Raw genomic sequence first — 57,671 nt, forward strand, 5'->3', positions numbered from 1 at the left:
GGTAATCCGGAAATAGTCAATAAGAAAACATCTTCCGGAGGAAGTGTCTCTAAAAGGTAATTATCATACCTTAATTGGAAAAATAGATTGATTATCTGCTATCATACCTAATGGTGTTTTTTGAATCGATGGTAAGATATTATAAAGACTAAAAGATTCAGGTTGACCTTGGAACTTTTAAAATTTCAAACTCAAAACTATACTTGGTTTTATTAGTTTACTCCGTAAAAGCTGTCCTTACTATAGGCGGCTTTTACTTTTAATCCAAAATGCTTTGAATAACATTTCAAATATTCCTTTGCATTACTTTTTATAGCAAATTTCCTTGTTATTTGAGTAAAAAATTACCTTTGTAATCCATTAAAAGTTTAAATGAGTTCAGTAACTAAATTAAAGGGAAAAATAATAAGAAACGTTATTTCATCAACATTTTTTTCTTTACTTAATCAAAAAATGGTACAGCTTGAAACTTTCTAACTTTCCAACTTTATAACTATATCATAAATTTTAACACTATCTAAACAGCTATATAAAACAACGGCACTATATTTGTGGCCTTGGTGTCTGATTTAATATTGATGTAATGCCCAAAAAAACATACTATATCTGCTTTTTCGTCTGCTTTTTATGCAGTTTTGCCATAAGTGCTCAAATAGACGAATCAAAAGGAGAAATAAAAAAAGGAGTTAAAAAAAGCATTACTGCCGTATCCGGGAAAGAAGTCAAAAAGCCTACTGTTCTGGAATCAAAAGATAAAAAAAGCGGTTTTAAGAATGCATACGATAAATCACAGCAAGAAAAAGAAAAAAAACAAAGAGAAAAAGATTTGGAAGAAAAAGGCATCTTGTCCAAAGCAAAAATTGCCGAAGAACGTTTTTTAAATTCATATACAAAAATAAATGCCAGATATTCAAAAATAGATCAAGATCTGGGGAGCTTCAGAACTCAATCAAAAAATATAAAAATCGTTTGCAGAGATTTTCAATACCCGGACGGAGATCGCGTTACCATTCTGGTAAATAATATTCCCGTTGTTTATAATATTACCTTAAGAAGAGCCTATCAGGTTTTTACCATTCCGTTACAAAAAGGCATCAATAAAATTGCATTTAAAGCACTCAATCAAGGTACATCCGGGCCTAATACTGCAGGGTTTAAAGTATATGACGAGTCCGGTAATTTAATTTCTTCCAATGAATGGAACCTTGCAACCGGAGCAAAAGCTACTTTACTCATAGCTAAAGATAAGTAATATACAAACAAAGTATCCGTAAATTGGTATTACTCTTTTTTATTTTATATAAAACAATTATTTTTGTTCAACCTATTACGAATACAAAAAGTGCATTATATAATAATAAATCATAATAGGCTATAGTAATGAAAAAAGTCACAAAACAAACCTATCTGAATTGGTATAAAGACATGCTTTTTTGGCGTAAATTTGAAGATAAGCTGGCATCGGTATACATTCAACAAAAAGTAAGGGGTTTTTTACATCTTTACAATGGACAGGAAGCAGTATTGGCAGGTTCTTTGCATGCAATGGACTTATCTAAAGACAAAATGATTACGGCCTATAGAAATCACGTACAACCCATTGGCATGGGCGAAGATCCTAAAAGAGTAATGGCAGAACTCTATGGTAAGGTTACGGGTACTTCCAAAGGCATGGGAGGCTCCATGCATATTTTCTCTAAAGAATTTGGGTTTTACGGTGGACACGGTATTGTAGGCGGTCAGATTCCTTTAGGTGCCGGATTAGCTTTTGCTGATAAATATAAAGGCAGTGACGGTGTTACACTTACTTATTTTGGAGACGGTGCTGCAAGACAGGGTTCTTTGCATGAAACGCTTAATATGGCCATGCTGTGGAAACTGCCTGTTGTGTTTATTGTTGAAAATAATGGCTATGCTATGGGAACTTCCGTTGAAAGAACCGCTAATCATACGGACATTTGGAAGTTAGGTTTGGGATATGAAATGCCCTGTGGTCCCGTAGATGGTATGAACCCGGTAAAAGTTGCCGAAGCCGTAGATGAAGCCATTCAAAGAGCAAGACGTGGTGACGGACCTACTTTTCTGGAAATGAAAACCTACCGCTACAGGGGACATTCCATGTCCGATGCGCAACACTACAGAACAAAAGACGAAGTGGAAGGGTATAAAAAAATAGACCCTATTACTCAAGTACTGGATATTATCAATGAAAAAAAATATGCTACCGATGAAGAGATTGAAACAATCAACCAAGAAGTAAAAGAGTTGGTAAAGGAATGTGAGCAATTTGCAGAAAATTCTCCATATCCCGAACCAAATCAATTATACGATGTAGTATATAAACAGGAAAATTACCCTTTTATCAAATAAATTATGGCAGTAATTGTAAATATGCCCAGATTAAGCGACACTATGGAAGAAGGTGTTGTAGCAAAATGGTTAAAAAGTATCGGAGATACAGTAGAAGAAGGGGATATTTTAGCCGAAATTGAAACCGATAAAGCCACTATGGAATTTGAATCTTTCAATGAAGGAGTGTTATTGCATATTGGTATCCGGGAAGGGGAAACTGCTCCTGTAGACACACTGTTGGCCATTATTGGCGAGGAAGGAGAAGATATCTCCGCCTTGTTGAACAACGACACAAACGATACAAAAGAAGTTCCCGAAAAAACCACTGAAGAGGTGAAACCAACGGAAACAATTGCATCCAATGCTACCACATCAGGTGTAGGATCAGTAGATATCCCCGATGGAGTGCAGGTAATTACCATGCCCAGATTGAGTGATACGATGACAGAAGGAACCGTAGCTTCGTGGTTAAAAAATATCGGAGATACAGTAGAAGAAGGGGATATTTTAGCCGAAATTGAAACCGATAAAGCCACTATGGAATTTGAATCTTTCTATGAGGGAACGCTGTTACATATTGGTGTCCGGGAAGGAGGTAGTGCGCTTGTTGACCATCTCTTAGCTATTATCGGTCCTGAAGGAACAGATGTTTCCGGTATGATTGCTGCTCATAAAAATAGTGCTTTACCAACAACAGAAAAAACCGATACGGATATTGCAAATACCCTGCAACAAGAAACAGTTAAAACAGCTACCGCTAAAGAAGTTCCGGTAATATCTAATAAGAATGATAGAATATTTGCCTCTCCCTTGGCAAAAAAAATAGCGAAAGACAAGGGTATTAACTTAGCAGATATCATAGGTTCCGGCGAAAATGGAAGAATTTTAAAGAGAGATGTCGAAAATTATACACCGGCAGCCATAACTTCGTCAGATATTAGTGCAACACCTGTCTCAAGTTTTACTCCGGCCGGTGAAGAACGTCTTGAGGAAGTAAAAAATTCTCAAATGCGTAAAGTAATTGCCAGGCGTTTAGGTGAATCTAAATTTACAGCACCTCATTATTATTTAACTGTTGAGTTAGATATGGACAACGCTATTGCTTCGCGTAAAACCATTAATGCCCTTCCGGATACGAAAGTATCCTTTAATGATATGGTAGTAAAAGCCTGTGCAATGGCATTAAAAAAACACCCTCAGGTGAATACCACCTGGAATGGCGATACTACTTTATATCATCATCATATTCATATAGGTGTTGCGGTCGCTGTGGATGAAGGGCTATTGGTTCCTGTCCTAAAACATACGGATCAGATGAGTTTGACTCAAATCGGCAGTGCCGTCAGAGAGTTGGCAGGAAAAGCTAAAAATAAAAAAATAGCCTCAAATGAAATGGAAGGAAGCACCTTTACGATCTCTAACTTAGGAATGTTTGGAATTCAAGAATTTACTTCCATTATCAATCAGCCTAACTCAGCCATTTTATCTGTTGGAACCATTCAAGAAAAACCTGTGGTAAAAAACGGTCAAATTGTTGTTGGCAATACGATGAAGATAACTTTGGCCTGTGATCACAGAACCGTAGACGGTGCTACCGGAGCTCAGTTTTTACAAACATTGAAAGCTTATTTGGAAAATCCCGTTGTCATGTTGGCCTAATTTTTCGGGTATAAAAAAACTTCGCATTGCTACGAAGTTATTGATATTGTGAAGTCAGATTTTAACTTTTATTTTCCTAAATACACAGTTGAAAATTTAGAAAGTTGAAAAGAACCTCATTTAGTTAACCCTTAAAAATAGGCTATTTGTTGGTTAGGTTTTATTATTAGAGTCCGATTTTTCTCTAACAAATTTTTGCACAGGTAACCAAAGGTATTAAGAACAAGCCAAAGAATTTCTTGTTTGAGTTTTCTCATTAATTTTTTGAAGTTGAACCCAGCGGCGGCCATCATAAAGTTGATACTATCTCCCATCTGACCTTTTAGGAAGTTGTTTGCTACCCTATGGTCTTGTTTAAGATGGGATATTGTTCATTCTTGCCCAATACGCTGACGAAAGTGAACTAGATCGCTGGCAGCGAAAGGTTGGCCACAACGTTGAACGGTAGCACCACCTAAATACTGAAAATAAGCGTTCACCTCCCAGTGTTCTTCTACCAAACGCTCATCGGATAAATTGTAAATGGACTTCAAAATCAAAAGTGAAATCATCAAACGAATCGGACGAGCAGGGAGACCTTTATCCGAATAGAACTTTGAAAACTCTTTATCAAAATAATACCAGTCTATCTCGTCTGCTAACAGATAAAGCTCATGCTTGGCATTCAATTGTTCCTGTAAGGTTGGAGCTAGAAAAGTTAACTGATTTTGAGGATTATTTTTTGAACGCATTTGACAAGGTTTTACAATACAATTTAAAAAACGTTGTCTTTTTTACAATAGTTCTCCAGGCTTTTTTGTATGAACTCATCTTGACTTTTTGTTTTTAACCGAAAATGAACTGAAATTTAACTAGATAAGGCACTTTTTGAAAGCTATAGCAGTGCTACAGGTAAGAAAAGTAACGAAATATAGGTGAATTTCAGTCATTTTTTAGGAAATAGAAAAAGTCAAGATGAGTTCTATATTAATAACTGAAATTCAATATGTTAAAATTTTTTTAAAGGTTGACTATTTAGGCATTGACTACTTTAAATTCAGAACTTTCAAACTTTAAACTAACCTACAGTTTCCTCACTTGTTGATTTGTAAAAATTTTCATTTCCAGTCCTCCGGCATCTATAGAAGCTTCCATATCGTTTTTTGATTGCACTCCTGTCACTCGGTCTATTTCGACTTTGCCTGTAATTTTTCCTGTACCTCCTCCGGAAACATCTCCTGATACTTCAACAAAAACCGTTTCTTTAGTAATTTCAGTAACCTTATACGTCATTTTCATTTTCATACCCTGTTCGTTTTTTTCAGTTGACCAAGTAGAGTCTACCGCTACTTTTTCTTCAGGATATTCTATACTGTTGGATTGCTCTTTAAACTGGGTTAAAGCCGGAACATTAGGTTCAACAGTACTTTCCGAAACCTCACCTAAGCTATTTGATGTACTCATAATAGTTGCTTTCATAAACGGTTCAAATTGAGCTTTCATTTGTTTACCCATTTCATCTAATTCATCATCACTTTTGGTGGAATCATAACTCATTACATTTCCTCCCTGCAGCATGTCCATACTAATGTTTTTTACTTTAATTGTAGAAGTATAAATACCTCCTTTAGCCTCCGAGATATTCATTGCCATTTGAATCTTCATATTCATTCCTCCGGCAGCGCCCATTTCCTGCTTCATATTCATGGTCATTTCATACTGATCTCCTTTATTGTATTTATATCTTAACAGTACGGATTCCTGAGCCATACACATCATATGAGATGCTATTAAAAATACTACGATTGATAATTTTTTCATTATTTGTTTCATTTAAGTTTATAGTTATGCTAATGTATATATTTTTTAGGAAATCTTAATTATATAAACTCCGGTCTACATCCCAAGCTTCCAAAGTATCTTTTAAGGTTTTAATAAACATCCCTCCCAATGCACCATTGACCACTCGGTGGTCATACGAATGAGATACAAACATTTTCTGGCGGATTCCTATAAAATCACCTTCGGAAGTTTCAATTACAGCAGGCATTTTTCTAATGGCTCCCAAAGCTAAAATAGCCACCTGAGGTTGATTAATAATGGGAGTTCCCATTACAGAGCCAAAACTACCAACATTCGTAACCGTATAGGTTCCTCCCTGTATCTCATCCGGTTTTAACTGGTTATTTCTTGCTCTATGAGCCAGGTCATTCACTTGTTTAGTCATCCCAACCAAATTCAACTGGTCTGCATTTTTAATAACAGGTACAATTAAATTGCCGTCCGGCAAAGCAGTAGCCATTCCTAAATGGATGCTTTTCTTTTTGATAATAGTATCACCCTGAACAGCAATATTGATCATAGGGAATTTCTTAATAGTTGACGCAACTGCCTGCATCAGAATAGGTGTAAATGTCAATTTTTCACCTTCTCTTTCCAGGAAAGCATTTTTTACCTTATTCTTCCACTTCACGATCCTGGTAACATCAATTTCAATAAAAGATTGTACGTGAACTGATGTTTGTACGGAAGCTACCATATGCTTTGCTATGAGTTTTCCCATTCGAGACATTGCTATCGTTTCATCTTCCGTATTGACAGTTAGCGGTGCTGCTTCGAATGTAGTTTCCTCAGTATCAGAGACTACTCTGACAGGTTCCGTTTGATTTGCCTGAAGCGGCTGAATATCTTCTTTTACAGCGGCAGGTGGTGTAATGGTCCTGTTTTTTATATGGGCTAGTATATCTTTTTTGGTAACTCTACCTTCTTTTCCCGTACCGCTAATCGTCTCCAGTTCCTGCATGGAAATACCTTCTGCCAGAGCTATATTCCTTACTAATGGCGAAAAGAATTTTCCGGATTCCGAGGTCTTCATCACCTGAAGACGTGTACTTTCTTTAGCAGCTGCTACCATTTTTTCGATCTCTTTTACTTCTTCCGTAATTGCTTCTTTTTCTACCGAAGTAACTTCAACTGCGTCTTCTCCTTCGGTATCAATCACTGCCATAGTTTGCCCGACTTTTACTACTGCCTCTTTATCTAATAAAATTTCAATAAGCTTTCCTGCTACTTCACTGGGCACCTCGGAATCTACCTTATCCGTTGCAATTTCTACAACGGCTTCATCTAACGCTACGGTATCACCCACTTCTTTTAACCAGTTGGTAATGGTTGCTTCTGCAACGCTTTCACCCATTCTAGGTAATTTCAGTTCAAATCTGGCCATTGATTGTTTTTATTTGTTTGCTACAAAAATAAGAAAATATCACGACTTTTATTTCATTTTACGGCATGAATTACTTTTCCTAAAAAACAATATGTTGAATTATTCTTAATAAATAAACAAATTATTGGTTTTTATACATATTTATCTTTAATAAGCATCCTTTTTTTATTAACTTAATAATTCACTAAATCCATGCTTTTGGATGAGAGAGCACCTCTAAAAGAGCCGCTTCTTTAGAATTTTCTGCAGGGCGGTCATTGTATTTCCACTGTACAGTGGGGGGCAAACTCATTAGAATACTTTCTATCCTGCCATTTGTTTTTAGCCCGAAAAGAGTACCTCTGTCATGTACTAAATTGAATTCTGCATAACGGCCTCTCCTAATTTCCTGCCAGTCTTTCTGAGCTTTTGTATACGTGTGATTTCTTCTTTTTTCTACAATAGGAATATAACTCTCCAAAAAGCTATTGCCCGCCTGAGTAACAAATTCATAACGGTTTTGTATGGAAAATACGGAAGTTTCTTTTAGGTAATCAAAAAACAACCCTCCTACCCCACGCGCTTCATTTCTATGAGCATTCCAAAAATAATGATCACATGCTTCTTTAAATGAGGGATAAAATGACGGGTGATGTGCATCACATGTTTTTTTACAAATCGTATGAAAATAAATGACATCTTCTTCAAAAAGATAATAAGGGGTCATATCCTGACCTCCGCCAAACCACTGTGTAACCCTATTTCCTGAGGCATCATACATTTCAAAATAGCGCCAATTGCCATGCACTGTAGGAATAAAAGGGTTTTCAGGGTGTAATACCAAACTCAATCCGCAGGCAAAAAAATCGCCTTCCTTTACCTTAAATTGTTTGCGCAATGAATCCGGTAATCTACCATAAACGGCAGAAATATTGACACCTCCTTTTTCAAAAACAGCACCGTTTTCCATAACACGTGTTCTTCCGCCGCCGCCTTTTCGTTCCCACAGATCTTCCTGAAAAACAACCTTTTCATCAACAGCTTCTAATCTTGATGTAATGATGTCTTGTAGTTCTAATATGTATTGATAAAATTGTTCTTTCATGGATTATTTTTCAGGATTTTACAGGTAAAATATATTTCATATAATCTGTTATAATATCATTTTAAAGCTGAGAACTTTAAACCCGAAACTTTCTAACTTGAAACGGTGTAAAAATATCATCCGTATAATTCATATAATTCCATATCCATCGGAGTACCTCCCGGAGGTGTGTATGCATTTATCAACTTTTTTTGCCATACAAAATGACATTTTTGAGCAACTCTGATACTGGCAATATTACTTTTATGAACTATGATTTGCAGTGTTTTCAGGTTTAATTTTTGAAAAGCGTAGCTTGATAATATGCTCACCACTTTTGTCGTTAGGCCTTTTCTTTCCCAATTATAATCAATACAGTATGCTAATTCTCCCTGCTGTTTTTGCCAATCTAACTCTTTAATATATACCAAAGCAATCATTTGTGAGTTATCCTCTTTTTTTACCGTAAACAAGTATTCTTCATCAGTTTCAAACGCTTTTGATTTTACTTCTGCAAATATTTTAGATGCAGGTAGTGTTCGGTTTTGTGCAAGCATTAATGGAAAAAATAATCTCATTCTATCTTCATTTGCGATGGCAAAATTGTACAAAACACTATCGTCTTTTTTGGTTATTTTATGTATGATAAACGAATCAAAAACCATCAACTTTATATTCTTTTACTGCATCTACAAAGGCTTTGGCATTCTCAATCGGGATGTTAGGTAAAATCCCATGACCGAGATTTACAATGTACCTGTCTTTTCCGAAGGCATCAATCATTTGATGCACCATTTTTTTGATGTCTGCCGGCGGAGATAACAATCTTGAGGGGTCAAAATTCCCTTGCAATGTTATTTGCCCTCCAGTAAGGTACCGAGCATTTATGGCTGTACACGTCCAATCTATACCCAAAGCGGCTGCTCCGGATTTCGACATCTCATGTAGTGCAAACCAACATCCTTTTCCAAAAGCAATTACGGGGGTCTCATCTTTTAATGCATCGATAATTTGCTGAATATATTGCCAGGAAAACTCCTGGTAATCAGCTGGGGATAGCATGCCCCCCCAAGAATCAAAAATCTGTACCGCATTGACTCCTGCAACAACTTTTCCTTTTAAGTAGGCAATGGTGGTATCTGTAATTTTTTGTAATAACTGATGTGCCGCAACAGGATTTGTAAAACAAAACCCTTTTGCTTTGTCAAAATTCTTAGAGCCCTGACCTTGTACAATATAACATAAAATAGTCCAAGGAGAACCGGCAAAACCAATTAATGGAATTTCATGGTTTAATTTTTCTTTGGTAGCTTTTACGGCCTGATAGACATAGTCCAGTGTTTCATATACATCAGGAATAACCACATTATCTACTCCTTTTTGATCTCTTACCGGATTTGGTAAATAGGGACCAAAATCAGGTTTCATTTCTACTTCAATATTCATTGCCTGCGGGACTACCAGAATGTCTGAAAATAAAATGGCAGCATCCATTTCATATCTGCGAATAGGTTGTACGGTAATTTCCGAGGCCAATTCCGGAGTTCTGCAACGCGTAAAAAAATCATACTTTTTTTTGATTTCCATAAACTCGGGCAAATAACGTCCGGCCTGGCGCATCATCCATACAGGGGGTCTTTCCACTACCTCTCCTTTTAAGGCTTTTAGAAATAAATCGTTTTTTACCATGATATCTTATTGTTTGAGACCTTTGCAAAATAGTGATATATTCCGTATTGAAATTGATTTGGCTTCAAATTTCTTCCTTCTCGAAAATTTTAAATCCTCAAAACCAACAGGTTATTCCGGTTTAAAATTTTCTTCGGGTGTCGAACTTTTTTGCCAAATCAATTTTGCAAAGGTCTCTGTTCTTCTTTAATAAATACAAAATGACCTTCTTTTTTCTCAATTTTTATCAAGTGATAAGGTTGTGTAATGACCGTGGTTACAAATTCACCCGGAGCAGGTTTTTTAATACGATATATCACTGTAGTCGTATCATTTTTCTGAACTACCTTATTTATTTCCGCCCGGATTCCTCCTGTATTTCTGATAGTATCAAAAACACCTATAACGGTTTCTTTGGAAAAAGACACAGGCATTTCCTGAAAATCAGAAGAAACCGTATTTACGGAATTCATCTTATTTAATAAAGAATCCCATTTTTTTTGGTCAGAAATAACAATAGTATACTTGTTAATATTTTCCGCTCCGTTGCCGTATAAAACTCCCTGAGAAATGGTTACAAAATTGACATTGTTGCTCTCAGTATTTGTTGTGTTTACGATTGCAGTTTTACACTTCATCAACCCCACAAAAAATACAAGTATTACTATACGAATCATCCTATTTTAGTTTTGTAATTTCTCAAATGATTTTTCAACCGCTTTTTCAATGACTCTAATATCCTCTTCTGTGAGAGCAGAGGACAAAAACCATGATTCGAATTGAGAGGGCGGTAAAAACACTCCGTTCCTAATCATTCCCCAAAAGAATATTCCAAATTTTTCCATATCCGAAGTTTGTGCCTCTTCAAAATGGGTTATCTTAACTTTTGTAAAAAACGGATTCAACATGGAACCAAATCTGTTCACTGTCACATCAACACTATACTTCTCTGCAGTATTTAATAGAATCGTTTCTATCTGCTGACCATTCTTTTCAAACTGAGCATACGGGTTTTGCCTTTTTAACTCGGTTAAAGTTGAAATTCCTGCTGCCATAGCCACCGGATTTCCACTTAAGGTTCCTGCCTGATACATTTCTCCCAAAGGTGCTACCATCTCCATAATTTCATTTCTTGCACCGTAAGCTCCTACGGGAAAGCCTCCGCCAATTACTTTCCCTAAGCAGGTAATATCTGCCACTACATCAAACAATTGCTGTGTCCCTCCAAATGTAGCACGAAAGCCTGTCATTACCTCATCAGCAATTAAAAGAGCTCCTTTTGATGTTAGATACTCTTTCAGTTCTTTTAAAAAGTCATTTTGAGGAATTACCACTCCCATATTTCCTGCTACCGGTTCAATAATTACTCCTGCAATATCATGGTGGTCTTCAAAATGTTTTTTTACACTATCCAAGTCATTATAGGTAGCAAGTAACGTATTTTTTACAGCTTCTTCCGGGACTCCTTTACTTCCCGGCAAACTTAAGGTAGCCAAACCGGAACCTGCTGCCACTAACAGTGCATCCTGATGACCGTGATAGCAACCGGAAAATTTGATAATCTTATTCTTTCCGGTATATGCCCGTGCCAGGCGAATGGCACTTAATACAGCCTCTGTCCCCGAATTTACAAAACGAATTTTATCTATTCCAAAAAAGGCATCACAAATAATTTTAGCCAATTTAATTTCATTTTGAGTAGAGGCTCCAAACGAATATCCGTTTTTCAGTGCTTTGGTGATTGCTCTTTGTACTTTTCTATGTCGATGCCCTAAAATCATTGGGCCATAAGACAGTACCAAATCCACATACCGGTTGCTGTCCACATCCATAATGGTTGATCCTTTCGCCCTTTTAATAAATAACGGGTTCCCTCCTACCGAAGCAAAGGCCCTTACCGGTGAATTTACAGCCCCTACTAAATGAGTAAGCCCTGTTTTATATAATCTTTGTGATTTTTGAAAATCCATTCTTTACTAATTATTCATGGTTACACTAACCCACTGCTACATTGTTACATTAATTCATTATTACATTGCTACATTAAACCCCGTGCCACTTCTTTTGCAAAATACGTAATGATAATATCTGCACCTGCCCGCTTCATAGATAATAAGCTTTCCAGCATTACTTTTTCTCCGTCAATCCATCCTCTTTCTGCTGCTGCTTTTATCATCGAATATTCTCCGCTTACATTATAGCAGGCAATTGGTCTATCGAAAGTTTCTTTTAAATCACGAATGATGTCTAAATATGACAATGCCGGTTTTACCATCAAAATATCGGCCCCTTCCAGGTCATCAACATAAGCTTCCCGAAGGCTTTCTCGCCTATTTGCAGGATCTATTTGATAAGTACTTCTATCTCCAAATGCCGGAACTGAATCTGCCGCATCTCTAAAAGGGCCATAAAATGCCGAGGCATATTTTACCGAATACCCCATAATTGGTAAATCTCCAAATCCGGTATTATCTAACGCTTCTCGGATTACCCGGATGGTTTCGTCCATCATCCCCGAAGGAGCCAGCATATCAACTCCTGCCCTGGCATGAGAAACAGCCTGCTTTGCTATATTTACAAGAGTCATATCATTATCTACATCGTTGTTATGGATCACTCCGCAATGGCCATGTGATGTATATTCACAAAAACAAACATCTGTAATTACATACAAATCCGGATAGTTCTTTTTGATAAAACGAATGGCTTGTTGTATGATTCCGTTATCATTCCATGTTTCTGTTCCTTCGTCATCTTTATTCAACGGTACTCCAAATAACAACACTGCCGGAATATTCAATGTTACCACTTCATTCAGTTCTTTGGAAATCGTGTCTAAAGAATAACGTTTGATTCCCGGCATGGAAAGAACTTCAGACTCGATATTTTTTCCTTCTTCTATAAATAAAGGGTAAATAAAATCGTCTACGTACAACTTAGTTTCCTGTACCAATCGTCTGATTCCTTCTGATTTTCTTAGTCTTCGAGTCCTATTGTACATAATGAAGATTTACGAGTTCTATCACACTTTCTACCGTAGGTACTTTTGCCACTTCTACGATAGAAAAATATTTTCTTGCTGCTTTTGCAGTAGACTCTCCAATGCAAAATGCCACTTTATCCGTATTGTTTTTTTGAACATAACTCTCTACCGTAGACGGACTGTAAAATAAAACCCCACTTACATTATCCCTGACATCCGAAGGACTATACACTGTTTTATAAGCCTCTATTTCATTCACTGTGATTCCGTTTTCGGACAAAATAGCCGGTAACGTATCCAACCGAAGATCACTACAGAAATACGTTACTTCCTGTCCTTTCAATTCTTTTGAAAGATATGCAGCCAATTTTTCGGCATTTTTTTCAGAATGCTTTACCGGGCCTATTTTTTGTTCAATTAATTTCCTAGTTCTTCTCCCTACACAAAAGATATTTTTAAATTTTAACTCACTTTTAGTAAAGCTATTTAGAATCGCTTCCACTCCATTTTTACTGGTGATGATACTATTTTCAATTTCATTTTTCATCACTTTCATAGCAATTCTGTTAAATCGTATTTTGATGAAGTCTGAACTATCAGAAGCAATATCATCATGAAATAGTTTTGCCTGACTTTCAGAGAGCGATTTGGTAGCATACACAACGACTTTCTTTTCCGTCATATTGTCCATATCCTCCATTATTAATTGCCTTCCGCCTCTATTTAAAATATAGTCAGCGCAATCTTTCGCCAGATATTTATGTTGATTCAAAGGAACATTTTTAGAAACCCGAATTTTTTTAGTTCCATCTTTACTTAATAAAATCCCTTTAAAATTTATTTCTTCTGCTTTCTCATTTATATATGCCAAAGCACCTATAGGTGCTGTACAGCCTCCTTCCAACCGGTTTAAAAATGCTCTTTCTATCCCGGTACATAGTTCTGTTTCTCTGTGATTTAACTGCTTGCATATATCTTTTATATGCATATCTTCTTCTAAAGAAGTAATCATAATAGCCCCTTGAGCCGGTGCGGGAATCATCCAGGAGAGGTTAACAGCTCCCTTTGACCTCATTCCTAAACGTTCTAAACCGGCTGCTGCAAATATGGCCCCATTCCAGTTATTATCTGCTAACTTTTCCAGTCGTGTATTCACATTCCCTCTTATATCTACAACTTTGTGTGTGGGATATCTATTTAACCATTGCGCCTTTCTTCTCAAACTTCCCGTGGCAATGGTTGCTTCTTTTTGTGCAAAAAACTCTTCATTATCTTTTAAAACCAGAATATCATTATAATTTGCACGCTTTAATACTGCAACCTGAATAATTCCTTTTGGTAATACGGTTGGTACATCTTTCATAGAATGTACTGCAATATCTATTTCATTATTCAGTAAAGCAATATCCAAATTACGGGTAAATACCCCGGAAATTCCTATGGTATATATCGGTTTATCCACTATCATATCTCCGGCAGATTTTACGGGTACCACTTCGGTTTGATATCCTAGTTCTTCGAGCAGCTCCCGGACTTTTTTTGCCTGCCACAAGGCTAGCTTGCTATCGCGAGTTCCTATTTTAATGATTTTTTGCATCGATGAGTTAGTTCGCTCCAAAGATCCTGGACATTATCTGTATGCTCTCATTCACGGAAGTTTTTTCTTCTTTCAGATGCTGTACAAATCGTGTAGTTATTTTTTGAATAAACCTTGAAGTCACTAATTCCGCCTGATCTTCATCGAAATCTTCCATTTTCTTCTTATGAAAATTAATCTCATCTTTTTTTATTATTTCCAAAGATTCTTTTAATGCGTTAATAGCGGGCATTAACTTTCTGTGATGCAACCAATCATGAAACTCTTTTTTATACGTTTCAATAATAGCCTCTGCAACAGGAATTTCTTTTTGTCGAAGTGCTAAAGTTTTATCCGTAATTTTTGAAAGCTGATCTATATTGATCAATGAAATATTAGTACGTTCTTTGACAGTTACAGCCACATTTTCCGGTATTGATAAATCCAATATCATTAAGGGATTATCCGAAGAGATATGTTACCCGGTAATGGTGGGTTTGTTAGCACTAGTAGCAACAATCAGTACATCTGCCGTAGCAATTTCAGATCTCAAATGCACTATGGCAGATTTGTGAATTGAAGGATATTCTTTTACAAAGGTTTCTGTCTTTTTTTCTGTTCTGTTAATTAAGGTAATTGATTTATTTTTGGTATATTCGACAAGATTCTTACATATACTCTTACCTATCTTGCCTAAACCAAAGACTACTATTTTCCTGGAATTATAATCCGGTAAATTATGAATAACGTATTGAACGGCAGCATAAGAAACCGAAGTGGTTCCCGAGCTCAATTTGGTATTATTCTTTACTTTTTTACTGGCTTGAAATACTAAGTTCAGCAATCGTTCCAGATATGCATTAGTGGTCTTTGCTGTTTTTGAAAGTTTGAAGGCTGCTTTTAACTGCCCTACAATCTCATAATCACCCAAAATCTGGCTTTCCAAACCACAACCAATTCTAAACAAGTGTGCTATTGCATCTTTATTTTTATAAACATTAGATATTTTAGCAAATTCTTCCACATTACCCTCGGAATACTTACACAACAATTTAATTAGTTGATAAGGATGCTCCACAAAACCGATAATTTCCGTTCTGTTACATGTAGCCAATACTAAAACACCTTCATAACCCAAAGATTTTGCTTCTTTCAATAAAGCAATTTGATTTTCTTTAGTCAAATTATACTTTCCTCTAATATGTGCATCGGCTTTTCCATAGTTGACACCTGCATTGTACAAATTAAGATGGAAGTCTTTTAAAGGCATATTCTTAAAACGTTCACAAAAATAACAACATAAACCAGATAAAAATGTCGCTAAAAGTACTTTTTATGTCGTTCGATGTTTTTTATGTATGAATCTTATTATTCATTTTTAAAAATGATTTACTTTTGTAGTTATAACAGTAGGTTATTTATTTGTTATTTGGAATAATTCTAAATAAAAATTTTAAAAACAGTATTGTATTCATGTTTAAAAGTGTCGTTGAAAGTACGGTTGAAGAAATATATGTAGAGGACGGTTTTTATCTGCTTTATTTCCAAAATGAGAGTACTGAAAATCAGTTATTTCAAAAAGATATAGACAGTACGTATATACAATTACATTTCTGTCTAAAAGGGGCTTCTAAATTTTTATTTAACAATGGAGCGTACACTTTTGATGTATTAGACAAAAGGTCCATTCTCTTGTATAATCCTCAAAGAAGATTACCTATTAATTTAGTCATAAATCCTAAAACAACTTTAGTCTCTCTGTTAATCTCCATAGAAAAATTTCACTCTTTATTCACCAAAGAAGCCGGATATATTCATTTTTTGAGCAATGACAATGCTAATAAGAAGTATTACAATGACGAAAGCATAAAACCTACGGTTTTAATTGTCTTACAACAAATAATTAACACCGGTGTCAATAGCTCAGTAAGAGACTTATACGTTAAAGGTAAAATCTATGAATTATTGAGTCTTCATTTTCAAAAAGACGATATGTATACCGGAGAATACTGCCCGTTTTTAGTTGATGAGCAAAATGTTTTAAAAATCAGAAAAGCCAAAGATATGATTATTGCAAAGATGGTGGATCCTCCCGGTTTACAGGAATTAGCTAATGAGACAGGTCTAAATATTAAGAAATTGAAAGAAGGCTTTAAACAAATTTACGGTGATACCGTGTATGGTTTTTTATTTAATTACAAAATGGAACACGCGAGAAGATTATTAGAGAGCAATCAACATAATGTGAATGAAGTGGGATTAAAAATCGGGTACAGTACTGCCAGTCATTTCATAGCTGCCTTTAAGAAAAAGTTTGGTACAACACCGAAGAAATATATCATGAGTTTGCATCAATAGTTGATGATTGATGGTAAAATTAAAAATTTTGAAAAAGTTTAAACGAGTTCATTATCTAAATAAATAATATATGAAAGGAGTTTTATTAGTTAACCTGGGATCGCCTGATAGTACAAAAACAAAAGATGTACGGAAGTATCTGGGTGAGTTTTTAATGGATGAACGGGTTATAGATATTCCTTACTGGAAACGTTTTTTATTAATTAAAGGAATTATTTTAAATGTTCGCCCCAAGAAATCTGCAGCTGCTTATAAAAAGATTTGGCAGAAAGGAGGATCTCCTTTGATTGTGATTTCCAAACGCTTTTCTAAAAAAGTAGCCGATAAAACAGATATTCCCGTTGCACTTGCTATGCGTTATGGATCTATGAGTATTGAAAAAGGATTGAAAGAACTGACAAATAAAGGTGTAACTGAGGTTTTATTAGTACCTCTTTACCCACATTATGCCATGTCTTCTTATGAGACCGTTGTAGCAAAAGCGGAGGATGTGATTGCTAAAAATAACCTGAAAGTAACAATGGATATACTTCCTGTTTTTTATAATGATAAAGAATATATCAAAGTCATGAGTGTTACTATTCGGGAGCATTTAAACGGTTTCGAGTATGATCATATTTTGTTTTCATACCACGGCATTCCCGAACGTCATATTTTAAAATCAGATACCACCGGGAACCATTGCAAAATTGATGGCAGTTGTTGCGAAACTCCTTCCGAAGCTCATAAAACTTGCTATAGACATCAGTGTTTTGAGACCACAAAAGAAATCGTCAAAGCATTGGGGTTAAAAGAAGGAACTTATAGTAATTCTTTTCAGTCCCGTTTACTAAAAGACCCCTGGTTAAAACCCTATACAGATCTCGAATTGGAAAAATTACCAGGTGTAGGAAAGAAAAAATTGGCTGTGGTTACACCTGCTTTTGTTGCTGATTGCCTGGAGACTCTGGAAGAAATTGCCATGGAAGGGAAAAAAGATTTTTTACAAGCCGGAGGAACTGCTTATAAATATATTCCGTGTATGAATGATAATGATGATTGGGTAGATGTAATGGTAAACTGGGTGAACAACTGGAAAAATAATACATAGAACTCATTTAAACTTTTTGGATGTAAGCGAAAATTAGAAGTTTTTAGGGCTGTTGAAAGCTTTTTTGAGTTGCAAGGCAGCGCTACGGAAGGAAAAAAAGACAAAAACAGAGCGGAAAACAGTAATTTTTTAGCAAATTGAAAAAGTTTAAATGAGTTCATTAAAAACTTTTTAATGGAATGGTAAACGTAAGAAAATATTTTAACATTTCGCTAAACATTAAACAGTAAAATGATTTTGATTTTTTTGTATCTTTGGTGTTGGTAATGCAAATATCTCATAAGATTTGCAAACCCTTATAAATATTTTATATGTTATATTTAGTTAAAGAAATATTTAAAAGTCCCGCAGGAAGTTTTGGATCAATGTTTGCTTTATGTTGTCTAATATTTTTCCTTGTTTATAAAGCAGGGAAAATTGTAGAAAGATTCAGAGTTGTAGATGTACTAAAAGGAAGTATTGATAAAATCAAAGAAGACATATCTGAAATAAAAGCATTTATTCAAGTATTCAAACAATCTAATAATCCATTTGCACAAGCACAAAGCCCAATATCTCTTACAGAAGTAGGGAGTAGAGTTTCTGATGATATTAACGTGAAAAGAATTATTGACAAAAATTGGGGAGCCTTAGAAAAGAGAATAAAATCTGAATTAAAAAAAGATTTTAATCCTTACAATATTCAAGAAATCTGTTTTGAGATTGGAGAAAAATATTCAAAAATTACATCAGAAGAAGAATTTGATTTTATTAAAAACTATGCTTTTAAAAAAGGATATAACTTATCGGATTTTGACCTTTTATTTGGCGTAATGATAAGGGATAATTTTTTTGAAAAAGAAAGGATTAATATTAAAAATATTGATACTTACGACCCAAATAAAAAGTAATAATTGATGCAGGAATGAAGTATAAAGCCAATTCTTTAGCAACAAAAGAGGGTTTACAAAAAGTAAAACTTGAGATGATAAAATGGTATGTTGCTTTGTTTGTAATGTTTACATTAATGATAGCCGGATTGTATTTGAAGTAATAAGTACGTATTGAGTGTTAGATTTAATTAGTTAACCCTTAAAAATAGGCTATTTGTTGATTAGGTTTTATTATTAGAGTCCGATTTTTCTCTAACAAATTTTTGCACAGGTAACCAAAGGTATTAAGAATAATCCAAAGAACATCTTCTTTGAGTTTTCTCATTAATTTTTTGAAGTTGAACCCAGCGGCGGCCATCATAAAGTTGATACTATCTCCCATCTGACATTTTAGGAAGTTGTTTGCTACCCTATGGTCTTGTTTAAGATGGGATATTGTTCATTCTTGCCCAATACGCTGACGAAAGTGAACTAGATCACTGGCAGCGAAAGGTTGGCCACAACGTTGAACGGTAGCACCACCTAAATACTGAAAATAAGCGTTCACCTCCCAGTGTTCTTCTACCAAACGCTCATCGGATAAATTGTAAATGGACTTCAAAATTAAAAGTGAAGTCATCAAACGAATCGGACGAGCAGGGAGACCTTTATCCGAATAGAACTTTGAAAACTCTTTATCAAAATAATACCAGTCTATCTCGTCTGCTAACAGATAAAGCTCATGCTTGACATTCAATTGTTCCTGTAAGGTTGGAGCTAGAAAAGTTAACTGATTTTGAGGCTTATTTTTTGAACGCATTTGACAAGGTTTTACAATACAATTTAAAAAAACGTTGTCTTTTTTACAATAGTTCTCCAGGCTTTTTTGTATATTAATAACTGAAATTCAATATGTTAAAATTTTTTTAAGGGTTGACTAATTAAGTTTAATTATTTTTTCCAAATTTGATTTTTTTCTTGGAATTATCTAAAGTAAAATAGACCTGAAAATTTCACTTAAAATATTTAAAAATAAAGGTAAATCCCTTATAAGTAAAGGGTTTGTTTAACTTTTAAGTGATTGCTCAAATGGTATCCGGTTCAATATACTCCTCCCTAATGTAACTTCGTCTGCGTACTCCAACTCGTCTCCTACCGAAATTCCTCTTGCTATAGTTGAAATAACAATATCATATGCTTCAATTTGTTTGAATACATAAAAGTTAGTAGTATCTCCTTCCATAGTAGAACTCATAGCAAAAATTAATTCTTTAATTTCTTTATTTTTTATTTTCTCTACCAAACTATCTATTTCCAGATCTTGTGGCCCAACTCCTTCAATAGGTGAGATTCTTCCTCCCAGTACATGGTATAAACCCTTATATTGAGAGGTACTTTCAATGGCCATTACATCACGAATATCTTCTACTACGCAAACCATTTCAGGGTTTCTATTTGAGTTAGTACAGATATCACATAATACAGTATCAGAAATATTATGACATTTCCGGCATGATTTTATATCTGACCTTAAACATTGCAAAGATGCTGTCAGAGAATGAGTGTCTTCAACAGGCTGTTTTAGCAAATGTAATACCAAACGTAATGCCGTACGCTTTCCTATTCCCGGTAAACGAGCTACTTCTTCCACAGCATTTTCAAGAAGCTTTGAAGAAAAATTCATAGTGGACAAAATTACGAATTATGAATAATGAATGGTCAAAAGTTCCAGATAAAATAATACTCGTTATATAAATTTTCCTGTACTATTCTTTTCTCTTTAACCCGGATTTTAATCACCATTTATACAATAGGCTTAATTATCGAACTCCTTGGCAAGTTAGCTCTTAGCTGTCAAAGTGTAATCAGTTTCTTAAAATTCGGGTTTAATTCTATTTTCTTTTAACCCAAGTAATCTTATATTCGTAATTCCAATTAAACATTTATAAGCATATAAAGTGGAACCCTTTTATATTTTACTTCTCATTTTCGCATATTTCAGTCTGCTCATTTTTATTTCTTATCGTACAGGAAAAAAAGCAGATAACAATACTTTTTTTAAAGCGAACAATTCATCTCCATGGTATTTAGTAGCTTTCGGAATGATTGGCACCTCTCTTTCCGGAGTTACTTTCATTTCTGTTCCCGGCTGGGTAGAAAGTCAAAGCATGAGTTATATGCAGATGGTATTGGGATATATTTTAGGTTATGCCATGATTGGTTTCATTTTACTTCCACTCTATTATCGCCTAAATCTAACCTCTATTTATACCTATTTAGACGATCGGTTTGGAAGGTATGCATACAAAACCGGAGCTTCTTTTTTCTTATTGTCCCGGGCCGTCGGCGCTGCTTTTCGCTTGTTTTTAGTTGCTAATGTGTTGCAATTACTATTGTTTGATGAATTTGGAATTCCATTTTGGGTTACCGTTACCATTACTATTTTACTCATTTGGTTGTATACGTTTAAAGGCGGGATTAAGACCATTGTTTGGACAGATACTTTACAAACAATGTGTATGTTAATTGCCATTGGAGTCTGCATTTATGCAATTTCCGATAAGATGCATATCTCCAATATTTTTAGCTATGTTGCCGATAGTGAGTTTTCCAGAACTTTCTTTTTTGAAGATTATAAAGCAGGGAACTATTTTTGGAAACGATTTTTTTCAGGTGCGTTTATAGCGGTGGTAATGACAGGTTTGGATCAAGACATGATGCAAAAGAACTTGACATGTAGGAACCTGAAAGATGCGCGGAAAAATATGTTTTGGTTTACTATTGTGTTAGTGATTGTTAATTTTTTCTTTTTAGTATTAGGTGTTTTATTAACAGGTTATGCTCAGGAAAATGGAATTGATGTCCACAGAGATGAATTATTTCCTGTTATAGCAACCAAAGGCAGTTTAGGTTTGGCAACTGTTATATTTTTTATACTTGGCTTAATAGCTGCTGCCTATTCAAGTGCCGATTCTGCATTGACTTCTTTAACTACTTCATTTAGTATTGATATACTGGAAGTAGAAAAGACAAAAAAGAAAAATGAGCAAGAGAAAATAAGAAAGAAAGTTCATATACTATTTTCTTTTATTTTAATTGCTACCATTTTAACTTTTAGATATCTCATTAGAGACAGTAGTGTTATTTCTGACATTTTTAAAGCCGCAGGTTACACTTACGGCCCCTTATTAGGCTTGTACGCTTTCGGGTTGTTTACCAAACTCAAGACAAAAGACAACGCAATTCCTTATATTTGTATTATTGCTCCAATCCTGACTTTCTTAACCAATTACCTAACCGTAAAACTCTTTAGTTTTGATTTTGATTTTTTTGTATTGGTCATAAATGGTTTCTATACGTTTATGGGACTGTTTTTGTTCAAGAAAAGTTATAAAAATTATTATAAAATAAGTAATCCATAAAAATTAAAAAAATGAAATTAGGCGCTTTTTCAATCAGTTTAACTGTAAAAAACTTAGAAGTTTCCAGAAAATTCTATGAAACCCTTGGTTTTTCTGTTTTTGCAGGCGACAAAAAACACAATTATTATATCTTAAAAAATGACAATGCACTGATTGGTATCTTTCAGGGAAGGTTTGACAAGAATATCCTTACCTTTAATCCGGGTTGGGACGAAAATGCCAATAAGTTCAATGAATTTGACGATATTCGAACTATTCAAAAACACTTAAAACATAAAGGTTTTGCTTTTTCCTCGGAAGCAGATGAAAGTACAACCGGCCCCGCTAGTTTTGTCATTACAGACCCTGATGGAAATACCATATTGGTTGATCAACACGTATAATGTTTATCCGTATCAAAAAATCGTTAAGATTCGTATTTTTGCTGTCTAATTTTCTTTTATGTCTCAAGACCTCAGTAACTATCGAAAATCTTACAAAAAACAAGAGCTTTTAGAAGTCAATTGCCCGGAAAATCCGATGGAATTGTTCCAAAAATGGTTTTTGAATGCAGATCAATCTGAAATGGCAAAAGAAACCAATGCGATGACTATAAGTACTATTGGAGAAGACGGTTTTCCTAAAAACAGAGTGGTTTTACTAAAGAAATATACTTGGGAGGGTTTTATCTTTTATACAAACTATGACTCGGAAAAAGGAATAGCCATTTTAAAAAATAATCGTGTATGCCTTTCTTTCTTTTGGCCTGCATTAGAGCAGCAAATTATTATTAAAGGAGGCGCCAAAAAAATTCCGGAAAACCTCTCTGACGGCTATTTTGAATCTCGCCCGGAAGGAAGTAAGCTGGGAGCCTGGGCGTCTAACCAAAGTCAAATAGTTTCTTCAAGGAAAACACTAGACAATGCCTTAAAAACATATCAACAACAATTTAAAGAAAAAGAAATTCCCAGACCCTCATACTGGGGAGGTTTTTTAGTAAAACCTGTTTCTATGGAATTTTGGCAGGGAAGACCCAACCGAATGCATGACAGGATTCGCTATACACTGGAAAAGGATTTTTTATGGAACATCGAACGATTAGCTCCTTAATTTTTATATTTACAACCCAATCTTAAAATCATTAGTGTAAGGTGAAAACACTTTATATTGTAAGACATGCCAAATCTTCCTGGGAATATGATAAAATAGAGGATATCAACAGGCCTCTAAAACAACGTGGCATTAAAGATGCACATCTGCTTTCCAAATTCTTATCTAAAGAAATAGCCAAACCGGATGTATTTGTTTCCAGCAGTGCAAACAGAGCATTACATACTGCTGTTATTTTCTGTGAGAATTTTGAGTATCCTCTTTCGAATCTGAAAATTAAACGACAGCTCTATAGTTTTAGCGATGGTTATTTGGTAAAAACGGTTAAGGCTTTGGATGACAGTTTTAATTCGGCAATCATTTTTAGTCACGATCACGGTATCAATACGTTTGTTAATAAATTTGGTGATAAGCCCATTGCTCATGTGCCAACTTGTGGTGTTATAGGTATTACATTTGCAGAGAAACACTGGAAGGATATTAAAAAAGGAAAAACTATTTTGGCAGAATTTCCTAAAGATCATAAATAATTCATTTTTGTTGCAGATAAAAAAATACGGAGCTATTGATATCGGATCTAATGCCATTCGATTACTGATTTCCAATATTGTCGAGGAAAAAAATAAAAAACCTCTTTTTAAAAAATCCTCCATAGTACGGGTTCCTATCCGATTAGGAGCCGATACTTTTGTAACCGGAAAAATCAGTGATGACAATATTCAAAGAATAATAGACGCATTACAGGCTTTTAAGCTCATTATGAAAGTAAACGGAGTTGAAAAGTATAAAGCTTGCGCCACGTCTGCTCTAAGAGAATCTAAAAACGGAATAGCTGTTACCGACACTATTTTTGAACAAACCGATATAAAAATCGACATTATTAGCGGGAAAGAAGAAGCCGCTATTATTTCTTTTACAGATTTAAATCAACTCATTAAAAGTGATAGCACTTATCTTTATGTTGACGTAGGTGGAGGAAGTACGGAATTTACTATTTTTTCCGAAGGTAAACTAATAAAATCCAAGTCCTTTAAGATGGGAACGGTTCGTTTATTGAATACCCCTAAAGATGTCAATAAAGCTATCTTTAAAAATGTTGAAAAATGGATCACTCAACATACTGCTCCGTATAAAAAAATAACACTCATCGGATCAGGAGGTAATATCAATAAACTTTTTAAACTCTCCGGCAGAACTGAAGGAAAACCCATCTCTTATATTTATTTAAATGCTCAATATCAGTTTTTAAAGAAATTGAGCTATGCCGACCGTATCTCCGAATTGAGTTTAAATCCCGATAGAGCAGATGTAATCATTCCTGCTACTAAAATTTATTTGTCAGCGATGAAATGGAGTGGTGCTCGTAAGATTTATGTTCCAAAAATCGGACTGGCAGATGGGATTATAAAAAGTTTGTATTATAGCAAATTTTAAAAATGAATTTTCCCAAGCTACTATACAAATAGCTATCTCAAAAATATTGAGGTATATTGGGGATATCGAACTAGATAGTAAGTCTAAACTGTTGGAGACCTTTGCAAAATAGTGATATATTCCGTATTGAAATTGATTTCGCTTTAAATTTCTTCCTTCTCGAAAATTTTAAATCCTCAAAACCAATAGGTTATTCCGGTTGAAAATTTTCTTCGGGCGTCGAACTTTTTTACCAAATCAATTTTGCAAAGGTCTCATATATTTAATAATAAGATTCCCAGTTTTGCTTTCCAAAAGCTATTTGGTTAACCCTTAAAAATAGGCTATTTGTTGGTTAGGTTTTATTATTAGAGTCCGATTTTTCTCTAACAAATTTTTGCACAGGTAACCAAAGGTATTAAGAACAAGCCAAAGAATTTCTTGTTTGAGTTTTCTCATTAATTTTTTGAAGTTGAACCCAGCGGCGGCCATCATAAAGTTGATACTATCTCCCATCTGACCTTTTAGGAAGTTGTTTGCTACCCTATGGTCTTGTTTAAGATGGGATATTGTTCATTCTTGCCCAATACGCTGACGAAAGTGAACTAGATCGCTGGCAGCGAAAGGTTGGCCACAACGTTGAACGGTAGCACCACCTAAATACTGAAAATAAGCGTTCACCTCCCAGTGTTCTTCTACCAAACGCTCATCGGATAAATTGTAAATGGACTTCAAAATCAAAAGTGAAATCATCAAACGAATCGGACGAGCAGGGAGACCTTTATCCGAATAGAACTTTGAAAACTCTTTATCAAAATAATACCAGTCTATCTCGTCTGCTAACAGATAAAGCTCATGCTTGGCATTCAATTGTTCCTGTAAGGTTGGAGCTAGAAAAGTTAACTGATTTTGAGGATTATTTTTTGAACGCATTTGACAAGGTTTTACAATACAATTTAAAAAACGTTGTCTTTTTTACAATAGTTCTCCAGGCTTTTTTGTATGAACTCATCTTGACTTTTTGTTTTTAACCGAAAATGAACTGAAATTCAATATGTTAAAATTTTTTTAAAGGTTGACTATTTAATTACGAATGTATCTAAATAACTTACCAAAGTTTCATAAATGAACAGTCTTTGGTAGCTCATCTAACTTAAAATACGTTTTATTTTACAATTATTTTCTTAGTAATACTCTGGTTGTTATTTGTAATTTGTACTAAATAAATTCCCTCTGAAAAGTTGCTTAGATCAACATTATTTAAATCATTACTGGTTTCAAAATGTTTCACAACACTTCCAATAATATTATATATCAATACGCTACTTTTTCCAGTCAAATTATTTAATTTTATATTAAAACTTTTATTGTTTGTTGGATTTGGAAATAAACTTACAGCATCTTCAGATAATGCATTTTCTTCAACTCCCAAGGCCGCTGAACTTATAGAAGCCTCCCAAGAGCCTCTTCCAAAGGTGGCAACTCTTATTTTTTCAGTACTGTAAAAAATGTTAATATCACGAACAATTACATTTGGAAGGCCATTGTCAAGTTTTACCCAATCTGCATTAGAGTTTCTCCAGTAATAGACTCCGAAATGTGTTGCTAGGAATAATTCACCGTCTGTAGTTCCGGTTCTATAATCAATATCATAAGCTGGAATATTAGGCAAGCTTCCTGAAATATTTTGCCAAGATATGCCTCCGTCTGTTGATTTATATACGTGAGCTGAAAGATATCCACCATAACAAATATAAACTTCATTAGGGTTAGTAGGATGGATAGCAATACCTGTTATTGTGAAATCCTGCGGGTTTGGTAATGTAGTCCAGGAAGCTCCTCCGTTTGTTGTTTTTTTTAAGCCGTTGAGTCCATAGACATAGATGATATTTCCATCAGAAGGAGCCAGAGCAATAGAAATAGGAATACCAGTTCCGGAATTCATATTTGTCCAACTATCTCCCCTATTTGTTGATTTGTAAATTTCATTAAAACCACCAAAAATTGTTGTTGGAACCGTAGGGTGAATTTCTAATTCCCATGTAAAAGGAGTAGGGACCATTGGTACATTTAATATTTCTGGTTCCGAAGCAAAACCGTCTGTAGTTCTTTTTAATAAACCATGTTGGCCACAGGCCCAAGCAATATTAGAATTCGAATAATCCCACAATCCTGCAACTCCGTCACCCACTCCCACTGAGGTAAAAGAGGTACCGTTATAAACAGCCGCGTCATTATCTTGAGCTCCTAAAATTAATTTTCCTTCATCCTGAGGGGTCCCTGATACATGATAAAATTGTGTGATTGCCAAGCCTGAAGACAAATCTGTCCAAGCAGTACTTGAAGAAGCATCTCCTTTATAAATTCCTCCGTCATTTCCAGAGAATGCCATATTAGTGCCGGAAACAAATACAAAATCATGGTGGTCAGCATGTACATAGAAATAAGGGTCGCCTGTCTGCCAAAAGCCATTCAAATAAGCTTCCCATGTAGAGCCACCATTTTGCGATCTCCAACCATTAATATCCCCCACAAAAATAAGATTTTTATTGATTGGAGAAATTGCAATAGTTAAATTGTACCCCCCTTGGGAGTTAAACATGGTGAAGGTATGGACAGTTGCCCAACTACTTCCCTGATTTGTTGACTTTCTAACAACACCACTCTGGTCAACAGATAGAATTAAATCTGGATCATTACTTGTTTGAGCTATTTCTAGTCTTCCTGAAGTAGTAGGGGCTGATGCCGTTGTCCAAGATACCCCATTATTTGTTGAAATGTAAAACTTACCACTATTAGAAGTTGCATAGATAATAGTATTACTACCTGTTTTATATTGAATATCATTGAAGTTGGCATTACTTTCAACAAAGACATCAGCCCAATTAGCACCGCCGTCTGTGCTTCTTTTGATGGAATTTGTTGTTGTTGCAAAAATAGTTTCTGTGTTATTAGGGTCAATTAATAAATTTCCAATCGTGTTCATTTCAGTTACATTAAAAGTCAGCCCTGTTGTATTCCATGTATCTCCGGCATCCGTAGATTTTAGAACACCTATAGAAAAATTATGTTGAGCATCGAAGTCTCCCGTTGCTAGATATAAAACATTTGGATTTGATGGATTAATAACAATATCAGAGACACCCATATTTGGAAAATTATCCCCTTTTGGAATCCATGTGTTCCCACCGTCAGTAGTTTTCCAAATGCCACCGCTAGGCGTTCCAATATACAGTGTATTTACATTGGTACCATTGAAAGCAATGCAATTGACTCTCCCCATTCCGGAATAATTTGGAGCAAGAAAAGTAGATATTGGTATTGTTGTTGGTCCTATTAATGACCACTCAGTACTACTCCTGACATGATCGGGTAGTTGAGCTTGACGAGCATTGTCTTTTAACCATTCACTATAATCATGATAAGGGGAAACAAAAGAACCATCAGGTTTAATTCTATTTCTCCAAAGGCTTGCCCAACGCTCAAATTGCTTGATTTTCTTTTTGCTTTCTATATCCGTCCTACCTCTTAAAAGATCTAACTCTTGTCTTGTAGAGTTTACAATTTCAAAATAATTCGCTTCTTCTTTTAATGCTGCAGTTCTCCAATTATTACTTTGTCCTGTGGAAGAATAATTAAAGAAAAGCATTAGGATTCCTATAAAGGAAAATGTCTGTTGTTTCATGTGTTTAAATTTTGATTTTCATTAAAGGTTTGGGTTACCCAGTTAAGTCTCATAAATATAAAACTCTGTCTTTCTTAGGCATTATGAACACTGGTTTAGAAGTTAACAGTACTAAAATCTTGAAAAATAATTTATGCTTCATTTTTAATACTTTGAGAACTAAATGGGCAAGCCTGTAAATTAATTTGTTTTGAATTATGTAGTAAAAAACCATAAAACTTTACACATTATTGCAATAAAAAAGTCCTATTGCTGTTATTCGGACTTATTCAATTGTTTTTGATATTGTTTTGGAGTATAATGCCCTCCGTGTTTTTAAAAACACTATAGAATGTTGATTTTGAATAGAATTCCATGTCTTGGGCTAATCCTAAAATAGATAATTGTTTTGACTTTGGAAAAGAGAGTAGTTTTTTTAAATTCATCTATTCGAAACCGGTCAATAAAATGATAAAAATTGTTTTTAGTGCTTTTATTGATATTCAATAGTTTATATATTTTTCTGCTAATCATTAGGCGCACGTTCCCACCATTTGCCTAGTGAGTTGAATTTTATAGAACATGTTGTAGGTAAGATTCATAAGTCCTATGGCGGTTTCTGCTCTTTTGATTCCTATTTTTCTAAAGAACATACTACCCGTAGAGTTTTTCATAAACCCAAAAACATGTTCAACTCTTGCTCTTGTCTCGGGTTTTTCTGTATTTGATGATTTTTGTTCTTTGGTTAATGGCTTATTCTTACACCCATTTTCATGGATTTGATCTTTCACTGAAGTTCCAAATCCTGTTGCTATCAGGAATGTCATCTGATATGGTAAGATTTAAAAAACGTATAAAACTCATACGATCATTGATCTGATAATCGGTTTGTTCACCCGAAAGATTATAATAATGTTGTAGGATTAGGGCGTGTTAACACTCCCTAGTATCTTGAACATCAATATATAATCATAGGGAGGTCCTCCTCCTTTACCTTTGGGTTCTTTGTGTAGTAAGGTTTCTAATAAATCTCTGAATATCTCAAAGTACCCATGATTTAATCGTTCCAAAGGATCGCCTAATTCACTTAGTTTACTCAATCGGATGTCTTGATCAAAAAAAGCCGTAATCTCTGTGTCGTTTGTATCTTTTTGCCATATCGAAATATCGCTATTTTTCTAATCAAAATCAAATTAAAGAGTTTTTGAAACAAAACCTGAAATTTTCAACTGTCTATATTTAGTAGGATCATCGGGAAGGAGATAATCCCTGTATACAAATGATATAATTCATGCCTAAAGAAGGTTGATTGATATCAACCGGTTTACTTCCTCCCGCAGGCTCTATGTTAATCTTAACCGGTGATGTCCCCATTTGCGCATTTGCCGTACTTTTATAATATTTATTGGGAGATGTACGCGACAAAAAATTCCCTTGCGGGTTATCACTATCTTCCGGACTGGCATTGTTACATAGCAGAGCAACCGTACTACCTGAAACCTTGTGGGTATGTGGGGGTAAGTTACCTAGAGTTAAAGTTACTGATGATTTGAACCACCCATATCTCTGCCCCTCTCTTACATAGCTCAAACCTTGACCTTTACCGGCACCCACAGGAACTCTGGACCTCAAATCGGGCAATGCAAAATTGGTTCTACCATCGCCACCATAGGTAGTACCTAAAAGTGAATACAGTTTTTCATTATCACTAATAGCTATTACCCGACCATCACAAAATGCCCAGTTTTCCGGGGCAAAAGTTCCTGCAAATAATCGGATTTCTGCTAAATAACTCTCCATAAAAATCAAATTTTAAGTTTAAAAATTGTCTTGAAAACCTGAATTTGTAAGATTACAAATTAAAATACATGTGTATTTAGGGGGTATCAAGTAGCACAAACTTACAATTAATTTACCATTTTACCAAATGATAAACTATTTTTTTGCTTATTTTAAATATACAAAATGTTATTATCTTGCTATCATTAAAGGTATCACAGCTTTTTATGGTATCAGGTCGGTTGCATCAATCTTTGGCTTTAAAAACATCCAGTTCTTCAAACTTTCAAACTTTTACACTATAAAAATTAGTAAAATCCCTACATTTGCTCCTTAAAAAATTTGAAATAACTCATATGAAGATATCGTACAATTGGTTACGACAATTTCTGCAAGTTGACAAGACTACGTCCGAAATAGGTGAACTGCTTACGGATTTGGGATTAGAAGTGGAGAGTATTGTATCCGTAAGCCCGGTAAAAGGAAATTTGGAAGGAGTGGTAGTTGGTGAAGTATTAACCTGTGAACAGCACTCAAATGCTGACAGGTTAAAAATAGCGGTGGTGGATTTGGGGCAGGGAACTCCGGTACAAATTGTTTGCGGTGCATCAAATATAGCTGCCGGTCAAAAAGTTCCGGTGGCTACCATAGGCACTGTCTTATATAATGATCAAGGTGAGGAATTTAAAATTAAAAAAGGGAAGATTAGAGGGGAGGAAAGCCACGGAATGATTTGTGCCGAGGATGAATTAGGACTGGGGACTAACCACGATGGTATTATGATATTGGATGTGTCGTTAGCTCCGGGAATCCCGGCTGCCGACGTCTTCAATATTGAAGAAGATACTGTCTTTGAAATTGGACTCACTCCTAACCGTTCGGACGCAATGAGTCATTTTGGAGTTGCAAGAGATCTGAGAGCCGGATTGATTCAAAAAGGAGTCCAGTTGGAATTGATCAAACCTTCCGTAAGTGATTTTCATGTAAATGAAAGAACCTTAAAAATTGATGTTGAAGTAGCAAACAAAAATTTAGCACCCAGATATTGTGGGATTACCATCACAAATATTGAGGTAAAGGAGGCTCCCGACCGGATTCAAAAACGATTAAAAACCATAGGCATTACGCCTAAAAATAATATTATAGACATCACAAATTATGTGTTGCATGAACTTGGGCAACCTTTGCATGCTTTTGATGCTCAAAAGATCAGAGGAAATAAGATTGTTGTTTCCACCTTGGAAGAAGGAATAAAGTTTACCACTTTAGATGGTGTAGAAAGAACTTTGCATAAAGATGATATTATGATTTGTGACGGCTATGCCAATCCTTTGTGCATTGCAGGAGTTTTTGGAGGCCTCAATTCCGGTATTACTCCAAATACAACATCTGTTTTTTTAGAAAGTGCTTATTTTGATCCGATATCCGTTAGAAAAACTGCTAAAAGACATGCACTAAATACAGATGCTTCTTTTAGATTTGAAAGAGGTATTGATATCCATACTACCGAGTATGCCCTAAAAAGAGCTGCTTTACTGATAGAGACATACGCAAATGGAAAAATATCTTCGGACATATCGGATTTTTATCCCGAAAAAATAGAAGGTTTTCAAGTATTTTTCTCCTATGAAAATGCGTATAAACTAATCGGACAGGAGATAGATAAGGAGAGCATTAAAAATATTCTGGTTTCACTGGAAATTAAAATTAATAATGAAACGGAAGTAGGTCTGGGATTAACGATTCCGCCTTACAGGACAGATGTCCAAAGAGAATCGGATATCATTGAAGAGGTTTTAAGAGTGTACGGCTATAATAATATCGAATTTTCACACAAATTAAATACTTCTATTTCTTTTGATAATAATGACCACATAAAATTAGAGAATCTGGTAGCAAACCAGTTGTCATCTCTTGGATTTTATGAAATAATGACCAATTCTCTTACCAAAGAAAAATATACTTCTTTTTCGGATGGCTTACATACACATTCTGATATAAAAATCCTCAATCCGTTAAGTAGTGATCTGGGAGTTATGCGTCAGTCGTTACTGTTTAGCGGTTTAACATCTGTTTCATACAACATCAACAGAAAAAATAATTCTCTGAAACTGTATGAATTTGGAAAGACATATCATAAGCGTGAAAGCGGGTACCGGGAAGCTAAACACATGGCACTATTCGTATCCGGAAATAAAAATAAAGAACGGTGGAATACCCATTCCGAAGTGTCGGGTTTCTTTTATATAAAAGGGGTTGTTGAAGCTGTTTTAGAAAGGTTGGGTTTTACTAATTTAAACACTTCTCCTTCAAAAATGAGTATTTTCAATGAGGGGGTAAGTCTAAGTTCCGGCAAAATTAAGCTGGTAGAATTTGGTACTGTAAACCATGCTGTTTTAAAAGCATTCGGAATTAAGCAAGGCGTTTTATTTGCTGATTTTAACTGGCAGACTATGCTAAATATAGTCGGGAGTAAAAAAACAGAGATAACAGAATTGCCTAAATTCCCCCCGGTAAAAAGAGATTTGGCATTACTAATCAATACAGAAGTTACTTTTGAAGAAATCTATCATTTAGCATTTCAATCCGAAAAGAAACGACTAAAAGAAGTGGATTTGTTTGATGTATATACAGGCGATACCTTGCCGGAAGGTAAAAAATCATATGCAGTGAGTTTTTTATTGCACGATGATAATAAAACACTGGAAGACAAACAGATAGATAAAATAATGCAAAAATTACAGCAAACCTTTGAAAAGCATTTAGGAGCTGTTTTAAGGTAGATACCATCTTTGCTTTTCATTATTCGGTAGCTTCGTAAAAATGTATCTTTTTTAAATTTAATTTTTGCTGTTTAAAGAAGTGTATCCTTTTATGTATAAACTAGTTATAAGACCCATTTTATTTCTATTTGACCCTGAAAAAGTACATTATTTTACTTTTTCAATGATTCGGTTTTTATGTAAAATTCCTTTGTTCCCGGAAATTTTCAGACAAATATATACGGTAAAAAACAAGCAACTGGAGCGTACCTTATTTGGACTTACATTTAAAAATCCTGTGGGCCTGGCTGCTGGTTTTGACAAGGATGCAAAACTGTATAACGAGCTTTCTAATTTTGGTTTTGGTTTTATCGAAATAGGAACATTAACCCCAAAACCTCAAACAGGGAATCCTAAAAAAAGGCTATTTCGCCTGGAGAAAGACAGTGGAATTATCAATAGAATGGGATTTAATAATGAAGGAGTAGCCAAAGCTGTAAAAAGGCTCAAACAAAATAAAGACGTTTTAATAGGTGGAAATATAGGAAAGAATAAAACTACTCTCAATGAAAATGCAGTAGCGGACTATATGAGTTGTTTTCACGCGTTATTTGATTATATAGATTACTTTGTAGTCAACGTAAGCTCTCCGAATACTCCAAACCTAAGAGCTTTACAAGATAAGGAGCCTCTAACAAATTTACTACATACACTGATGGCGGAGAATCAAAAAATGTCTGTTCGACCTACTAATACTACATCTGCTAATACAAGGTCGAAAATCAAAAAACCCATCCTTTTAAAAATAGCTCCGGATCTGACATATGAGCAGTTATCAGACATTATAGAGATTGTAAAGAGTACCCAAATAGATGGTGTTATTGCCGCCAATACAACCATTTCCAGAGATCATTTACAATCAAAAAATAAACTCGAGCAAGGGGGGGTAAGTGGTAAACCGCTTACTAATAGGTCTACCGAAGTAATTCGCTTTTTATCTGAAAAATCAAATAAAGCGTTTCCGATTATTGGCGTAGGAGGCATACATTCTGCCGAGGATGCGTTAGAAAAAATAGCAGCAGGTGCTGATTTGATACAACTTTATACAGGTTTTATTTATGAAGGCCCGCAGTTGGTTAAAAGTATTAATAAAGCCTTATTATACCAAAAAAAACAATAAAATAGTCCAATTTTGGTATTAAGAAGCAAATGATGCTTCTCTTGAATTTGGAAACATTTGCAGCATTGATTTCGCAAAAAAACTCAACGCCCGAAGAAGATTTTGAACCGGAGTAACCTGGTGGTTTTGAGGATTTAAAATTTTCGAGAAAGAAAAAGTTTGAAGTCAAATCAATCCAAATCGGAATATATCACTATTTTGCAAAGGTCTCTTGTTATTTTGATGAAAAGGTAATTATTGAATATAGAAATACTACTTTCATTTGTACTGGCAACTGCTGTACTGGCAGCCTCTACCGGTCCGGATAATCTATTTGTACTTGCTCAGAGTATGGTGCATGGCAAAAAACACGGATTAGCCACTGTAGCAGGGCTGATGTCAGGTTGTATTATTCATACAAGCTTTATTGCTTTTGGATTGTCAGCCATCATAAAAGAAAATGTATCTGTTTTTTTTATCATTAAATTACTTGGGGCTGCTTACTTATGCTATTTGGCTTTTCAGGTTTTTAAAAGCGATTCTAAAATTAGGATTTCAACGAACAATGTACCCAAAAAAACAACTATACAATTGTTTAAAACAGGTTTTTTAATGAATGTACTAAACCCTAAAGTTACCTTTTTCTTTTTAGCTTTTTTCCCGGAATTTTTATTTTCCGATATCCTTTCCACTGTAGTCCAATTTTACGTATTGGGCGGACTCTTTATCATTACATCTTTTATTATTTTTTCTTCAATAGCATTTTTGGGGAGTACTCTTTTTAAATACCTTACTAAGTATAAAAAAACAGGAGTCTATTTAAAATGGGGGCAAATTATTATATTTATCGGGATTGCTATTTTAGTTTTGATTTAATTCAAAGTTTCAAGTTTCACTTTTGACAAAAGCTTCGAGTTAGAAGTAATACAGGCTTTTACACTTTTTCAACTTTCAATCTTTCAATTTTTAGAAGATGAACTCATTTGGAAACACCAAGTTCAAAAGTGTATTATTGTATGAGATCTTTGCAGAATTGATTTGGCAAAAAAGTTCGACGCCCGAAGAAAATTTTAAACCGGAGTAACCTGTTGGTTTTGAGGATTTAGAATTTTCAAGAAGGAAGAAATTTGAAGTCAAATCAATTTCAATACGGAACATATCACTATTTTGCAAAGGTCTCTGTATATTTGACTAATGGATAAGGTTAAAATCATTGAGTGCCCCAGAGATGCAATGCAAGGAATTAAAAGTCATTTTATTCCTACCGATGTAAAAGCAGATTATATTAATGCACTACTTCAGGTAGGTTTTGATACTATTGATTTTGGGAGTTTTGTTTCGCCAAAAGCAATACCTCAAATGAAGGATACTGCCGAAGTGCTGGCTCAATTAGATATCGCTGCTACTCAAAGCAAACTGTTGGCAATTATTGCTAATGTCAGGGGAGCAAACGATGCTGTTCAGTTTGAAGTAATCGATTATTTGGGGTACCCTTTTTCTATTTCCGAAAATTTTCAAATGCGCAATACACACAAGACTATTGCAGAATCCGTAGATACATTACAAGAAATTTTAGCCATTGCAGATAAAGCCAATAAAGAAGTGGTAGCCTATTTAAGTATGGGCTTTGGAAATCCTTATGGAGATCCCTGGGATGTGGCTATTGTTGCCGAATGGACAGAAAAACTATCAACTATGGGTGTAAGAATTTTATCTTTATCCGACACCGTAGGCAGCTCAACTCCGGAAATTATAGGTTACCTATTTTCTAATCTAATCCCTATGTACCCAAAAATAGAGTTTGGCGCACATTTGCATACGACCCCCGATTCCTGGTATGAGAAAGTAGATGCAGCTTACAAAACGGGTTGCAAGCGTTTTGACGGGGCTATTAAAGGATATGGAGGCTGCCCTATGGCAAAAGACGATTTAACAGGTAATATGCCGACAGAAAAACTAATTTCTTATTTTGCAACACAAAAAGCCGAAACAAATATTAAACCTATGAGTTTTGAAAGTGCTTACAATCAAGTACTGCAAATTTTCTGATGAAGACAATTCTTATGAAATCATTCAAATTAATAGCATACTCATTACTGTTTTGTTTATTACTTTCATGTAATAGTAATGACCATAAAATCGATTTTACTTTTTTGCAAGTAAATGATGTATATGAAATTGCTCCGATACAGGGTGGAAAATACGGTGGAATGGCAAGGTTAGAAGCACTGCATCAGGAATTGGTAAAAGAAAACACGAATACCTTTTTATTTATAGCAGGTGATTTTTTGAATCCCTCCTTACTTGGAACGATAAAGTATAATGGAGAACACGTACAAGGAAAACAAATGGTAGAAATAATGAATGCTATGAATTTTGAACTGGCTGCTTTTGGCAATCATGAATTTGATTTGAGTCAAAAAGATCTGCAAAAACGATTGAATGAAAGTACTTTTCATTGGATCGGATCTAATGTTACATTAAATCTCAACGGAACTACCCAGCCTTTTTACAAGGAAAAAGAAGAGATCAAAATGCCTATTCCTAAAACATATATCAAAGAAATCGGAGATGAGGACGGTACAAAAATTAAAATAGGTTTTATCAGCGTTTGCATTCCTTCCAATCCAAAGAGTTATGTGTCTTATTCGGATATGTTTGAAGCTGCGAAATCTTCTTACGAAATGATAAAAGATAATGTAGATATTGTTTTTGGGTTGACACATGTAAAAATAGAGCATGATAAAAAAATTGCCGAATTGATTCCCGAAATTCCTTTGATTATGGGAGGGCACGAGCATACTCATATGAGACATCGGGTTGGAAATACAATCATAACCAAAGCAGATGCAAACGCAAAAACAGCTTATGTCCATAAAATATCGTTTGATAAAAAAACGAAAAAAATAACCATTGCATCGGAACTAAAAGAAATCAATACAAGCATAATACCCGAAAAGAAAATTGCAACTATTGTAAATAAGTGGCAGGATATTTTGAATGTTAAAGTAAAAGAAATCATTGCGAACCCTGATGAGACTATCTACCGATCAAAAGTGCCATTGGAAGGCAGAGATACGCCTATTCGATCCGAACAGACAAACCTGGGCAAACTGGTGGCCCGGTCCATGGCTTTTGCCTATAATGACGCCGTAGATTGTGCCATTGTTAATAGCGGATCTATCCGGATAGATGATACTTTGGAAGGAGCTGTCACCGGTATCGATATTTTTAGAGTATTGCCCTATGGAGGGGCAATATTAAAAATTGAGATAAAAGGAAGTTTACTGCAGGAAGTACTGGAATTTGGGGCAGCTGCCAAAGGCAGAGGGGCTTATTTGCAGCGATATCGGGCTGAGAAAAAAAATACTTATTGGACCATTTCCGGAAAACAGCTAGATTCTGACAAGATATATACGGTTGCGATAAGCGATTATTTAATAAAAGGATTTGATATTCCTGTTTTAAATGAAAAAAATAAGGATATTACTACTATTTACAGGCCTGCAAAAAATGAATTGGAGTATGATATCAGAAAAGCAATGGTTCATTATTTAAAAGTGCAATACAAAGAATCACAAGAGTAATACTGTTTTAACTTTTATTTTTCTCAAAAAAATACGGTTTAAAAGTTAGAAATGTAGCAATGTGATAATGTAGTACTGTTTCTGATTTACAAATATTCAACTAAAAAACAGTCATTTTTTTGATTAAACAACACTGCTGGCCGTAAGTTGAAAATAAGATCGCTTCCGCTTTTAGATGCAAAAATATAGATTCATTACTTTCATATTTCTAGCTTCTATTATCTTTCATCTAGTAGTAAAACGGTCTTATCTCAAAAGATTTGGGTAGTTATGATCAGACAAAAAAGAGCAACTTTTAATAAATTTAAAATCTAATGGGTATAAGATATCTTATTTTGATAAATGATTTTGTTTTCATAACGGTCTCATCTAAAATAGCAGAAAAAGAGTTAACCTTATGGTTTATTCTTTTCTGCTATTTTGTGTGTACTATGCTTAATTTTTCAGTGCATCTTTTAATTTACCTTTATACAGATAAAATAGCAATCCATAAAAAATTATCATCTGTAAAGCACCTGCATAAAGTAGTAAATTGGTAGTTTCCGAAGAAACCTTTTTTGTAACTAGAAAATAGCTTCCAAAAGCTAATAAAAGAATTCCATTAATTAAAAAGCCCCAAAAATAAAATTTAGCTAATTTTCTCATAATAATTATAATTAAAGTATTAACAAAATGTATTAGGCCCTGCTCCAATACAAGAAACTGCAAAAGCAGCTAACATTTCTCCGGGCGCAATACCAAATGCACCGGCACAAATCCAACTTGTTCCACAAGCAGAAACAATACAATCCATACATGCACTCCAAGAAGAAGCATGTCTACAACAATCTTCTTTAGTAGTTAAAATTTTATGCTTTTGCATATGTAATAAATAGACTTACTTGATTACTAAAGTTATTCATTTGAGAGTTTTTGCTCAAAACAAAATCTCCCATTTTATTCTCACTATCTACATTGATTGAATAAAAAAGCTTTTTATCTAATGTATTTAATTCAAATTTCTTTACCTCGTTATTTATTTCATAATAGTTTGCTACGCTTACTTGATAAATATCCTCATATTTATAGATAATCAAGCTTTTTTTCAAATCATTAAGTTGTAAAGAATACATTATAACTTGAGAATTGTTCAAATATAGTTTTCTAATATCGCTTTCAATAATACTAGTTTTTTCTATACCCTTTTCAATAGCAATATTGATGATTTCAGTTCGTTCATTATTTTTACCAAACTTTTCAATTAGATAAAAATGGTTATCATAAAAATTTGGGCTAATACTTAGTTTTTAATAATAGATCTTCAAAAATTACTTGATTTTGTGAATCATCTATAGTCAAATTGTTGTTGTCTCCGGTACAACTACATATGAGTACAGGAAGTAGTAAAATTAATAATGCCGGTATACTTAAATATTTTTTCATTTCTAATTGTTTTAAATTCATATTTTTTGCTACCTTTTTCGTAACTCGGTTTACTTTTTCTTTGATTTCGGTTTCTCAACTTTCACATTTCCGATTTTGGGTGGTCAGTCCATTTTTGACCGTTATTTTGATTTTATATGTGATATCAGCTTTCTACCGTTTAAATTGATTTATTGTTTACCCAATTTTTATGAGGTGAATAAAACACTCATAGCAACCAAACCTTTGAATAACGTAAACTTATAGTATAGAGTAATACGTGTCAATCCTATAAGACAATGAAATTTTGAAATCACTGTTTTCGATTAGCAACTATCCGGACAAAACCTTGCGGATTAAATATAAACTTGAACGAACCTCAAAATCAATAATAAATTGTAAATTTGCTTGCAATTAATTTTTAAGTTGATTGCACTATGATTGCTCACAATTCCAAATTCGTCGGTGAAGGCTTGGCTTATGATGATGTACTATTAGTTCCTGCATTTTCCGAAGTACTTCCCAGAGAGGTAAATATCCAAACAAAACTTACCAGAAATATTACTATCAATGTACCTGTCGTATCTGCTGCTATGGATACGGTGACAGAATCGGCCATGGCCATTGCTATGGCCAGAGAAGGAGGTATTGGCGTACTGCATAAAAACATGACCATTGAGCAACAGGCACAAGAAGTAAGGCGGGTAAAGCGTGCGGAAAGCGGTATGATCCAAGATCCGGTTACACTTCCTCTCGACGCCATTGTTACGGATGCCAAACAAAGCATGAAAGAACATAAAATCGGCGGAATCCCCGTTGTAGACAATACCGGTATATTAAAGGGAATTGTTACCAACAGAGATTTGCGTTTTGAGCATAAAGACGACCGTCCGATTGCTGAGGTGATGACGAGCAAGAATCTGGTAACTGCCCCCATAGGTACTTCCTTAAAAGATGCGGAATCTATTTTACAGCAAAATAAAATTGAAAAATTATTAATTGTTGACGACCACCAGAAATTAAAGGGATTGATCACTTTCAGAGATATTACCAAAGTTACTCAAAAGCCTATTGCAAATAAAGACACATACGGAAGACTGAGAGTGGCAGCAGCTCTTGGGGTAACCGAAGATGCTTTAGACAGGGCGAGAGCTTTGGTAAAAGCAGATGTAGATACTATTATTATAGATACGGCCCACGGGCATACAAAAGGGGTAACAACCGTATTAAAAAACATAAAATCCGCTTTTAAAGATCTGGAAGTAGTAGTAGGAAATATTGCTACGCCGGAAGCAGCAAAATACCTGGTACATGCCGGAGCTGATGCAGTAAAAGTAGGAATAGGCCCGGGATCTATATGCACTACCAGAGTGGTTGCCGGAGTTGGTTTTCCGCAATTTTCTGCTGTTTTAGAAGTCGCTAATGCCATTAAAGGCAGTGGGGTTCCGGTTATTGCCGACGGAGGCATCAGGTATACCGGAGATATTCCCAAAGCAATTGCTGCAGGTGCGGACAGCGTCATGTTAGGCTCTTTATTAGCCGGAACAAAAGAAAGCCCGGGAGAAACGATTATTTATGACGGAAGAAAATTCAAATCATACAGAGGAATGGGCTCCGTAGAAGCAATGAAAAAAGGTTCTAAAGACAGGTATTTTCAGGATGTAGAAGATGATATTAAAAAATTGGTCCCGGAAGGTATTGTAGGACGTGTTCCATATAAAGGAGAGTTATACGAAAGTATTCATCAATTTGTAGGAGGGCTTAGAGCAGGAATGGGATATTGTGGTGCCAAAGATATCGATACTTTAAAAGCATCCGGGAAATTTGTAAGAATTACCGCATCGGGAATCAACGAAAGTCATCCGCACGATGTAACCATTACCAAAGAAGCTCCCAATTACAGCAGAAGATAGCAGTACACCGTTTATTGTGTATAATAATTATAATCTTTAATAACCGTATCTATAAAATCTATCGGCTTCATAGTTGTTTTGATTCCGGTAATATCCGTAATTTTAATATGTAGCTTTAAAATAATTTTATGATCTCTTTTTCTTACTGACTTTCGGTATATTTCTTTAATAGTTCTTATATCTGTGTCCGATAATGTGGTTACCTGAGGGAATGTTGGCGTATGGTTTTCAACGATATCTCCGGCAAATGTATCATTCAAGCTTACTCGTTTTTTTTCGCTGATGACCGTAGTTCCTGCAGCCATATCTCCTAATCGTTGGCCTTTGGCACTTAGCAGAATGGCGAGAATAGCTAAAGAACCGCCAAACATAGAAAGCTCTATAAATCCCAATATCCACCTGATTATATAGCTGCCAAATGTAGGTTTGGAACCATCAAGCTTTACCACTCTTATTTTGTTCGCAACCTTGCCGGGCGTTTGACCATTCATCAAACTCTCAAAAATTAAAGAATAGAAAAACGGAGGGATACTAAACAGCACCACTACAGAAACATTGTCCCAGCTAAAACTATAATCCATAAGTCTCAGTATCAAAATAACCAGTATATAATATCCTATAATAATGAATCTGTCTATAAGATAAGATCCGGTTCTGGTAGTAAGATGTGCGGCATTTTGCCGAATCGTGATATTTTGAGCGGTTTCTATTTGAAAATTATCCATTTTTTGCGTTACTTTGTCGAATCTTTATCCATAAAAAGAGTTGCGAAGATAATGAGTTTAAATAATATGAATCTGAATTTTCACTTATAAAAAATCAAGTTATATTGCTATGAGAGAAGCTGCATTTGTAAAAATAAATAAAACAAAATGGAAGTTATTTGAAGATGTACTCTACAAAAAACGCCGGCTATCTCCGGGTAAATTAGCCGATCTGTATATTGAAATCACAGATGATCTAAGCTATGCCAAAACATTTTATCCAAATAGTACCACTCAAAATTACTTAAATGGAATAGCCTCTGCAGCACATCGGAAAATCTATAAAAACAAAAGAGAAAGTAAAAACCGATTCATTACTTTTTTTACCAAAGAATTTCCATTAGCATTTTATGCCTATCAAAAACACTTGCTCATTGCTTTTTTGGTTTTTGGTTTTTTTACCCTTGCAGGCATGTTTTCTTCTGCCAGTGATATTGATTTTGTTCAATTGATTTTGGGAGATGGTTATGTGAATATGACATTGGAAAATATAGACAAAGGAGATCCGATGGCAGTTTATAAAGAAGCAAACCAGATAGATATGTTTCTGGGAATCACTTTTAATAATATCAGAGTAGCTATGTATGCTTTTTTATTAGGAATACTCTTTTCCGTAGGCACTTTATACGTGATGATGCAAAACGGTATTATGCTGGGATCGTTTTTATATTTCTTCTATGACAAAGGGTTGCTTTGGGAATCTTCCAGGACTATCTGGATTCATGGGACTATAGAAATTTCCGTAATTATAATTGCATCAACTGCCGGAATGGTATTAGGCAACGGGCTGTTATTCCCAAAAACCTATACCCGATTAGAATCGTTTAAAAGAAGTACTATTGCAGGATTGAAAATTATGCTGAGCACCGTTCCGTTTTTTATTATTGCAGGGTTTTTAGAAGGATTTGTAACAAGGTACACACAAATGCCGGACACATTGGCAATCGCAATTATTTTTCTTTCCTTGTTTTTAATTGTATATTACTACATAATACTACCTATAAAACTAACCAAAAAAACAGCGTCATGAATACACCGAATGACTATGTAGAGTTTAAAAAAGAAAGGGATTTGGGAGCTACCATTACAGACGCTTTTAGATTTATACGATTAGAATGGAAGCCATTTTTTACCACCATACTTAAAGTAAGCATCATTCCATTAATGATTACTATTGGCGCATTGATTATGTATATATATGCTGCTTCCAATGTAGCAAATACATTGAATTACTATGATGATGAATCATCTTTATATGGTATAGGAACCATGTTTTTTTATGTAGCTGTCCTAATTATTACCGGTATCGTAACTTACGTCTTAATGCATCTGTCAGGGCTACATTATATCAAAGAATACATATATAACAAAGGTACCATACACTATTCGAACATTATCACAAATGTCAAAAAAGATTTTTGGGGGTTTACAGGGCTCTCTATATTAATAGTTCTCACCATAGCAGTAAGTTTTTTACTATGTGTGCTTCCGGCTTTTTACACCTGGCCCGTCATGGCACTATTACCGATGATCTATGTATTTGGAAATAAAGATGCTTTGGATTCTTATGGGTATTCTTTTTCTTTTGTTTCGGGAAAACACTGGGGAGACACTTTTGGGATTATGTTTGTAGTTGCCTTAATTGTTGGTGTATTAGGGTATGTCTTTAGTATTCCTTCAGCAATTTATCAACTCATACAAATGGGAACGCTTATGGGGTCTGACGACCCATCAGAGGTTCTTCAGATATTTTACGACCCTGTTTATATTTTACTTACGGTAGTTTCTTATGTAGGTCAGTTCTTTATGTACTCCATCACATTGATTACCAATGTTTTTATCTACTACGATATAAACGAACAAAAAAATGCATCCGGAACCATAGAAAAAATTGACAACCTCGGCCAATCTTAAGTTGAAAAAATTTATCGTTTACATAGTATACCTGTTGTGCACTGCTCATGGCTATTCTCAGAAAGAAGAGAACACCATAAAAGAAGATACGCTGTATATTGAACAAAAAAAAATTGATACGGATGCTATGGAAGCGTATAAAAAATCCGACGATTTCAAATATGAGACGGTAAAAAAAGAAGAAAATCTATTCCAAATATTTTGGAACTGGATAAAACGCAGCATAAAAAAAATACTCTCTTTCTTTTTTGACGATATTACCCCTGCTGTTGGTTTCCTTTCTCATTTATTAAAGATCATACCGTGGCTCATTGCTGTAATTGCACTTTATTTTATCATAAAGTTTTTCTTAAAAATAGATAGCAAAAATATTGTAGAAATTAAAAAAAATAAAGCTATAATACAATTACATGAAGATGAAGAAGTATTGCTAAAGCAAGATTTAAAAGCATTGATAAAAGAAGCTGTAGAAGCTAAAAATTTTCGATTAGCCATACGATATTACTATCTCTATAGCTTACAAAAACTATCCGATAAAGAATTTATCACCTGGCGACAGGAAAAAACAAATGAAGATTATATAAAAGAGATACGGCAACACAACATAAAACCCGAATTTATAGAAACAACCCGATTATATGATTTTGTCTGGTACGGAGGTTTTGCTATTAACGAATCGGAATTTAACCGGACTGAAGCATTGTTCCATCAATTAAACCAAAAAATCGTTGAATAAAAAAGTGAAGATATACATCGGAATCCTCCTGGCTGCCGTAGCTCTTATTATTTATATGGAAATGGCAAAGCCTGTACCGGTTAACTGGTTTCCGTCGTATGCGGCAAAGCATAAGATTCCTTACGGAACCTATATTCTCAAGAATGAACTGGCATCGATGTTTAAAAATATCAAAGAAATAAAAGTACCGCCTTTTATATATTTAAATGATACTACCACTGCAGGTACCTACTTTTTTTTAAACGAATACATACATTTTGACAAAGCAGAACAGAAAAAACTATTAGATTTTGTTGCCAGAGGAAATGATGTTTTTATTTCGTCAACACATATTCATATAGATACACTCAATATTGAAACAGACCCCATCGTTACTTTTGAGTATACGGAAAAGTTTAAGCTAAAAATTGTAAATAAGAACCTGAACAATGATGTATACGAATTTAACAGACCTGCACCTATTATTAATTTTTCCAAGGTAGATACCGCCAAAACAACAGCACTGGGCAACATATATGTCTATGACAAAGATGACAAACCGGTAGCAGAGGGGTTAAATTTTATAAAACACGTACATGGAAAAGGAGCCATTTACCTACACACATTTCCGTTGGCTTTTACAAATTATAATATGTTAACTGATGATAATTACCTGTATACAGCAAATTTGGTATCCTATATAAATGACGAAAAACCCTTGTTATGGGATGCTTATTACAAGGCCGGTAAAACTACCATACAGTCTCAAATGCATTATATATTAAGTTCAAAGAACTTAAAGTATGCCTATTATACGGCATTGATGGCTATCGTGTTTTTTATCATTTTCAAAGGAAAAAGAGATCAACGATTTATACGGGTGATAAAGCCGCTTCAAAATCAAACACTGGCGTTTACAAAAACAATAGCCGGTATGTATTACGAAAATGGAGATCACAAAAATATCGCCTATCAAAAGATCAATTATTTTTTGGAATATATACGAGAAAAACTACATATACCAACAGTTGTCATTAACGAATCATTTTATAAGCATTTAGCACAGAGAAGTAATAATACATACGACGCTACAGTTATGCTATTTACAAAAATAAAAACCATTCAGTCTCAAGAATACATCTCGAAAGAACAATTGATAGCGCTGAACACCTTAATAGAAAAATTTAAATCAATAAAAAAGTAAAATATATGGAAGATCAAGAACAACCCAAAACCGAACCAACAAATACATTTTCCAGCAGAATCGATTTATCCAAACTAAAAGAAGCCGTACTAGCAATAAAAGAGCAATTGCAACAGGTGATTGTCGGGCAAGATGATTTTGTAGAGCTATTAATCGTTTCTTTATTAGCAGACGGACATGTTTTAATAGAAGGAGTTCCCGGAGTTGCAAAAACGGTTACAGTCAAATTGCTGGCAAAAACAATTGATACGCAATTCAGCAGGTTGCAGTTTACCCCGGACTTAATGCCCTCGGATGTTCTAGGGACTTCCGTACTAAATATGAAAACTTCCGAATTTGAATTTAAACAAGGTCCCGTTTTTTCTAATTTGGTTTTGATTGATGAGATTAACAGGGCTCCCGCAAAAACACAGGCAGCACTGTTTGAAGTGATGGAGGAAAAACAAGTTACCATAGACGGAAAGCAATACCCAATGCAACTTCCTTTTATGGTTTTGGCAACTCAAAACCCCATAGAACAAGAGGGGACATATGCACTACCGGAAGCGCAATTGGATAGATTTTTATTTAAAATTACTGTTGGTTATCCCAACTTGGAAGAAGAAACCCTGATTATCAGTTCACACAATAACAGAAAAGGAACTTTACCTGAAAATTTGATAAAACCTGTAATTTCCGAATCCGAATTATTAGAATACAGAGGTAAAATATTTGAAATTGTAGTGGAAGAAAAAATTGTAAAATATATAGCCGAACTCATTACAAATACTCGAAATCACCCGCATTTGTATTTGGGAGGATCTCCAAGAGCCAGTATTGCAGTGCTCATGGCAGCAAAGACCTTTGCTGCTATTCAAGGTAGAGATTTTGTAATTCCGGAAGATGTTAAAAAAAGTTTGTACCCCGTATTAAGGCATCGTATTATACTGACACCGGAAAAAGAAATGGAAGGAATCACTACAGATACTGTCATAGAGATGATTGTTCAATCCATAGAAATACCCAGATAGTAGTTATCATGTTAATTCATAGAGATCTTTGTAAAATTGATTTGGCAAAGGTCTCTCATACTAATTTTACTAAATAGTTTAGTGTATGATATCTTTTTCCCGTTTATTTTTTTCAAAGCAACAATGCTATTTTTCCAATGTTTTAATAGAGAACTTTCAACTTTCACACTTTAAAACCACATCCTATTGAAATTCATCGGATCATTATACCTGCATAACACATTCTATGTTTATTTAAGCATGGTTTCTGCATTGTTTTTAATTTCGTTCTGGTATGCTATTGTATTCACAGTTGCTCAAATGGTATTGGTTTTTCTCGCTTTTTTATTTGTCTTCGATTTGTTGATTTTGTACCGATCTCAAGAAGGATTCCGCGGCCAACGATTAGCAGGAGATAAATTATCTAATTCCGATACCAATAGTATTACCATTTTTTTAGAAAACAGATATCCTTTCCAAGTCCATGTTCGAATCATAGATGAATTACCGGAACAATTTCAAAAAAGAGATTTTGAAAAGTTCAAAACGCTCGAAAAATTTGAAGAAATGAACTTCAACTACCTGGTAAGACCTGTGGAAAGAGGGCCCTATCACTTCGGATTTTTGAACCTTTTTGTTTCATCGCCGATAAGAATGGTGTCTAGGAAATACCGTTTTGATCATCAAAAAATGACGGCTGTTTATCCTTCGTATATCCAAATGAAAAAATATGAATTCCTGGCAATGAATAACAAGCTTACGGAATTCGGGTTAAAAAAAATACGGCGTATAGGGCATACTATGGAGTTTGAACAGATAAAAGAGTATATTTCAGGTGATGATGTACGGACCATTAACTGGAAAGCAACCGCTAAAAAAGGGAGTTTGATGGTCAATCAATATCAGGATGAAAAATCGCAACCCATTTATTCGTTGATCGATGTTGGCAGAGTTATGAAAATGCCTTTTGAATCTCTAAAACTACTGGACTATGCAATTAATGCCACATTGGCTTTCTCAAATATCGCTTTACTAAAAAATGATAAAGTGGGAATGCTTACTTTTTCAAAGAAAGTAAACAATCTGATTGCCTCAAGCAATAAAAAACCCCATTTATCTGTGTTAAACGAATCATTATATCGCATAGATACGGATTATTCCGATTCTGATTTTGCATTGTTATATGCTACTATAAAAGGCAAAATTAATCAAAGAAGCTTATTGATTTTATATACTAATTTTGAGCATATTTCCGCACTACGCAGGCAATTACCATATATGAGAGCCATATCCAAACAGCATTTACTGGTAGTTGTATTTTTTGAAAATACGGAATTAGATGATTTAATTGAGCAGCCGTCAGACAATTTGTTAGGTATATATAACAAAACCATTGCAGAAAAATTTTCTTACGAGAAGCGCTTAATTGTTAAAGAATTGGAGAGCAACGGGGTTTACGCCATTCTTACCCAACCCAAAAACTTATCTGTTACTATCATAAATAAGTATCTGGAGTTTAAAGCTAAAGGATTGATATAATATGGCTTTTGTATTTGTACAATAAAACGCAATAGGTAAATTATATTCATCAGTATCCAAAGCTTATACCAAAAACCAGATGAATTATTACCTTGACTACAAATTTAAATGTTCTATCGGGCTCATAAATTCAGATTTAGCTATATCAGGAATATGTGTATAAATTTCAGTAGTTTTAATTGAATTATGTCCAAGTAATTCTTTTACAAAACGTATATCTATACCATTTTCCACCAAGTGAGTTGCATAACTATGACGAAGCATATGTGGAGTAACTGTTTTTGTAATTTTAGCTTCAAGAGCATACTTTTTAATGAAATTTTGAATGCTTTTTGCAGCATAAAATGGTTTATTCTGCCCTTCAAACAAAAAATCTTTAGGTTTATACTTCTTGTAATAAACTCTTAAATCATAAAGAATTTTTTTAGGAAGTTTTACCGTTCTATCTTTATTCCCTTTTGCCATATTAATATGTAAAAGCATTTGATCAGAATTAACATCTTTTATTCGAAGTGCCAGCACTTCTCCAACTCTTAATCCACAACCGTAAAGGAGTTTTAATATACATTTATGCTTTATGTTTTTACAAGCAGAAATCAATCTGACAATTTCATTTCTTGTTAAATATTTAGGTAAAGATTTTTGTTTTCGTTTAGGATATAGATATTTGAGGTCTAATTTTTTGGAATGAAACAGCTCATAATATTTACCAATAGCGCTTAGGATTTGTTTTTGATATGCACTACTGATATTCTCTGTTTTTTGTAAATGGAATAGGAAATTTTCAATATTTTTTTCTTTGACTTTCTCTAACGGAGATCCTCCAAAGGCTATCAAAAATTTTGCTAACGCATTTGTGTATGATTTTATAGACGATGTTGCATAACGTTGTAAAGAAAGTTTCTTTTGAAATTCAAGCAATATTTTTTTGGTCAGTAACATAACATTCGTTTTGTGAAAATAATTATCACGCTAAATATAAAAAAACTAACTGAATTACAATTATTTATATATTTATACTATATTTGGATAACCGCCATAATTAAAATAAAGATAACCGCAATGCGTATATTTGGGTGTTGGGCGTAATTGGCAATAAAATGATAAAATCTGTTGGTTATCAAATAAAGTGGAATCATACATCTAAAGTAATACAGTAAAATTGAGCTATTTTAGAAGTACAGAAACCGAAATTTCTAATCCATCAGCAATTTTCATCAAAGTAAACAAACGAGGATTCGTTTTTCCGTTTTCAATCATATACAATTGAGTTCTTCCAATTCCACAATCAAAAGCAAAAGACTTTTGGTCAATCTCTTTTTCTTCTCTTAATTGCTTGATTTTAGCACCTAATTTTTTAAAATATTTTAATTCTTTTGTGTTCACTATACCGAATTTCGATAAATTATTTATATATTGTGTTCGTCATAACGAACAAGTTTTTAATGAGTCGATTTAGAAAGCTAAAAATTTATCAAAAATACCAATCTCGCGAATGGAGTAAATATGCTGTTGTTCCTGAAATTCGACTTGAAGGAAAATGGTTGAGAGAACTTGGATTTGAAATCGGAAAAGAAATTGAGATTGACCAACAAAAAAATAAACTGACTATTACACTAACTGACAAAAACGAATGAAAAGTAACATACGCCCAACACGGTATATAAAAAATAGCGGTTTAAGTGCTTCATTTAAAGTTAGTTTTGTAAATTTAGCATTAGGTATAAATTGAAAAGTCAGTGCTTTTAAGTCCGCTACTTTTCATATACTAAATCGTTGTGAATTGTTGACCCGTCCTGAAATATGTATACAAAAAACAACAAGTATATGTATAAAAATGATGGATATGTAAGACGTTATAGTGAGAGTTTTAAACTCAAAGTATTAGCAGAACTTACCAAAGGAAACCATTCCAAAAGACAAATTGCCTTAACTTACGGCATACAATCTAGTACGATAAACGTATGGATTAAAAAATATGACCGTAAAGATTTAATGAACACCCGTGTAACCGTGCAAACAGACGACGAATTATCCCGTATTAAAGCCCTTCAAAAAGAGCTAAAACAACTCAAAGATCTTCTTATTAAAAAGGATCTAGATAAACTTGTGAATGATAGTTATCTTGAAGTAGCTGCTGAAAATCTTGGCTATAAAAATGTTGAAGAATTAAAAAAAAACTTAAACATAAAGCCTTAATGAAAATAGCACCGATTAATAGAAAAAAAAGAAGGTACGCCATCGCTACTATTTGTAATGCTTTCGAGTTAAAAAGAGATGCTTATTACAAATATCAAAAAAGGTTTGTTCTTAAAAAACAAATAGAACAAAATGTAATAATGCTTGTTAAAAAAAGCAGGAAAACATTACCCAGAGAAGGTACTAGAAAGCTAATGAAATCCTTACATAATGATTTTAGGAAACAGAATATAAATATAGGTAGAGACCAGTTATTTAGAATCTTAAAAGAAAATAATTTGTTAATTAGAAGGAAAAAATATTCTTCTAAAACAACCAACTCTTACCATCGTTTTTATAAATATAAAAATATCATAAAAGACCTGATCATTAATAGACCTAACCAAGTTTGGGCTTCGGATATTACCTATATAAGAACTATAAATGGATTTTGTTATTTAGCACTTATTACTGATATGTATTCAAGAAAAATAGTAGGCTATGATATTAGTGATAGTTTAGAACTTAAAGGCTGTGTTAGAGCTTTAAATAAAGCTATTTATCAAACTAAAAATACCGAAGAAATCATACATCATTCTGATAGAGGAATACAATATTGTAGCAATGTTTATACTCAAATTTTGAAAAGAAAAAAGATACAAATCAGTATGACCCAAGAAAATCATTGCTACGAAAACGCAATGGCCGAAAGAGTTAACGGAATTTTAAAAGATGAATTCTTCCTCGACCAAACATTTACAAATATCAATCACGCCAAAAAAGCAACAAAAAATGCAATCAAATTATATAATAATAAAAGATTACATTTATCTTTAGATTATAAAACACCTAATTACGTGCACAAAAATGTAGCATAAATTTTAATAATTAACTGTAGCCCTATTTTAGGACGAGACATTTTGACACACAATGTGGACAGACAAAATTTGATTAAGAGAATAGAATATTATATTTGAAATATGTATCAAGAAAAACTCAAATTTATTGACCTTTTCTGTGGAATTGGTGGCTTTCGGATAGCATTTGAAGAAGCCTGTGAAGAAAATGACCTTGCAAGCGAATGCGTTTTTTCGTCTGATATAGATAAATACGCCCAAGATAGCTACGAAGAGAACTTTGGCGAAAGACCCGCGGGTGACATAACCCAAATCAATGAGAATAGTATCCCTGACCACGATATTCTTTTCGCTGGATTTCCTTGTCAACCATTTAGCATAATTGGTCAGATGAAAGGAATGAATGATACCCGTGGAACGTTATTTTTTGATATTGCCAGAATTATTAAAGCGAAAAAACCGAAAGCATTCATACTGGAAAATGTAAAACAACTTGTAGGACACGATAAAGGCAAGACTTTAAAAGTCATAATTAAATCTCTTGTTGATTTAGGTTATCACGTTCAATACAGTGTCTTAAATGCTTTGGATTATGGCTTGCCTCAAAAACGTGAACGAATTGTAATAATTGGACACCAAGAGCCAATAATGTTTACATTTCCTAGCCCAACCAAACCTTATAAAGAATTAAAGCAGATTTTAGAGAAGAAGGTTGCAAAGAAATATTATGCTTCCGAACATATAAGAACCAAAAGAAAAGCTAAACATAAATCGTCTTACTATCCTTCAATTTGGCACGAGAACAAGTCTGGCAACATTTGTTCATATCCTTATTCTTGCGCCCTTCGTTCAGGTGCTTCTCACAATTATCTTTTAGTAAATGGAGAAAGAAGGCTAACACCTAGAGAAATGTTTAGATTACAAGGTTTTCCTGATTGGTATAGAATTATTGTTAGTGATGCTCAGGCCAAAAAGCAAGCTGGAAATGCCGTTCCAGTAAATATGATAAAAGCTGTGGTGCAAAAAATACTGCCTTATGTTGCAATTACTTTAGACCAAACCGCAGTATTAAGAGAATATGAACTACAATACAACCCAAGTTAATGGCAAAACGAAGATCACCTAAATTAAGAACTGTAAATAAATCTGTTGCGGCATATCCTTTAAATGAATTCGGCTCTGAATTCCCTTATATTCTAGGTCAAGAAATAGTTTATCTGCTAGCAAGCAAAGGTAGGGCAAATTTAGAAGGTGATGAATGGGAACAAATTTTTGCAACTTGTATCGGAGTAGAATGGAAACCTTCCAATGTGGGACTAGATGATGTTGTTATGGGGAACACGGCTTGGGGTGCTAAAACAGTCAAAGCAACAACAAAAGATTTCAAAAAGCTCAAACACGTTCGACTTATCTCGGGAAGAAACTCACCTGTGTATTCTTATGGTAACACAATTGATACAACAGCTGACCCTAATGAAATTGGTGAACAAGTTTTAGAAATATGGAACGAACGAGTTTCGGCAGTTAGAGAAAAATTCAAAAACTTAAGAACAGTTGTCTTAGTTAAATCAAACGATTTATCTCAAATCGCTGTATTTGAATTTGATACTGTTCGATATGATGCTGAACTTTACGATTTTGTTTGGAATAAGAATGGTAACCTTGAAGGGTATGAAAAAGGAACTAAAGTAAAGAGATTTACTTGGCAACCGCACGGTTCTCAATTTACAATCACAGAGCAAGTCCCAGAACACACCTTAATTCTAAAGATTAGACCGCCCGAGAAATTAGATAAAACTAAAGTGCTTAAAACAATAGGATTTGACAAAACTTGGGTAACTATCGAAAGAAAATAAACTGGGCACAACAAAAGATATGAAGTAATAGGCTCGTACCTCACCTACTACTCATATCCAAACCGTTAGTGGCAATATCGCTGACCAACAAACTGAATTATTAACATTTAAAACAACGGTAAATTATGAAAATGAAAATTAACCACCTAAACAAAATCGGAATTCTAATATTAGGAATTTCACTCTTCTTTTTTACAGCATGTGAAACTGAAAATGAAGTTGTCGAGGAAAATTTGACAACTGAAAAGCAAGACTATTCTGTTGACAAAATCAGATTTTCAGAATTTGAAAACAACACAAAACTTGTACAGACACTATCTGAATTAAATGCTTCTTTTAAAACGAAAAAAAATGGTTTAGCCAATCGTTCAAATTCATCTGAACAAACTACTTATGAATTAAATACTGATGAAGCTATATATATTGAAAGTAATGACGGCACTCACCATTCCTATACATTTTCGATTGAAGCAGAAGAAGGGAATTATGACCTTGAAAACATTGTTTTGTCTTCCCAAGAAAATGGTACGTATAAAGCTTATTTAACTACTTATAACTTAACCGAACAAGAACGTACTGATTTAAATAACGGTGTTGATGTAGATTTAACAGATAAATCATCCATCCAAGAAATAGATTATAATCAAGTGAATTTATACAGCAGGTCAGGTTGTTCTTTTGAATTAGTAACTATTGAGGTAACTTATCAATGTACCATAGATGGTTGTTGGGACCCAGCTTGGACAACAACAGAGTATATTCACGTTTGGGCGGAAGTTTGCTCTGGTGGTGGCGGAGGTGGAAGTGGCGATGGTTCAGGAAGCGGTTCTGGCACTGGAGGTGGCGGAGGCGGAGGAACTTCTGGAGGAAGTGGAAATGACAATAATATTCCTACTATTCCAATGAACCCTGATGGAACTTCTGCTGCACCTTCTTTTTTAATAAATGCATTAGGTGGTGAAAGCCAACTTACTTCAAGACAAATAAGCTGGATAAATAATCATGATAATGATGCGTTAGTTAATCTATTATTAAATGCTTTTCCTACTAGTAATTCAAATGCCATTACAGCGGCTTTATCGGCATTAATGAATAATGCAGATATACCTTGGGAATTAATTGAAGATTGGTTTCTAAACACACCTGACTATACTGAACCTAATTTGAATATAGACCCAAATAACATAACTTATGATACGCCTTTAATACAACAAGAATTACCATCATTTGAGGATTTTGTTGATAATTTTCCAAAAAGAGGTACAGCAGGTAATTATTCTGAAATGCCAACAACTAATGTTTACCACATGGTTGGGGGTAGTTTATTAAATAGTCATTTAAATAATCCAAGTGCATATAGTAATGCTTGCTCAATTAGAGGTTCTAGAGGTTTACTTTATTCAGGTATTAGTATTCCCGTACTTAATTACCCAGGTGTTGGGCAGAGGACACAAAAAGGAGGTGACAATAACAACTACATACTTGATGCTGTATCATTTGATAAATATATGAGAGATAAATTTGGAGATGCTACTCATGAATTGACTGGTACTGATGCAAATGACCCAGTAAAAGTGGCAAATTTATTAAGTGGAAAAAATGGTATTTACGTCATAATAAATAATAGTCATATTCAAGCTGGATATTCTGGACATGTTGATGCAATAATTAACGGTGATTGTATTAGTAATGCATATACAACACCTACTGGCGGAGTGAAGTCGATTCGAATTTGGACATTGAACTAAAAAAGTATAATATTTATGTTAAAATTAGGTAAAATAATCATTATTACAATAGCTATGTTATTCAATTCTTGTAAAAGCCAAAAACATATAGGCAGTACTAAAAATGAATATATTATATCATATAAAAAAGCAGTACTATACGGTTGCATAAATGAAGCAACTAATGGAAGTTTCGCAGAGTTTAGTAGAGCAAATAATGACTTGGGAACTGCCATAGAAACTGCTGTTTTATATCATTCAGATGTTTTAAAAGCAAAAGAACTTGGCGCACAGCTATCGAAGAATATTAGAGAAATAAAATATTCAGATTATGGAGGTAAAAAACCAATTTTTAGTGACTGCATTAATTTTGCTTTTAGCAAATCAGTTGACTCAATCGCTAGATTGAAATATAAAAACTTAAAGAAAAGTAAAATAGAGTATAAAACTAAATAAAATACTGCCTACAACAACGTATAAGCATAATAAGGGTTAAGAGCATAAATTTAAAAGTAGTTTTGTGTTTGTAAAAGTAATTTTATAAACCGAAACTAATAGCTTACAAATCCCTTACTATGCTTATACAAACCGTTGTGTGTAATTTTGACCCGTCCTGAAATATGTATACAAAAAACAACAAGTATATGTATAAAAATGATGGATATGTAAGACGTTATAGTGAGAGTTTTAAACTCAAAGTATTAGCAGAACTTACCAAAGGAAACCATTCCAAAAGACAAATTGCCTTAACTTACGGCATACAATCTAGTACGATAAACGTATGGATTAAAAAATATGACCGTAAAGATTTAATGAACACCCGTGTAACCGTGCAAACAGACGACGAATTATCCCGTATTAAAGCCCTTCAAAAAGAGCTAAAACAACTCAAAGATCTTCTTATTAAAAAGGATCTAGATAAACTTGTGAATGATAGTTATCTTGAAGTAGCTGCTGAAAATCTTGGCTATAAAAATGTTGAAGAATTAAAAAAAAACTTAAACATAAAGCCTTAATGAAAATAGCACCGATTAATAGAAAAAAAAGAAGGTACGCCATCGCTACTATTTGTAATGCTTTCGAGTTAAAAAGAGATGCTTATTACAAATATCAAAAAAGGTTTGTTCTTAAAAAACAAATAGAACAAAATGTAATAATGCTTGTTAAAAAAAGCAGGAAAACATTACCCAGAGAAGGTACTAGAAAGCTAATGAAATCCTTACATAATGATTTTAGGAAACAGAATATAAATATAGGTAGAGACCAGTTATTTAGAATCTTAAAAGAAAATAATTTGTTAATTAGAAGGAAAAAATATTCTTCTAAAACAACCAACTCTTACCATCGTTTTTATAAATATAAAAATATCATAAAAGACCTGATCATTAATAGACCTAACCAAGTTTGGGCTTCGGATATTACCTATATAAGAACTATAAATGGATTTTGTTATTTAGCACTTATTACTGATATGTATTCAAGAAAAATAGTAGGCTATGATATTAGTGATAGTTTAGAACTTAAAGGCTGTGTTAGAGCTTTAAATAAAGCTATTTATCAAACTAAAAATACCGAAGAAATCATACATCATTCTGATAGAGGAATACAATATTGTAGCAATGTTTATACTCAAATTTTGAAAAGAAAAAAGATACAAATCAGTATGACCCAAGAAAATCATTGCTACGAAAACGCAATGGCCGAAAGAGTTAACGGAATTTTAAAAGATGAATTCTTCCTCGACCAAACATTTACAAATATCAATCACGCCAAAAAAGCAACAAAAAATGCAATCAAATTATATAATAATAAAAGATTACATTTATCTTTAGATTATAAAACACCTAATTACGTGCACAAAAATGTAGCATAAATTTTAATAATTAACTGTAGCCCTATTTTAGGACGAGACACTTCATATTCTATGACTTCAGTACCCGTAATTTGCCCTGATGGAGTGAAAACTATATAATCATCACTTGCATCGTCTACTGTTCCGTTATCATTAACTTCGGCATTGCCGTTAGTAGGCTGAGAGGTTATAGTAATTGTGAAGTCTGATCCGACTGATCCTGAACTATGGCTTATATTAAAATTAGTTGAAGGGTTAAATTTTAAGAAAAGGTGTGCTCTTACTTCATTAAAAGCTGTAACATCTCCGGCATCACCTGTACGGTTTGCCGCCTCAGCCTCAATCAGTTTCACTTCTTCATAAGAAATGAGGTTCATAGGTGCCGTTTCGGCAAAAACACCTGTATTTGATGTATTTGGTACATGGCCGCTACCATTGGCACTAAAATAAAAGGTAAACCTGTTAGCATCTCCGGGAGTAGCAATCCGTCTGGGAGTCATACCATTTAACAAGCGTACCAGGTGAGAGTTTGTAGCACCAAGATATCCGTCACGTCTGTCAACTATAAATTGATAATATAAGTTTTCAGTTCTTGTTGAAGTTGTGTGTTGGGTAACCAGGCTTTTTTGAGGTGTATTGATACCTCTTCGTGCATTGGTTAGTGCATTTGCATAATCTTTTGCAATTAAGTAATAACGCGCTTTTAAAGAATATGCAATTTCTGCCCAAGTTGCCTGGCTGGATAAACGATTTCCCGAATACAGTGAAGAACTGGCAGTACCTATATTAGAGATACCTTCATCCAGTAACGCTTGTACACCCGTAAACACAGCAGCCTGGCCATCATAAACCGGAGTAGGAAAATTGTCCGGATCACCTGCTTGTGTAAATGGAATATTGCCAAACAGCGCAGCCATTTCACCAAATAGGGCAGCTTCCGTTATTTGAGCAATTCCAACTAATTGTGTATTACCGGATTCAGTCGCCAGATTTTTTGTAAGTTGCGCCTGCTCAATACCACGAACATAAGCGTCAGCCCAGGTATCGTCATAATCTCCTGCAGTGGTTGAGTAGTTATTTAC

54 protein-coding genes and 2 pseudogenes (2 of these 56 cut by a window edge) are annotated in these 57,671 nt (G+C 34.3%); 33 read left to right on the plus strand and 23 right to left on the minus strand.

The annotated features are described in order from the left end of the window. From GKR88_06190 to GKR88_06205, 4 genes are all read left to right on the plus strand, one after another. On the plus strand, positions 1–60 hold the final stretch of the coding sequence (locus GKR88_06190; protein QMU63924.1) for a DUF2807 domain-containing protein. 669 nt of this gene lie to the left of the window's left edge; 60 of the gene's 729 nt are visible here — the last part of the coding sequence; its start codon lies beyond the left edge, outside the window; it ends in the stop codon at positions 58–60. 523 nt (positions 61–583) lie between these two features. After that, positions 584–1,252 carry a hypothetical protein gene (locus tag GKR88_06195; GenBank protein QMU63925.1) on the plus strand — a complete coding sequence of 223 codons (669 nt, stop codon included), beginning with the start codon at positions 584–586 and terminating at the stop codon, positions 1,250–1,252. A 128-nt stretch (positions 1,253–1,380) separates the two neighbouring features. Beyond that, positions 1,381–2,370: a pyruvate dehydrogenase (acetyl-transferring) E1 component subunit alpha gene (pdhA, locus tag GKR88_06200; GenBank protein ID QMU63926.1), complete on the plus strand. Its 990-nt coding sequence runs from the start codon at positions 1,381–1,383 to the stop codon at positions 2,368–2,370. A gap of 3 nt (positions 2,371–2,373) precedes the next feature. Continuing rightward, a complete protein-coding gene (locus tag GKR88_06205; GenBank protein ID QMU63927.1) occupies positions 2,374–4,011 on the plus strand; it encodes a pyruvate dehydrogenase in 1,638 nt (545 codons plus the stop codon). Positions 4,012–4,382: 371 nt separating this feature from the next. On the opposite strand, the gene GKR88_06210 is transcribed toward GKR88_06205, so the two are convergent. The 11 genes and pseudogenes from GKR88_06210 to hemA all read right to left on the minus strand — a co-directional run bounded on the left by GKR88_06210 (position 4,383) and on the right by hemA (position 15,776). Next, entirely contained in the window at positions 4,383–4,742 is a 360-nt protein-coding gene (locus GKR88_06210; GenBank protein ID QMU63928.1) for a hypothetical protein, read from the minus strand. Positions 4,743–5,073: 331 nt separating this feature from the next. Beyond that, on the minus strand, positions 5,074–5,811 hold the full coding sequence (locus tag GKR88_06215; protein ID QMU63929.1) for a hypothetical protein: 738 nt from the start codon (positions 5,809–5,811) through the stop codon (positions 5,074–5,076). A 55-nt stretch (positions 5,812–5,866) separates the two neighbouring features. Next, positions 5,867–7,216, minus strand: a complete 1,350-nt coding sequence (locus GKR88_06220) for a 2-oxo acid dehydrogenase subunit E2 (GenBank protein QMU63930.1) — start codon at positions 7,214–7,216, stop codon at positions 5,867–5,869. 184 nt (positions 7,217–7,400) lie between these two features. Continuing rightward, positions 7,401–8,300: an oxygen-dependent coproporphyrinogen oxidase gene (gene hemF / locus GKR88_06225; GenBank protein QMU63931.1), complete on the minus strand. Its 900-nt coding sequence runs from the start codon at positions 8,298–8,300 to the stop codon at positions 7,401–7,403. A 116-nt stretch (positions 8,301–8,416) separates the two neighbouring features. Then, positions 8,417–8,944 (minus strand): GNAT family N-acetyltransferase, encoded by a 528-nt coding sequence (locus tag GKR88_06230; protein ID QMU66654.1) that lies wholly within the window; start codon positions 8,942–8,944, stop codon positions 8,417–8,419. Then, complete coding sequence (gene hemE, locus GKR88_06235; protein ID QMU63932.1) at positions 8,934–9,968, minus strand: uroporphyrinogen decarboxylase; 1,035 nt, start codon at positions 9,966–9,968, stop codon at positions 8,934–8,936. Before hemE ends, GKR88_06230 begins: the two co-directional genes overlap by 11 nt. 158 nt (positions 9,969–10,126) lie before the next feature. Further along, the gene (locus GKR88_06240; protein ID QMU63933.1) at positions 10,127–10,624 is read right to left on the minus strand and encodes a protease complex subunit PrcB family protein; all 498 of its coding nucleotides are present in this window, start codon (positions 10,622–10,624) and stop codon (positions 10,127–10,129) included. A gap of 6 nt (positions 10,625–10,630) precedes the next feature. Then, a complete protein-coding gene (hemL, locus tag GKR88_06245) occupies positions 10,631–11,917 on the minus strand; it encodes a glutamate-1-semialdehyde 2,1-aminomutase (protein QMU63934.1) in 1,287 nt (428 codons plus the stop codon). 68 nt (positions 11,918–11,985) lie between these two features. Then, complete coding sequence (gene hemB / locus GKR88_06250) at positions 11,986–12,948, minus strand: porphobilinogen synthase (protein ID QMU63935.1); 963 nt, start codon at positions 12,946–12,948, stop codon at positions 11,986–11,988. Beyond that, a complete protein-coding gene (hemC, locus tag GKR88_06255) occupies positions 12,938–14,527 on the minus strand; it encodes a hydroxymethylbilane synthase (protein ID QMU63936.1) in 1,590 nt (529 codons plus the stop codon). Before hemC ends, hemB begins: the two co-directional genes overlap by 11 nt. Positions 14,528–14,534: 7 nt before the next feature. Continuing rightward, positions 14,535–15,776: pseudogene (gene hemA, locus GKR88_06260) on the minus strand (glutamyl-tRNA reductase). A gap of 203 nt (positions 15,777–15,979) precedes the next feature. Between hemA and GKR88_06265 the strand changes: the two are divergent. The 3 genes from GKR88_06265 to GKR88_06275 all read left to right on the plus strand — a co-directional run bounded on the left by GKR88_06265 (position 15,980) and on the right by GKR88_06275 (position 18,844). Next, positions 15,980–16,864 carry a helix-turn-helix domain-containing protein gene (locus GKR88_06265; protein QMU63937.1) on the plus strand — a complete coding sequence of 295 codons (885 nt, stop codon included), beginning with the start codon at positions 15,980–15,982 and terminating at the stop codon, positions 16,862–16,864. Positions 16,865–16,934: 70 nt separating this feature from the next. Further along, positions 16,935–17,954 carry a ferrochelatase gene (locus GKR88_06270; protein QMU63938.1) on the plus strand — a complete coding sequence of 340 codons (1,020 nt, stop codon included), beginning with the start codon at positions 16,935–16,937 and terminating at the stop codon, positions 17,952–17,954. 311 nt (positions 17,955–18,265) lie between these two features. After that, a complete protein-coding gene (locus GKR88_06275; protein QMU63939.1) occupies positions 18,266–18,844 on the plus strand; it encodes a hypothetical protein in 579 nt (192 codons plus the stop codon). Positions 18,845–19,265: 421 nt separating this feature from the next. Here the strand turns inward: GKR88_06275 and GKR88_06280 are convergent, their stop codons facing one another. Beyond that, a complete protein-coding gene (locus GKR88_06280; GenBank protein QMU63940.1) occupies positions 19,266–19,625 on the minus strand; it encodes a hypothetical protein in 360 nt (119 codons plus the stop codon). A 246-nt stretch (positions 19,626–19,871) separates the two neighbouring features. Further along, positions 19,872–20,489 (minus strand): recombination protein RecR, encoded by a 618-nt coding sequence (gene recR, locus GKR88_06285; protein QMU63941.1) that lies wholly within the window; start codon positions 20,487–20,489, stop codon positions 19,872–19,874. Positions 20,490–20,763: 274 nt separating this feature from the next. On the opposite strand from recR, the gene GKR88_06290 reads away from it, so the two are divergent. From GKR88_06290 to GKR88_06310, 5 genes are read left to right on the plus strand one after another with little or no spacing between them, the layout of a single operon-like run. Further along, positions 20,764–22,227, plus strand: coding sequence for a sodium:solute symporter (locus tag GKR88_06290; GenBank protein ID QMU63942.1), 1,464 nt, complete (start codon positions 20,764–20,766; stop codon positions 22,225–22,227). Positions 22,228–22,238: 11 nt separating this feature from the next. Then, entirely contained in the window at positions 22,239–22,610 is a 372-nt protein-coding gene (locus GKR88_06295; GenBank protein QMU63943.1) for a VOC family protein, read from the plus strand. Positions 22,611–22,668: 58 nt separating this feature from the next. Continuing rightward, the gene (gene pdxH / locus GKR88_06300) at positions 22,669–23,316 is read left to right on the plus strand and encodes a pyridoxamine 5'-phosphate oxidase (protein QMU63944.1); all 648 of its coding nucleotides are present in this window, start codon (positions 22,669–22,671) and stop codon (positions 23,314–23,316) included. A 41-nt stretch (positions 23,317–23,357) separates the two neighbouring features. Continuing rightward, a complete protein-coding gene (locus tag GKR88_06305; protein ID QMU63945.1) occupies positions 23,358–23,846 on the plus strand; it encodes a histidine phosphatase family protein in 489 nt (162 codons plus the stop codon). A 7-nt stretch (positions 23,847–23,853) separates the two neighbouring features. Continuing rightward, entirely contained in the window at positions 23,854–24,750 is an 897-nt protein-coding gene (locus tag GKR88_06310) for an exopolyphosphatase (protein QMU63946.1), read from the plus strand. 552 nt (positions 24,751–25,302) lie between these two features. Here GKR88_06310 and GKR88_06315 read toward each other — a convergent pair. From GKR88_06315 to GKR88_06330, 4 genes and pseudogenes are all read right to left on the minus strand, one after another. Continuing rightward, positions 25,303–25,662, minus strand: a complete 360-nt coding sequence (locus GKR88_06315) for a hypothetical protein (protein QMU63947.1) — start codon at positions 25,660–25,662, stop codon at positions 25,303–25,305. A gap of 232 nt (positions 25,663–25,894) precedes the next feature. Next, entirely contained in the window at positions 25,895–28,414 is a 2,520-nt protein-coding gene (locus GKR88_06320) for a T9SS type A sorting domain-containing protein (GenBank protein ID QMU63948.1), read from the minus strand. Between the two features lie 512 nt (positions 28,415–28,926). Continuing rightward, a pseudogene (locus tag GKR88_06325) lies at positions 28,927–29,523 on the minus strand (transposase). A gap of 118 nt (positions 29,524–29,641) precedes the next feature. Further along, positions 29,642–30,193 (minus strand): phage tail protein, encoded by a 552-nt coding sequence (locus GKR88_06330; GenBank protein QMU63949.1) that lies wholly within the window; start codon positions 30,191–30,193, stop codon positions 29,642–29,644. A gap of 335 nt (positions 30,194–30,528) precedes the next feature. Here GKR88_06330 and GKR88_06335 point away from each other — a divergent pair, with 335 nt between their 5' ends. The 5 genes from GKR88_06335 (at position 30,529) to GKR88_06355 (ending at position 37,680) form a co-directional block, all read left to right on the plus strand. Continuing rightward, positions 30,529–32,955, plus strand: a complete 2,427-nt coding sequence (locus GKR88_06335) for a phenylalanine--tRNA ligase subunit beta (protein ID QMU63950.1) — start codon at positions 30,529–30,531, stop codon at positions 32,953–32,955. Between the two features lie 91 nt (positions 32,956–33,046). After that, positions 33,047–34,114, plus strand: a complete 1,068-nt coding sequence (locus GKR88_06340; protein QMU63951.1) for a quinone-dependent dihydroorotate dehydrogenase — start codon at positions 33,047–33,049, stop codon at positions 34,112–34,114. Positions 34,115–34,351: 237 nt separating this feature from the next. Further along, entirely contained in the window at positions 34,352–34,969 is a 618-nt protein-coding gene (locus tag GKR88_06345; GenBank protein QMU63952.1) for a LysE family translocator, read from the plus strand. Positions 34,970–35,287: 318 nt separating this feature from the next. Then, positions 35,288–36,142, plus strand: coding sequence for a hydroxymethylglutaryl-CoA lyase (locus tag GKR88_06350; GenBank protein QMU63953.1), 855 nt, complete (start codon positions 35,288–35,290; stop codon positions 36,140–36,142). Positions 36,143–36,156: 14 nt separating this feature from the next. Then, positions 36,157–37,680 carry a bifunctional metallophosphatase/5'-nucleotidase gene (locus GKR88_06355; protein QMU63954.1) on the plus strand — a complete coding sequence of 508 codons (1,524 nt, stop codon included), beginning with the start codon at positions 36,157–36,159 and terminating at the stop codon, positions 37,678–37,680. A gap of 664 nt (positions 37,681–38,344) precedes the next feature. On the opposite strand, the gene GKR88_06360 is transcribed toward GKR88_06355, so the two are convergent. Together GKR88_06360 and GKR88_06365 are read right to left on the minus strand one after the other, a co-directional pair. Continuing rightward, a complete protein-coding gene (locus tag GKR88_06360; protein QMU63955.1) occupies positions 38,345–38,542 on the minus strand; it encodes a hypothetical protein in 198 nt (65 codons plus the stop codon). Then, a complete protein-coding gene (locus tag GKR88_06365) occupies positions 38,529–38,792 on the minus strand; it encodes a hypothetical protein (protein QMU63956.1) in 264 nt (87 codons plus the stop codon). Before GKR88_06365 ends, GKR88_06360 begins: the two co-directional genes overlap by 14 nt. A gap of 726 nt (positions 38,793–39,518) precedes the next feature. On the opposite strand from GKR88_06365, the gene guaB reads away from it, so the two are divergent. Next, positions 39,519–40,994 (plus strand): IMP dehydrogenase, encoded by a 1,476-nt coding sequence (guaB, locus tag GKR88_06370; protein ID QMU63957.1) that lies wholly within the window; start codon positions 39,519–39,521, stop codon positions 40,992–40,994. Positions 40,995–41,005: 11 nt separating this feature from the next. Here guaB and GKR88_06375 read toward each other — a convergent pair whose 3' ends face one another. After that, positions 41,006–41,719: an RDD family protein gene (locus tag GKR88_06375; protein QMU63958.1), complete on the minus strand. Its 714-nt coding sequence runs from the start codon at positions 41,717–41,719 to the stop codon at positions 41,006–41,008. Positions 41,720–41,828: 109 nt separating this feature from the next. On the opposite strand from GKR88_06375, the gene GKR88_06380 reads away from it, so the two are divergent. The 6 genes from GKR88_06380 to GKR88_06405 all read left to right on the plus strand — a co-directional run bounded on the left by GKR88_06380 (position 41,829) and on the right by GKR88_06405 (position 48,119). After that, the gene (locus GKR88_06380; protein ID QMU63959.1) at positions 41,829–42,788 is read left to right on the plus strand and encodes a stage II sporulation protein M; all 960 of its coding nucleotides are present in this window, start codon (positions 41,829–41,831) and stop codon (positions 42,786–42,788) included. Continuing rightward, positions 42,785–43,672, plus strand: coding sequence for a hypothetical protein (locus tag GKR88_06385; protein ID QMU63960.1), 888 nt, complete (start codon positions 42,785–42,787; stop codon positions 43,670–43,672). Before GKR88_06380 ends, GKR88_06385 begins: the two co-directional genes overlap by 4 nt. A gap of 1 nt (position 43,673) precedes the next feature. Beyond that, positions 43,674–44,408 (plus strand): hypothetical protein, encoded by a 735-nt coding sequence (locus GKR88_06390; GenBank protein QMU63961.1) that lies wholly within the window; start codon positions 43,674–43,676, stop codon positions 44,406–44,408. 4 nt (positions 44,409–44,412) lie between these two features. Continuing rightward, complete coding sequence (locus GKR88_06395) at positions 44,413–45,591, plus strand: DUF4350 domain-containing protein (protein QMU63962.1); 1,179 nt, start codon at positions 44,413–44,415, stop codon at positions 45,589–45,591. A 5-nt stretch (positions 45,592–45,596) separates the two neighbouring features. Further along, positions 45,597–46,601: an AAA domain-containing protein gene (locus tag GKR88_06400; GenBank protein ID QMU63963.1), complete on the plus strand. Its 1,005-nt coding sequence runs from the start codon at positions 45,597–45,599 to the stop codon at positions 46,599–46,601. A 240-nt stretch (positions 46,602–46,841) separates the two neighbouring features. Further along, positions 46,842–48,119, plus strand: a complete 1,278-nt coding sequence (locus GKR88_06405; protein QMU66655.1) for a DUF58 domain-containing protein — start codon at positions 46,842–46,844, stop codon at positions 48,117–48,119. Between the two features lie 96 nt (positions 48,120–48,215). Here GKR88_06405 and GKR88_06410 read toward each other — a convergent pair whose 3' ends face one another. Both GKR88_06410 and GKR88_06415 read right to left on the minus strand, forming a co-directional pair. Next, positions 48,216–49,061 (minus strand): tyrosine-type recombinase/integrase, encoded by an 846-nt coding sequence (locus tag GKR88_06410; protein ID QMU63964.1) that lies wholly within the window; start codon positions 49,059–49,061, stop codon positions 48,216–48,218. A 225-nt stretch (positions 49,062–49,286) separates the two neighbouring features. Continuing rightward, positions 49,287–49,505, minus strand: coding sequence for a helix-turn-helix domain-containing protein (locus GKR88_06415; GenBank protein ID QMU63965.1), 219 nt, complete (start codon positions 49,503–49,505; stop codon positions 49,287–49,289). Between the two features lie 59 nt (positions 49,506–49,564). Between GKR88_06415 and GKR88_06420 the strand changes: the two genes are divergently transcribed. The 9 genes from GKR88_06420 (at position 49,565) to GKR88_06460 (ending at position 56,610) form a co-directional block, all read left to right on the plus strand. Continuing rightward, complete coding sequence (locus tag GKR88_06420; protein ID QMU63966.1) at positions 49,565–49,756, plus strand: type I addiction module toxin, SymE family; 192 nt, start codon at positions 49,565–49,567, stop codon at positions 49,754–49,756. A gap of 190 nt (positions 49,757–49,946) precedes the next feature. After that, the gene (locus GKR88_06425) at positions 49,947–50,318 is read left to right on the plus strand and encodes a transposase (GenBank protein ID QMU63967.1); all 372 of its coding nucleotides are present in this window, start codon (positions 49,947–49,949) and stop codon (positions 50,316–50,318) included. Further along, positions 50,318–51,175, plus strand: coding sequence for an IS3 family transposase (locus GKR88_06430; GenBank protein QMU63968.1), 858 nt, complete (start codon positions 50,318–50,320; stop codon positions 51,173–51,175). Before GKR88_06425 ends, GKR88_06430 begins: the two co-directional genes overlap by 1 nt. A gap of 102 nt (positions 51,176–51,277) precedes the next feature. Next, the gene (gene dcm, locus GKR88_06435) at positions 51,278–52,258 is read left to right on the plus strand and encodes a DNA (cytosine-5-)-methyltransferase (protein ID QMU63969.1); all 981 of its coding nucleotides are present in this window, start codon (positions 51,278–51,280) and stop codon (positions 52,256–52,258) included. After that, positions 52,258–53,010 (plus strand): hypothetical protein, encoded by a 753-nt coding sequence (locus GKR88_06440; protein QMU63970.1) that lies wholly within the window; start codon positions 52,258–52,260, stop codon positions 53,008–53,010. Before dcm ends, GKR88_06440 begins: the two co-directional genes overlap by 1 nt. A 125-nt stretch (positions 53,011–53,135) precedes the next feature. After that, positions 53,136–54,758, plus strand: a complete 1,623-nt coding sequence (locus tag GKR88_06445) for a hypothetical protein (GenBank protein QMU63971.1) — start codon at positions 53,136–53,138, stop codon at positions 54,756–54,758. A gap of 15 nt (positions 54,759–54,773) precedes the next feature. Next, positions 54,774–55,193 (plus strand): hypothetical protein, encoded by a 420-nt coding sequence (locus tag GKR88_06450; protein QMU63972.1) that lies wholly within the window; start codon positions 54,774–54,776, stop codon positions 55,191–55,193. 188 nt (positions 55,194–55,381) lie between these two features. Further along, entirely contained in the window at positions 55,382–55,753 is a 372-nt protein-coding gene (locus tag GKR88_06455; protein QMU63973.1) for a transposase, read from the plus strand. Continuing rightward, positions 55,753–56,610 (plus strand): IS3 family transposase, encoded by an 858-nt coding sequence (locus tag GKR88_06460; GenBank protein ID QMU63974.1) that lies wholly within the window; start codon positions 55,753–55,755, stop codon positions 56,608–56,610. The genes GKR88_06455 and GKR88_06460 overlap by 1 nt, the downstream gene beginning before the upstream one ends. Here GKR88_06460 and GKR88_06465 read toward each other — a convergent pair. Next, positions 56,586–57,671 carry the 3' portion of a RagB/SusD family nutrient uptake outer membrane protein gene (locus tag GKR88_06465; protein QMU63975.1) on the minus strand. 231 nt of this gene lie beyond the right edge of the window, so 1,086 of the gene's 1,317 nt are visible here — the last part of the coding sequence; its start codon lies off the right edge, out of view — the gene reads right to left on this strand; its stop codon occupies positions 56,586–56,588. The genes GKR88_06460 and GKR88_06465 overlap by 25 nt on opposite strands.

Source organism: Flavobacteriaceae bacterium, assembly GCA_014075215.1.
In the GTDB taxonomy this organism is placed as follows: domain Bacteria; phylum Bacteroidota; class Bacteroidia; order Flavobacteriales; family Flavobacteriaceae; genus Polaribacter.

What these genes read in the sequence shown, in the direction of transcription:
- GKR88_06195 (QMU63925.1), top strand. Translation starts at nt 584, where the DNA reads ATGCCCAAAAAAACATACTATATCTGCTTTTTCGTCTGCTTTTTATGC.
- pdhA (QMU63926.1), top strand. Translation starts at nt 1,381, where the DNA reads ATGAAAAAAGTCACAAAACAAACCTATCTGAATTGGTATAAAGACATG.
- GKR88_06205 (QMU63927.1), top strand. Translation starts at nt 2,374, where the DNA reads ATGGCAGTAATTGTAAATATGCCCAGATTAAGCGACACTATGGAAGAA.
- GKR88_06210 (QMU63928.1), bottom strand. Translation starts at nt 4,742, where the DNA reads ATGCGTTCAAAAAATAATCCTCAAAATCAGTTAACTTTTCTAGCTCCA.
- GKR88_06215 (QMU63929.1), bottom strand. Translation starts at nt 5,811, where the DNA reads ATGAAAAAATTATCAATCGTAGTATTTTTAATAGCATCTCATATGATG.
- GKR88_06220 (QMU63930.1), bottom strand. Translation starts at nt 7,216, where the DNA reads ATGGCCAGATTTGAACTGAAATTACCTAGAATGGGTGAAAGCGTTGCA.
- hemF (QMU63931.1), bottom strand. Translation starts at nt 8,300, where the DNA reads ATGAAAGAACAATTTTATCAATACATATTAGAACTACAAGACATCATT.
- GKR88_06230 (QMU66654.1), bottom strand. Translation starts at nt 8,944, where the DNA reads ATGGTTTTTGATTCGTTTATCATACATAAAATAACCAAAAAAGACGAT.
- hemE (QMU63932.1), bottom strand. Translation starts at nt 9,968, where the DNA reads ATGGTAAAAAACGATTTATTTCTAAAAGCCTTAAAAGGAGAGGTAGTG.
- GKR88_06240 (QMU63933.1), bottom strand. Translation starts at nt 10,624, where the DNA reads ATGATTCGTATAGTAATACTTGTATTTTTTGTGGGGTTGATGAAGTGT.
- hemL (QMU63934.1), bottom strand. Translation starts at nt 11,917, where the DNA reads ATGGATTTTCAAAAATCACAAAGATTATATAAAACAGGGCTTACTCAT.
- hemB (QMU63935.1), bottom strand. Translation starts at nt 12,948, where the DNA reads ATGTACAATAGGACTCGAAGACTAAGAAAATCAGAAGGAATCAGACGA.
- hemC (QMU63936.1), bottom strand. Translation starts at nt 14,527, where the DNA reads ATGCAAAAAATCATTAAAATAGGAACTCGCGATAGCAAGCTAGCCTTG.
- GKR88_06265 (QMU63937.1), top strand. Translation starts at nt 15,980, where the DNA reads ATGTTTAAAAGTGTCGTTGAAAGTACGGTTGAAGAAATATATGTAGAG.
- GKR88_06270 (QMU63938.1), top strand. Translation starts at nt 16,935, where the DNA reads ATGAAAGGAGTTTTATTAGTTAACCTGGGATCGCCTGATAGTACAAAA.
- GKR88_06275 (QMU63939.1), top strand. Translation starts at nt 18,266, where the DNA reads ATGTTATATTTAGTTAAAGAAATATTTAAAAGTCCCGCAGGAAGTTTT.
- GKR88_06280 (QMU63940.1), bottom strand. Translation starts at nt 19,625, where the DNA reads ATGCGTTCAAAAAATAAGCCTCAAAATCAGTTAACTTTTCTAGCTCCA.
- recR (QMU63941.1), bottom strand. Translation starts at nt 20,489, where the DNA reads ATGAATTTTTCTTCAAAGCTTCTTGAAAATGCTGTGGAAGAAGTAGCT.
- GKR88_06295 (QMU63943.1), top strand. Translation starts at nt 22,239, where the DNA reads ATGAAATTAGGCGCTTTTTCAATCAGTTTAACTGTAAAAAACTTAGAA.
- pdxH (QMU63944.1), top strand. Translation starts at nt 22,669, where the DNA reads ATGTCTCAAGACCTCAGTAACTATCGAAAATCTTACAAAAAACAAGAG.
- GKR88_06315 (QMU63947.1), bottom strand. Translation starts at nt 25,662, where the DNA reads ATGCGTTCAAAAAATAATCCTCAAAATCAGTTAACTTTTCTAGCTCCA.
- GKR88_06320 (QMU63948.1), bottom strand. Translation starts at nt 28,414, where the DNA reads ATGAAACAACAGACATTTTCCTTTATAGGAATCCTAATGCTTTTCTTT.
- GKR88_06330 (QMU63949.1), bottom strand. Translation starts at nt 30,193, where the DNA reads ATGGAGAGTTATTTAGCAGAAATCCGATTATTTGCAGGAACTTTTGCC.
- GKR88_06335 (QMU63950.1), top strand. Translation starts at nt 30,529, where the DNA reads ATGAAGATATCGTACAATTGGTTACGACAATTTCTGCAAGTTGACAAG.
- GKR88_06340 (QMU63951.1), top strand. Translation starts at nt 33,047, where the DNA reads ATGTATAAACTAGTTATAAGACCCATTTTATTTCTATTTGACCCTGAA.
- GKR88_06350 (QMU63953.1), top strand. Translation starts at nt 35,288, where the DNA reads ATGGATAAGGTTAAAATCATTGAGTGCCCCAGAGATGCAATGCAAGGA.
- GKR88_06355 (QMU63954.1), top strand. Translation starts at nt 36,157, where the DNA reads ATGAAATCATTCAAATTAATAGCATACTCATTACTGTTTTGTTTATTA.
- GKR88_06360 (QMU63955.1), bottom strand. Translation starts at nt 38,542, where the DNA reads ATGCAAAAGCATAAAATTTTAACTACTAAAGAAGATTGTTGTAGACAT.
- GKR88_06365 (QMU63956.1), bottom strand. Translation starts at nt 38,792, where the DNA reads ATGTATTCTTTACAACTTAATGATTTGAAAAAAAGCTTGATTATCTAT.
- guaB (QMU63957.1), top strand. Translation starts at nt 39,519, where the DNA reads ATGATTGCTCACAATTCCAAATTCGTCGGTGAAGGCTTGGCTTATGAT.
- GKR88_06375 (QMU63958.1), bottom strand. Translation starts at nt 41,719, where the DNA reads ATGGATAATTTTCAAATAGAAACCGCTCAAAATATCACGATTCGGCAA.
- GKR88_06380 (QMU63959.1), top strand. Translation starts at nt 41,829, where the DNA reads ATGAGAGAAGCTGCATTTGTAAAAATAAATAAAACAAAATGGAAGTTA.
- GKR88_06385 (QMU63960.1), top strand. Translation starts at nt 42,785, where the DNA reads ATGAATACACCGAATGACTATGTAGAGTTTAAAAAAGAAAGGGATTTG.
- GKR88_06400 (QMU63963.1), top strand. Translation starts at nt 45,597, where the DNA reads ATGGAAGATCAAGAACAACCCAAAACCGAACCAACAAATACATTTTCC.
- GKR88_06405 (QMU66655.1), top strand. Translation starts at nt 46,842, where the DNA reads ATGGTTTCTGCATTGTTTTTAATTTCGTTCTGGTATGCTATTGTATTC.
- GKR88_06410 (QMU63964.1), bottom strand. Translation starts at nt 49,061, where the DNA reads ATGTTACTGACCAAAAAAATATTGCTTGAATTTCAAAAGAAACTTTCT.
- GKR88_06420 (QMU63966.1), top strand. Translation starts at nt 49,565, where the DNA reads ATGAGTCGATTTAGAAAGCTAAAAATTTATCAAAAATACCAATCTCGC.
- GKR88_06425 (QMU63967.1), top strand. Translation starts at nt 49,947, where the DNA reads ATGTATAAAAATGATGGATATGTAAGACGTTATAGTGAGAGTTTTAAA.
- GKR88_06430 (QMU63968.1), top strand. Translation starts at nt 50,318, where the DNA reads ATGAAAATAGCACCGATTAATAGAAAAAAAAGAAGGTACGCCATCGCT.
- dcm (QMU63969.1), top strand. Translation starts at nt 51,278, where the DNA reads ATGTATCAAGAAAAACTCAAATTTATTGACCTTTTCTGTGGAATTGGT.
- GKR88_06440 (QMU63970.1), top strand. Translation starts at nt 52,258, where the DNA reads ATGGCAAAACGAAGATCACCTAAATTAAGAACTGTAAATAAATCTGTT.
- GKR88_06445 (QMU63971.1), top strand. Translation starts at nt 53,136, where the DNA reads ATGAAAATGAAAATTAACCACCTAAACAAAATCGGAATTCTAATATTA.
- GKR88_06450 (QMU63972.1), top strand. Translation starts at nt 54,774, where the DNA reads ATGTTAAAATTAGGTAAAATAATCATTATTACAATAGCTATGTTATTC.
- GKR88_06455 (QMU63973.1), top strand. Translation starts at nt 55,382, where the DNA reads ATGTATAAAAATGATGGATATGTAAGACGTTATAGTGAGAGTTTTAAA.
- GKR88_06460 (QMU63974.1), top strand. Translation starts at nt 55,753, where the DNA reads ATGAAAATAGCACCGATTAATAGAAAAAAAAGAAGGTACGCCATCGCT.